48 protein-coding genes (1 of these 48 running past the window's edge) are annotated in these 57671 nt (G+C 59.5%); 28 read left to right on the plus strand and 20 right to left on the minus strand.

The annotated features are described in order from the left end of the window. Positions 1-24 precede the first annotated feature (24 nt). The 4 genes from lpxC to ACR0JA_RS09210 all read left to right on the plus strand — a co-directional run bounded on the left by lpxC (position 25) and on the right by ACR0JA_RS09210 (position 5397). Positions 25-945: a UDP-3-O-acyl-N-acetylglucosamine deacetylase gene (lpxC, locus tag ACR0JA_RS09195; protein WP_480573082.1), complete on the plus strand. Its 921-nt coding sequence runs from the start codon at positions 25-27 to the stop codon at positions 943-945. A gap of 125 nt (positions 946-1070) precedes the next feature. Then, positions 1071-1934: an outer membrane protein assembly factor BamD gene (locus tag ACR0JA_RS09200; RefSeq protein ID WP_480573085.1), complete on the plus strand. Its 864-nt coding sequence runs from the start codon at positions 1071-1073 to the stop codon at positions 1932-1934. Between the two features lie 36 nt (positions 1935-1970). Then, the gene (gene recN / locus ACR0JA_RS09205; RefSeq protein ID WP_480573088.1) at positions 1971-3620 is read left to right on the plus strand and encodes a DNA repair protein RecN; all 1650 of its coding nucleotides are present in this window, start codon (positions 1971-1973) and stop codon (positions 3618-3620) included. 91 nt (positions 3621-3711) lie between these two features. Further along, positions 3712-5397, plus strand: coding sequence for a chloride channel protein (locus ACR0JA_RS09210; RefSeq protein ID WP_480573091.1), 1686 nt, complete (start codon positions 3712-3714; stop codon positions 5395-5397). Positions 5398-5399: 2 nt separating this feature from the next. Here ACR0JA_RS09210 and ACR0JA_RS09215 read toward each other — a convergent pair whose 3' ends face one another. From ACR0JA_RS09215 to pepN, 7 genes are all read right to left on the minus strand, one after another. Continuing rightward, positions 5400-6767 (minus strand): DUF3179 domain-containing protein, encoded by a 1368-nt coding sequence (locus ACR0JA_RS09215; protein ID WP_480573095.1) that lies wholly within the window; start codon positions 6765-6767, stop codon positions 5400-5402. Positions 6768-6854: 87 nt separating this feature from the next. Next, positions 6855-7316 carry a DUF4177 domain-containing protein gene (locus ACR0JA_RS09220; protein ID WP_480573098.1) on the minus strand — a complete coding sequence of 154 codons (462 nt, stop codon included), beginning with the start codon at positions 7314-7316 and terminating at the stop codon, positions 6855-6857. 80 nt (positions 7317-7396) lie between these two features. Then, complete coding sequence (gene pepT / locus ACR0JA_RS09225) at positions 7397-8653, minus strand: peptidase T (RefSeq protein WP_480573101.1); 1257 nt, start codon at positions 8651-8653, stop codon at positions 7397-7399. Between the two features lie 92 nt (positions 8654-8745). Next, on the minus strand, positions 8746-10257 hold the full coding sequence (gene gatB / locus ACR0JA_RS09230; RefSeq protein WP_480573104.1) for an Asp-tRNA(Asn)/Glu-tRNA(Gln) amidotransferase subunit GatB: 1512 nt from the start codon (positions 10255-10257) through the stop codon (positions 8746-8748). A 112-nt stretch (positions 10258-10369) separates the two neighbouring features. Further along, on the minus strand, positions 10370-11569 hold the full coding sequence (locus ACR0JA_RS09235; RefSeq protein ID WP_480573108.1) for a hypothetical protein: 1200 nt from the start codon (positions 11567-11569) through the stop codon (positions 10370-10372). A gap of 184 nt (positions 11570-11753) precedes the next feature. Then, entirely contained in the window at positions 11754-12188 is a 435-nt protein-coding gene (locus tag ACR0JA_RS09240; protein ID WP_480573111.1) for a hypothetical protein, read from the minus strand. Between the two features lie 2 nt (positions 12189-12190). Next, positions 12191-14743, minus strand: coding sequence for an aminopeptidase N (gene pepN / locus ACR0JA_RS09245; protein WP_480573114.1), 2553 nt, complete (start codon positions 14741-14743; stop codon positions 12191-12193). A 208-nt stretch (positions 14744-14951) separates the two neighbouring features. On the opposite strand from pepN, the gene ACR0JA_RS09250 reads away from it, so the two are divergent. After that, a complete protein-coding gene (locus tag ACR0JA_RS09250; protein ID WP_480573117.1) occupies positions 14952-17087 on the plus strand; it encodes a malate synthase G in 2136 nt (711 codons plus the stop codon). A gap of 65 nt (positions 17088-17152) precedes the next feature. Continuing rightward, positions 17153-17578: a GlcG/HbpS family heme-binding protein gene (locus ACR0JA_RS09255; protein ID WP_480573120.1), complete on the plus strand. Its 426-nt coding sequence runs from the start codon at positions 17153-17155 to the stop codon at positions 17576-17578. Position 17579: 1 nt separating this feature from the next. On the opposite strand, the gene ACR0JA_RS09260 is transcribed toward ACR0JA_RS09255, so the two are convergent. Further along, complete coding sequence (locus ACR0JA_RS09260; protein ID WP_480573123.1) at positions 17580-18527, minus strand: phosphatase PAP2 family protein; 948 nt, start codon at positions 18525-18527, stop codon at positions 17580-17582. A 176-nt stretch (positions 18528-18703) separates the two neighbouring features. Here ACR0JA_RS09260 and ACR0JA_RS09265 point away from each other — a divergent pair, with 176 nt between their 5' ends. Beyond that, positions 18704-19483, plus strand: coding sequence for a gamma-glutamyl-gamma-aminobutyrate hydrolase family protein (locus tag ACR0JA_RS09265; protein WP_480573126.1), 780 nt, complete (start codon positions 18704-18706; stop codon positions 19481-19483). Positions 19484-19528: 45 nt separating this feature from the next. On the opposite strand, the gene ACR0JA_RS09270 is transcribed toward ACR0JA_RS09265, so the two are convergent. Continuing rightward, complete coding sequence (locus ACR0JA_RS09270; RefSeq protein WP_480573129.1) at positions 19529-21769, minus strand: xanthine dehydrogenase family protein molybdopterin-binding subunit; 2241 nt, start codon at positions 21767-21769, stop codon at positions 19529-19531. 3 nt (positions 21770-21772) lie between these two features. After that, positions 21773-22237, minus strand: a complete 465-nt coding sequence (locus ACR0JA_RS09275; protein WP_480573132.1) for a (2Fe-2S)-binding protein — start codon at positions 22235-22237, stop codon at positions 21773-21775. A gap of 99 nt (positions 22238-22336) precedes the next feature. Here ACR0JA_RS09275 and ACR0JA_RS09280 point away from each other — a divergent pair, with 99 nt between their 5' ends. The 7 genes from ACR0JA_RS09280 (at position 22337) to ACR0JA_RS09310 (ending at position 29699) form a co-directional block, all read left to right on the plus strand. Continuing rightward, the gene (locus ACR0JA_RS09280) at positions 22337-22915 is read left to right on the plus strand and encodes a TetR/AcrR family transcriptional regulator (RefSeq protein ID WP_480573135.1); all 579 of its coding nucleotides are present in this window, start codon (positions 22337-22339) and stop codon (positions 22913-22915) included. A 133-nt stretch (positions 22916-23048) separates the two neighbouring features. Continuing rightward, entirely contained in the window at positions 23049-23498 is a 450-nt protein-coding gene (locus ACR0JA_RS09285; RefSeq protein ID WP_480573138.1) for a methyltransferase family protein, read from the plus strand. 131 nt (positions 23499-23629) lie between these two features. Continuing rightward, complete coding sequence (locus ACR0JA_RS09290) at positions 23630-25201, plus strand: Re/Si-specific NAD(P)(+) transhydrogenase subunit alpha (RefSeq protein WP_480573141.1); 1572 nt, start codon at positions 23630-23632, stop codon at positions 25199-25201. A gap of 13 nt (positions 25202-25214) precedes the next feature. Continuing rightward, a complete protein-coding gene (locus tag ACR0JA_RS09295) occupies positions 25215-26666 on the plus strand; it encodes an NAD(P)(+) transhydrogenase (Re/Si-specific) subunit beta (protein ID WP_480573144.1) in 1452 nt (483 codons plus the stop codon). Between the two features lie 85 nt (positions 26667-26751). Further along, complete coding sequence (locus tag ACR0JA_RS09300; RefSeq protein ID WP_480573147.1) at positions 26752-27108, plus strand: VOC family protein; 357 nt, start codon at positions 26752-26754, stop codon at positions 27106-27108. 107 nt (positions 27109-27215) lie between these two features. Continuing rightward, entirely contained in the window at positions 27216-28493 is a 1278-nt protein-coding gene (locus ACR0JA_RS09305; RefSeq protein WP_480573150.1) for a DUF3422 family protein, read from the plus strand. Positions 28494-28562: 69 nt separating this feature from the next. Beyond that, positions 28563-29699: an MFS transporter gene (locus tag ACR0JA_RS09310; protein WP_480573153.1), complete on the plus strand. Its 1137-nt coding sequence runs from the start codon at positions 28563-28565 to the stop codon at positions 29697-29699. 6 nt (positions 29700-29705) lie between these two features. Here ACR0JA_RS09310 and ACR0JA_RS09315 read toward each other — a convergent pair whose 3' ends face one another. From ACR0JA_RS09315 to ACR0JA_RS09325, 3 genes are all read right to left on the minus strand, one after another. Next, positions 29706-30686: an ABC transporter permease gene (locus ACR0JA_RS09315; RefSeq protein WP_480573157.1), complete on the minus strand. Its 981-nt coding sequence runs from the start codon at positions 30684-30686 to the stop codon at positions 29706-29708. Next, complete coding sequence (locus tag ACR0JA_RS09320; protein WP_170375080.1) at positions 30679-31686, minus strand: ABC transporter permease; 1008 nt, start codon at positions 31684-31686, stop codon at positions 30679-30681. The genes ACR0JA_RS09315 and ACR0JA_RS09320 overlap by 8 nt, the downstream gene beginning before the upstream one ends. A gap of 94 nt (positions 31687-31780) precedes the next feature. Beyond that, the gene (locus tag ACR0JA_RS09325; protein ID WP_480573160.1) at positions 31781-33487 is read right to left on the minus strand and encodes a peptide ABC transporter substrate-binding protein; all 1707 of its coding nucleotides are present in this window, start codon (positions 33485-33487) and stop codon (positions 31781-31783) included. Between the two features lie 284 nt (positions 33488-33771). On the opposite strand from ACR0JA_RS09325, the gene ACR0JA_RS09330 reads away from it, so the two are divergent. Genes ACR0JA_RS09330 through ACR0JA_RS09355 form a run of 6 tightly spaced genes read left to right on the plus strand, consistent with a single transcriptional unit; the run spans position 33772 to position 41137 of the window. Further along, positions 33772-35592 (plus strand): ABC transporter ATP-binding protein, encoded by a 1821-nt coding sequence (locus tag ACR0JA_RS09330; RefSeq protein ID WP_480573163.1) that lies wholly within the window; start codon positions 33772-33774, stop codon positions 35590-35592. 6 nt (positions 35593-35598) lie between these two features. Beyond that, positions 35599-36408 (plus strand): glycosyl transferase, encoded by an 810-nt coding sequence (locus tag ACR0JA_RS09335; protein WP_480573166.1) that lies wholly within the window; start codon positions 35599-35601, stop codon positions 36406-36408. Between the two features lie 8 nt (positions 36409-36416). Then, on the plus strand, positions 36417-37577 hold the full coding sequence (argE, locus tag ACR0JA_RS09340) for an acetylornithine deacetylase (RefSeq protein WP_480573168.1): 1161 nt from the start codon (positions 36417-36419) through the stop codon (positions 37575-37577). A gap of 30 nt (positions 37578-37607) precedes the next feature. Beyond that, a complete protein-coding gene (locus ACR0JA_RS09345) occupies positions 37608-38774 on the plus strand; it encodes a M20 aminoacylase family protein (protein WP_480573171.1) in 1167 nt (388 codons plus the stop codon). A gap of 18 nt (positions 38775-38792) precedes the next feature. After that, positions 38793-39956, plus strand: coding sequence for a M20 aminoacylase family protein (locus ACR0JA_RS09350; protein ID WP_480573174.1), 1164 nt, complete (start codon positions 38793-38795; stop codon positions 39954-39956). 17 nt (positions 39957-39973) lie between these two features. Next, the gene (locus ACR0JA_RS09355) at positions 39974-41137 is read left to right on the plus strand and encodes a M20 aminoacylase family protein (protein ID WP_480573177.1); all 1164 of its coding nucleotides are present in this window, start codon (positions 39974-39976) and stop codon (positions 41135-41137) included. 45 nt (positions 41138-41182) lie between these two features. On the opposite strand, the gene ACR0JA_RS09360 is transcribed toward ACR0JA_RS09355, so the two are convergent. Both ACR0JA_RS09360 and moaA read right to left on the minus strand, forming a co-directional pair. Next, entirely contained in the window at positions 41183-42508 is a 1326-nt protein-coding gene (locus ACR0JA_RS09360) for a 3-deoxy-D-manno-octulosonic acid transferase (protein ID WP_480573180.1), read from the minus strand. Between the two features lies 1 nt (position 42509). Next, a complete protein-coding gene (moaA, locus tag ACR0JA_RS09365; protein WP_480573183.1) occupies positions 42510-43517 on the minus strand; it encodes a GTP 3',8-cyclase MoaA in 1008 nt (335 codons plus the stop codon). Positions 43518-43619: 102 nt separating this feature from the next. On the opposite strand from moaA, the gene ACR0JA_RS09370 reads away from it, so the two are divergent. Further along, on the plus strand, positions 43620-44030 hold the full coding sequence (locus ACR0JA_RS09370) for a hypothetical protein (RefSeq protein WP_480573186.1): 411 nt from the start codon (positions 43620-43622) through the stop codon (positions 44028-44030). Here the strand turns inward: ACR0JA_RS09370 and ACR0JA_RS09375 are convergent. The 3 genes from ACR0JA_RS09375 to glmU are packed head-to-tail and all read right to left on the minus strand — an operon-like array spanning position 44027 to position 47898. Then, the gene (locus tag ACR0JA_RS09375) at positions 44027-44719 is read right to left on the minus strand and encodes a DNA alkylation repair protein (protein WP_480573189.1); all 693 of its coding nucleotides are present in this window, start codon (positions 44717-44719) and stop codon (positions 44027-44029) included. The two genes, ACR0JA_RS09370 and ACR0JA_RS09375, sit on opposite strands and share 4 nt — an antisense overlap. Further along, complete coding sequence (glmS, locus tag ACR0JA_RS09380) at positions 44716-46539, minus strand: glutamine--fructose-6-phosphate transaminase (isomerizing) (RefSeq protein WP_480573192.1); 1824 nt, start codon at positions 46537-46539, stop codon at positions 44716-44718. Before glmS ends, ACR0JA_RS09375 begins: the two co-directional genes overlap by 4 nt. A 3-nt stretch (positions 46540-46542) precedes the next feature. Beyond that, entirely contained in the window at positions 46543-47898 is a 1356-nt protein-coding gene (gene glmU / locus ACR0JA_RS09385) for a bifunctional UDP-N-acetylglucosamine diphosphorylase/glucosamine-1-phosphate N-acetyltransferase GlmU (RefSeq protein ID WP_480573195.1), read from the minus strand. Positions 47899-48031: 133 nt separating this feature from the next. On the opposite strand from glmU, the gene ACR0JA_RS09390 reads away from it, so the two are divergent. The 3 genes from ACR0JA_RS09390 (at position 48032) to ACR0JA_RS09400 (ending at position 51263) form a co-directional block, all read left to right on the plus strand. Continuing rightward, positions 48032-48703 (plus strand): HAD-IA family hydrolase, encoded by a 672-nt coding sequence (locus ACR0JA_RS09390; RefSeq protein ID WP_480573198.1) that lies wholly within the window; start codon positions 48032-48034, stop codon positions 48701-48703. Positions 48704-48742: 39 nt separating this feature from the next. Then, positions 48743-49933 (plus strand): DegT/DnrJ/EryC1/StrS family aminotransferase, encoded by a 1191-nt coding sequence (locus ACR0JA_RS09395; RefSeq protein ID WP_480573201.1) that lies wholly within the window; start codon positions 48743-48745, stop codon positions 49931-49933. A gap of 166 nt (positions 49934-50099) precedes the next feature. Beyond that, positions 50100-51263: an isovaleryl-CoA dehydrogenase gene (locus ACR0JA_RS09400; protein ID WP_480573204.1), complete on the plus strand. Its 1164-nt coding sequence runs from the start codon at positions 50100-50102 to the stop codon at positions 51261-51263. Positions 51264-51310: 47 nt separating this feature from the next. On the opposite strand, the gene ACR0JA_RS09405 is transcribed toward ACR0JA_RS09400, so the two are convergent. Then, entirely contained in the window at positions 51311-51916 is a 606-nt protein-coding gene (locus ACR0JA_RS09405; RefSeq protein WP_480573207.1) for an OmpW/AlkL family protein, read from the minus strand. A 136-nt stretch (positions 51917-52052) separates the two neighbouring features. Between ACR0JA_RS09405 and ACR0JA_RS09410 the strand changes: the two genes are divergently transcribed. The 3 genes from ACR0JA_RS09410 to ACR0JA_RS09420 are packed head-to-tail and all read left to right on the plus strand — an operon-like array spanning position 52053 to position 55641. Next, complete coding sequence (locus ACR0JA_RS09410; RefSeq protein ID WP_480573209.1) at positions 52053-53579, plus strand: AMP-binding protein; 1527 nt, start codon at positions 52053-52055, stop codon at positions 53577-53579. After that, a complete protein-coding gene (locus tag ACR0JA_RS09415) occupies positions 53576-54037 on the plus strand; it encodes a lysozyme inhibitor LprI family protein (protein WP_480573212.1) in 462 nt (153 codons plus the stop codon). The genes ACR0JA_RS09410 and ACR0JA_RS09415 overlap by 4 nt, the downstream gene beginning before the upstream one ends. Next, complete coding sequence (locus ACR0JA_RS09420) at positions 54034-55641, plus strand: carboxyl transferase domain-containing protein (protein ID WP_480573215.1); 1608 nt, start codon at positions 54034-54036, stop codon at positions 55639-55641. Before ACR0JA_RS09415 ends, ACR0JA_RS09420 begins: the two co-directional genes overlap by 4 nt. 11 nt (positions 55642-55652) lie before the next feature. Here ACR0JA_RS09420 and ACR0JA_RS09425 read toward each other — a convergent pair whose 3' ends face one another. Next, positions 55653-56429: a class I SAM-dependent methyltransferase gene (locus ACR0JA_RS09425; RefSeq protein WP_480573217.1), complete on the minus strand. Its 777-nt coding sequence runs from the start codon at positions 56427-56429 to the stop codon at positions 55653-55655. Between ACR0JA_RS09425 and ACR0JA_RS09430 the strand changes: the two genes are divergently transcribed. Further along, positions 56422-57671, plus strand: the 5' portion of a protein-coding gene (locus ACR0JA_RS09430; protein ID WP_480573220.1) for an acetyl/propionyl/methylcrotonyl-CoA carboxylase subunit alpha. It continues 682 nt past the right edge of the window; only the first 1250 of its 1932 coding nucleotides appear in the window; the start codon lies at positions 56422-56424; its stop codon lies beyond the right edge, outside the window. The two genes, ACR0JA_RS09425 and ACR0JA_RS09430, sit on opposite strands and share 8 nt — an antisense overlap.

The following is a 57671-nucleotide window of genomic DNA, read 5'->3' on the forward strand; positions in this document are numbered from 1 at the left end:
GGACACCGCTCTCTGAGGTTCATTTTGCAACATACGCTCAAATCATCGGTAACGTTCACGGGCGTTGGGCTGCACAGCGGCAAGCCTGTGACGATGGTTCTGAAACCTGCTGCGGCGGGTCACGGAATCTGGTTCAAGCGGACCGATATCGAATTGGGCAATGCACTGATCCCGGCGATCTACGATGTGGTCGAGCGGACACCGCTGTGTACGCGCCTGATCAACGACGCGGGTGTGGCGGTCTCGACCGTGGAGCATATCATGGCGGCGCTGGCTGGCTGCGGCATTCACAACGCGCTGGTTGAAATCGACGGACCCGAAGTGCCGATCATGGATGGTTCGTCGGTCGAGTTTGTGCGCGGTATCATGGCCAAGGGCGTTCGTCGTCAGGCCAGCCCGGTTCTTGCGTATGAAGTTCTGAAACCGGTGACAGCGACTCGGGAAGGTGCAAGCGCCTCGATCGCGCCTGCTGACGGGCTGGTGATCGAATTCCACATCGACTTCGAAGACGAAGCAATTGGCAGCCAGACCAAGGTTCTGGACATGCGCAACGGCTCGTTCGCGCGTGAGCTGTGCGACAGCCGGACTTTCTGCCGCCGCACTGATGTCGAAGCGATGCGCGAAAACGGGCTTGCGCTTGGTGGCACCCTGGACAACGCCGTTGTCGTACAGGGCAGCGAAGTGCTGACCCCTGGTGGCTTGCGCCACGAGGACGAAGCCGTGCGCCACAAGATGCTGGACGCGCTGGGGGATCTGTACTTGGCAGGCGGACCGATTCTGGGTCGCTTTACCGGTGACAAGTCGGGACACGCCATGACCAATACGCTTCTTCGGAAGCTGTTCGAGACGCCGGGTGCCGTGCGTCCCGTTCTGTGCACGCCGGAACAGGCCGCGCAATTGCCCGGGCAGGGGCTGGTGCGCAGCGAAATTCCGCAGGTTGCGTGAACAGATCAACTCTGACGACATTTCCGACAGAGTGCGCATAAGGCGTTTTGCACCGGAATTTTATGTGCTAGACCAAGGCCGATCCGGGGCAATCCCCGCTTGGTAAGACGACAAGGATGTGCGGTATGATTGGCAGCAAAGCGGCAGTCAGGTTCGCGGGTGCGATTCTTCTGGCAGCGGTTTTGACGGCATGCGGTAATTCCGGTGGCCTGTTCAGCAAAAAAGGTGCCGATCGTTCGCAGAACCTGGAAGGTTTTACACCCGAGCAGATCTATACCCGTGGCGAGTTTGAATTGTCGCAGAATCGCTCGGACGATGCTGCGTGGTATTTCTCCGAGGTCGAGCGTCTGTATCCCTATTCTGACTGGGCGAAACGCGCATTGATCATGCAGGCGTTTTCGTTCCACACGGACAAGAACTACGAAGAAAGCCGGGCTGCCGCGCAGCGGTATATCGACTTTTATCCGACCGACGAAGATGCAGCCTATGCCCAATACCTTCTGGCGCTCAGCTATTATGACCAGATTGACGAGGTTGGCCGCGATCAGGGCCTGACCTTTCAGGCGCTGCAAGCCCTGCGCACCGTGATTGAGGTTTATCCCGACAGTGAATATGCCACCTCGGCCATTCTGAAGTTCGATCTGGCCTTCGACCATCTTGCCGGCAAAGAGATGGAGATCGGGCGCTATTACCTGCGGCAGGATCACTATACGGCGGCAATCAACCGCTTCCGCGTTGTGGTTGAGGATTTCCAGACTACCTCTCACACCGCCGAGGCGCTCTATCGCCTGATCGAAGCATATCTGTCTTTGGGTCTGATCGATGAGGCCCAGACCGCCGGCGCCATCTTGGGTTACAACTATCAGTCGTCCGAGTGGTACGATGCAGGCTACAAACTGCTGACCTCGCGCGGTCTTGATCTCAAGAGCCGCGGCAACAACTGGCTCAGCACGATCTATCGCCAAACGGTCAAGGGTCAGTGGCTGTAATCGCGATGGCTTTGGGCTTGGGGCGGTAAAGACCCGATGCTGCGCGCCCTTGATATCCGCGACATGCTGATTATCGACCGGCTGGAACTGACGTTTCAGCCAGGTCTAAACGCGCTGACCGGTGAAACCGGCGCGGGCAAATCGATCCTGCTGGATTCGCTGGGCTTTGTTTTGGGCTGGCGCGGGCGCGCAGAACTGGTCCGGCAAGGCGCTGCGCAGGGTGAGGTTGTTGCAGAATTCGAACTGCCCGACGGTCATCCGGCGCATGAAGTGCTGGCCGAGGCAGGACTGCCGCGCGGAGAGGAGCTGATTCTGCGCCGCGTGAACACCGCTGAGGGGCGGAAGACCGCCTGGGTCAATGACCGTCGCTGCTCGGGCGAAGTGCTGCGTGCGCTCTCCGAGACATTGATTGAACTGCATGGTCAGCATGATGACCGGGGTTTGCTAAACCCGCGCGGCCACCGCGCAATGCTGGACGATTACGCGGGGGCGGGCGATCAACTGGCTGCTGTCCGTGCAGCGTGGTCCGATATGTCGCGCGACCGTAAGGCACTTGAGCAAACCGAAGCCACCCTTACAGCCATGCGCGCGGAAGAGGAGTTCCTGCGCCATGCGGTCTCGGAACTCGATCAGTTGGACCCGCAGCCGGGTGAGGATGCCGAGCTTGATGCCCGCCGCCGGATGATGCAGGGGGCCGAGCGCATTCGCGATGACGTCGCACGCGCGTTCGATCTTTTGGGCAATGACGGCGCCGAGGGCGCGATGGGCGATGCCGTGCGCTGGCTCGAAGGGGTTTCGGACAGCGCAGGCGGGCAGTTGGAGGAGCCAATCGCGGCTCTGGGCCGTGCGATGATCGAATTGGGCGAGGCACAGGATGGTGTAAACGCGTGCCTTCAAGCGCTTGATTTCAACCCAACGGAACTGGAAGCCGCCGAAGAACGTCTGTTTGCAATACGGGCACTGGCACGCAAGCATGACGTGGCGCCCGACGATCTGGGCGGGTTTGCCGATACGTTGCGCGACCGTCTGAACCGGCTTGAGGCTGGGGACGCGGATCTGGCCGAGCGGCGCGCGGAGGTCGAGGCGGCGCAAACGGCTTATAACACCGCTGCCGAAAAGCTTGGCGGGGTTCGGCGCGCGGCGGCTGGTCAGTTGGACGCAGCCGTGATGGCAGAGCTTGCACCTCTGAAAATGGAACGCGCGGTGTTTCAGACCGAAATCTCGCCGACAGATCCGGGACCCGAAGGTGCGGATGCGGTGGCCTTCACAGTTGCCACCAATCTCGGAGCGCCATCTGGACCGCTGAACAAGATTGCCTCGGGCGGGGAACTCAGCCGCTTCCTGCTGGCGCTCAAGGTCTGTCTGACCGGCGAAGATACCGCACGCACGATGATTTTCGATGAGATCGACCGGGGTGTTGGCGGCGCGACGGCGGATGCGGTCGGCCGACGATTGGCAGCGCTTGCCAAGGGAGGGCAGGTTCTGGTGGTGACGCATTCGCCACAGGTCGCCGCTCGTGCCGCACATCACTGGCGTGTGCAAAAACATGTGACCGATGGGCAAACGCTGTCGACTGTTATACCTCTGGCCGACCCGGACCGCGTCGATGAAATCGCGCGTATGGTCGCCGGAGACACGATCACGGATGAGGCCCGAGCGGCGGCGCGCGCCTTGTTGCTCGCCTGACACAGTGTCGGGCGACAACTGAGTGTGATGCGTCTTTTCTAAGGGCTCTCCGTGGCTTACTAAGGGTCACCAGCTATTCGACCGAGGGCCAATGACCCAGTCAACCCGCACCGTTCTGCGCAACCAGTTCAATCAAGCCGTCGCCGCGCTTTGGGATGCGTGGCGGGTTCTGCGGCGGCGCGGGCCCAGTCAGATTCAGTTCTGGTTCATTGCGCTGGCCATCGGGATCGCGGCCGGCTTTATGGCGCTTGGTTTTCGCAAGGCGATCCGCTCGTTGCAGGCCTATATCTACGATACTGACGATATTTTGCTTCTGCACTCGCACGCGGAAATGCTGCCTTGGTTCATTATCCTGATCATTCCGATCATCGGCGGTCTGCTGGTCGGTATCATCTTGCACAACTTTACCGATGATGGACGGGTCAGGTCCGTTGCGGATGTGATCGAAGGGGCCGCCGTCACCGACGGGCGCGTCGAAACCAAAGCGGGGATCGCGTCATTCTTCGCCTCGCTCATTACCCTCAGTTCCGGTGGGTCTTCCGGGCGCGAGGGGCCGGTCGTGCATATGGCGGGTGTGATATCGACCTGGGTCAGCAATCGCATCCACGCGGATGGGATCACCGGGCGCGACCTGCTCGGGTGCGCCGTAGCGGCCGCTGTTTCGGCCAGCTTCAATGCCCCCATCGCCGGGGCGTTGTTCGCGCTCGAGGTCGTCCTGCGCCACTTTGCCGTGCATGCATTTGCGCCGATTGTCATCGCCTCGGTCGCGGGGACCGTGATCAACCGTTTGGAATATGGCGATGTCACCGAGTTCGCGCTAAAGACCCCCGGATCGTTGCAATTCTATGTCGAATTGCCCGCGTTTCTGATCCTCGGGCTGATCTGTGGGCTGGTATCGCTTTTGCTGATGCGGTCGATTTTCTTTGCCGAGGACATCGGCACACATGTCCAGAACCGCTTGTCTTTGCCGCGCTGGCTGCGCCCTGCGGTGTCCGGCGCCATGCTGGGTCTTTTGGCGATCTGGTTCCCGCATATCATCGGTGTCGGATATGAGACCACAATCCGCGCGTTGACCGGCGATCTGGTGCTGACAACTGCGATTGCCTTTGCGGTGATCAAAACCGTGGCTCTGGCCATTACCATGGGTGGGCGCATGGGAGGCGGAGTATTTTCGCCCTCGCTGATGATCGGCGCGCTCACCGGCCTTGCGTTCGGGCTGATCGCCACCGGGCTGCTGCCAGACGTCTCGGGCACGCATACTCTTTATGCCTTTGCGGGCATGGGCGCAGTTGCGGCTGCCGTTCTGGGCGCGCCGATATCGACGACGCTGATCGTGTTCGAACTGACCGGAGATTGGCAGATCGGCCTCGCCGTGATGGTATCGGTATCGATGAGCACCGCTTTGGCCTCGCGCCTTGTGGACCGATCGTTCTTCCTGACCCAGCTCGAGCGCCGCAATGTACATCTGGCTGCCGGGCCGCAAGCCTATCTGCTTGCAATGCTGCGCGCGGGGGCTGTGATGCGCCCGATCGGCGACGCGCGTTCAATCACCAAGGACGAGGCGCAGGCTCTGATCGAGCAGGGGCTCTGCGTCAAGGCGAGCGCCACGCTTGAGGCAGCGATGCCCTATTTCGACCGCGACGACATCCCCTGCATCCCGGTTGTGATCATTGACGATGATGGGTGCGAGAACGCGGTGGGGGCGCTGTATCACGTAGATGCGCTCAAGGCGTATAACCGGGCGCTGGCAGCCACGGCGGCCGAGGAACATTCCTAGTCTCAGCCGCCATAGACACTGGCCGCATCGCCCAGATAGTTATCCCAGGCAAACCAATACGAGATATGTCCGGCCACCCGCGGCATTTGGGTGCCATTGGGCGCGATCAGGGCCTCTTCGGTCAATCGCCATCTTTGGCCTGCCTCATCGACAAGTCCGCCATCAGATGTGGTAAACCGGTGCGATCCGCGTTCATAGGCGCGCACTGCGCGTTTGTCCGCATTGCCGATCAATACCAGCGGTCGGTTGCCAATCGCATCGTTGATAACCCGCGTCCGGCTGAACGCGTCCAATGGCCAGGCTCTGGCGGCGCCGAATTGGCGGATCGTAAAGACATAGTCCTTCTGCCGATGCCGCGACTGATCGACCAGTGCCGGGAACATCAACTCGCTCGACGCGAAATAGTCGCGATAAACCACGCCCGACCCATAGTTCCGCCGATGCCCGGTTCTGAGTGACAGAACTTTGCTATCCGGGTGCGAGGTCTTCCAGCTGTCCCAGGTGGTGATCACCACGGGGCGCTGCCTTAGCTTGATCCCGCTGTCGACCAGAGGGCCGACAACGGGCCTGCCTGTATACTGGTTCCAAAGGGAATGGGTCTGGCGGTCGAACATCAACTTGTTCGAACGATAAAGAAACCCTGATGAGCCGAAGACCAACGGTTTGCTTCTACCCGCCACTTTCGTTTCAAAAAGGATGCCGGACCCGCAGAGCGTGCAATAGGCAAGGGCGACGGGAACCCCGCCGATCGTTTCGTTGAACATCTCGTGCCAGCCCATAATGCGCAGTGGATAGGCGCGTGCATCGCCGTTGATCGAGACGCCAAAGACCAGATCACCCTCATTCAGGTAGTCCGCACTTGCCGCTGAAATCAGCGTCGGATTGTCCAGCGAGGGAATGCCATCTTTGGATACACCGCCCCATGCAATCTCCTCCAAGCGGATCTTCATCCGGTTGGGTTGCAGGTATTCAGGTCGCAGGAAGACGTCGAAATTCGGGTCTACGCCCAGAAGAACTTCGCGTTTGAAGGGGATCAGCGAGGGATGCGGAGCGATCTGCGGGTTGCGTTCCTGCCACAGCATCCATTCGAACCAGTCAGTACCGTGTGACTGCCCTGTCAGTGCTTCGGCCACTTCGGCGATCTGGTCGTCCCGACGTCTGGCAAATCGCATTCCCGTCAGCAGGGCGGCGACCACATCCGGGTTGCCTCGCTGTTTCAGGTAGGCCATGCCCTGTTCGAATTCGGCGGACGATCCGAACAGCGTGGATCTGACTGCGTCCAGAACCGGGTCCTGTTGCGCCCATAGCGATCCGGGAAGCCCAAGCGCTAATCCGAGCCCTCCTGTGAAACCACGACGTGAAATTGACATGGCACCCTCCGACATATGTTCATGCCGAATGTGCCAGCTTTTGCGTTCACATTCACACCACAGTACCGTGACCGGCGGTCGGAGGTATCAGGATTTTGGTTCTGACGCGTTCTGATCAGAGTCTGGAACGCTTTCCGTGTCTTTCAGCGTCAGGGGCGGGTCCTTCACCTCGGCGGCGATTGGCGCAGGGGCCGCGACCTGGGGCTCTGGTGTTGGGTCCGGCAGGCGTTCTTCCGGTCCGGGAACGGGACGTGCCAATGGGATGCCCTCGGGCTCTGCATCTTGGGGCGTGTCCTGATCCTGTGCGGTTGCATCAGTCAATGCGCGCCGAAACACCAGAACATTGCGCCAGTTCACCGCTGATCCGGTCAAACCGGTACGCTCTTCGCTGGGCAGCAACTCGGCGCGCTGGTATTCCCAACCCTCCTGTCCCATCTGGTTCAGAAGCTGTTCGACCGAGTTGGCAAACCTGCCCTCGGGCGTCTTGACGCCTTTGGCCTTGGTGCCTTTCTGCGGGGCGGGGACAACTTTGTATTCGTAGCGCTGCATCAATCGGTCCTGATTGTCATGTCCCGGCAAACTAACATTTTGCTGCCGAGGGAAAAGCGATCTTCGGCAATTGGCGAAATTCAGCCCGCACTGTTGCCCGCAGCCCGCGCTGCCTTGCCGACAAGAGACAGGCAAACCTCGGTCGCGAGCGCCATATCCTGCACGGAAATCCACTCTTTCGGGCCATGAATGCATTGCATGCCGGTAAAGATGTTGGGCGTCGGCGTGCCAAACTCTGTTAGGCGCGAGCCGTCGGTGCCGCCTCGGATCGGCACCGAAATGACCTCGACCCCAAGGTCCTCGCAGGCTGCGCGGGCCAAATCGACGGGGGTCATGTCCTTTTCCAGCCAATAGCGCATGTTGCGATATTGGTGGCTGATATCGCAAGTAATGGTCGCACGCGGTTCGGTGGCCTGCACGGCAGCGCAAATCTGACGGACAATGTTGCGTTGGGCCTCCAGCCCGTCCATCTCGAAATCGCGCAGGATCAGCTTGATCTCCATCTCAGACGAACCACCATTCATGTCGGTGATGTGGATGAACCCCTCGCGCCCATCGGTCACCTCTGGTGTCATGGTGGCCTGTGGTAGCGCTTGCACGATCTTGGCCGCCAGATGGGCGGCATTCACCAATTGTCCTTTGGCCAACCCGGGATGGATCGAAACGCCGGTGATCTTGATCACCGCCCGGTCGGCCGAGAAGCTTTCGTATTCGATCTCGCCAACCTCTTGCCCGTCCAACGTATAGGCGAAATCGGCCTTCAGATCCTTGGGCAGCTGTTCGGTGACGCCGCGCCCGATTTCCTCGTCAGGCGTAAAGGCGATGCGGATCGGACCGTGAGCCACGTCCTTGTTTGCAATCAGGTGCCGCGCCATCGTCATCAGGATCGACACGCCTGCTTTGTCATCGCCCCCCAAAAGCGTCGTTCCCGAGGCTGTGATCAGGTCATGTCCGATCTTCTCGGCCAGATAGGGGTGATCGTCAGGAGAAAGAACAAGATCGGGATCATCGGGAAAGGTGATGTCCCCGCCATTGTATCCCTTGATCACGCGGGGTTTAACGCCGGTGGCGTTGAACTGAGGTGCCGTGTCAACATGGGCCAGAAAACCCACGGTCGGCCCCGGTGCGGTCCCGGGAATGGTTGCCACGACAACGCTGTCACCGGTCAGCTCCACGTCCTGCGCTCCGATCTCGGTCAACTCATCGCGCAGCAGGTTCAGCATGTCGAACTGGATTTCGGTGCTTGGCGTAGTCGCCGATGTCTCGTCGCTTTGGCTGTCAATGGCCGCATAGCGCATCAGCCGGTCTTCGAGTTCCTGATCAAATCTGTTCTGCATGATACCTCACCTCTCTGGTGCCGAAGAAAGAGCACAAAAGAAAACGGAGTCAAGCCGGGGCCTGACTCCGTTCAATCCATCGGAAGCTGGGTTTACGATCCCAGCTTTTTGCTCACCAACTCGTTAACGGCTTTCGGATTGGCCTTGCCGCCAGTGGCCTTCATGACCTGACCAACGAACCAGCCTGCCAGTTTCGGGTTCACCTTGGCCTTCTCGACCTGCGCCGGGTTCGCGGCGATAATTTCGTCCAGCGCGGACTCGATGGCGCCGGTATCGGTCACCTGCTTCATGCCACGCTCTTCGACGATCTGCGCCGGGTCGCCACCTTCGGTATAGACGATCTCGAACAGGTCCTTGGCGATCTTGCCCGAGATCGCGTCCGAGGCGATCAGGTCGATGATGCCGCCCAGTTGCGTAGGTGAGACCGGAGAATCAGTGATCTCATGATCTTCTTTCTTTAACCGGCCAAACAACTCGTTGATGACCCAGTTTGCAGCCAGTTTGCCATTACGCCCCTTTGCGACGTCTTCGAAATACGCGGCGCTTTCGACCTCGGCGGTCAGCACGGATGCGTCATAGTCGGTCAGGCCGAATGCATCGATGAACCGTGCCTTCTTGTCGTCAGGCAGTTCCGGCAAGTTGGCGGCGATGTCATTCACCCAGGCCTGTTCAATCTCAAGCGGCAGCAGGTCGGGATCGGGGAAATAACGATAGTCATGCGCTTCTTCCTTGGAGCGCATCGAGCGGGTCTCGCCCTTGTCGGGATCGTACAGGCGGGTTTCCTGATCGATGGTTCCGCCAGCTTCAACAATGGCAATCTGACGGCGGGCTTCGACCTCGATCGCTTGCTGGATGAACCGCATCGAGTTCATGTTCTTGATCTCGCAACGCGTGCCCAGATGCGAGAAATCCTGCGTTTCCTGATACTTCTCATAGGCACCCGGCAAACAGATCGAGACGTTCACATCCGCGCGCAGGTTGCCGTTTTGCATGTTGCCGTCGCAGGTGCCCAGATAGCGCATGATCTGGCGCAACTTGGCGATATAGGCCGCAGCCTCTTCCGGGCCACGAATATCGGGGCGGCTGACGATCTCCATCAGGCAAACACCTGTCCGGTTCAGATCGACGAAGGACATATGCGGGTCCATATCGTGGATCGATTTGCCCGCGTCCTGCTCCATGTGAATACGTTCGATGCGCACCATCCGCGCGGTGCCGTCGCCCATCTCGACCAGCACTTCGCCTTCGCCAACGATGGGGTGGTACAGCTGGGAAATCTGATAGCCCTGCGGCAGGTCAGGATAGAAATAATTCTTGCGGTCAAAGGCCGATTTCAGGTTGATATCCGCCTTCAGGCCCAGCCCGGTGCGCACCGCCTGTTCCACGCAATATTCGTTGATCACCGGCAGCATGCCGGGCATCGCAGCGTCCACAAAGGCCACGTTCGAGTTTGGTTCGGCCCCGAATTGGGTTGACGCGCCCGAAAACAGCTTGGCGTTGGAAGAGACCTGAGCATGCACCTCCATCCCAATCACCAATTCCCAATCGTGCTTGGCACCGGCAATGGTTTTGACTTTGGGCATATCGTAGGTCAGGTCGAGCATGGCGCGCCTCTTATCCGCAGCAATCTAGACCAGCGTATTATGCCTGCCACGACAAGGGGGCAAGGGGGAATGGGGCGGATTCCTTGAATTCCGCTGCCGGCACCAAAGCTGTTCAGTTGCTGGAAAGGCGCAGCCCGCTGGGCGTGAAGGTCACGTTCAGACCGCTGCGCAATTCATCCCGGAACAGGTTGCCTATCGCGCGCAAGGCATCGCGGTGTCCCAATGCGGCAAACCGCTCGGCCGAGCTGATACGAAGACTGTTGTTGAACCCGTTTGCGGCATGCGCCCAGATCAGCGGGTGCAGCTCTGTCAGATGGTCGCGGATCAGCCAGTCGGCCGCGTCGCAAATCTGCTTGCGTGCTTGGTCGGCCCGATCGTTGCGACCCATGCGGTTCTTCAAAGTGATAGCGCAGTACGCGGCCAACAGGTTGATGGTTTCCTGATCCGGCCGACGCGCTACGATATCGCGCATACCTTCCAGGAAATACTCGACATCGACGCGTGCGCAGGCTTCGTCATCCTGCGCAATCGCATCGAACTGAACCCAGGTATAGCCACCCGCGCCCCAGATCGCCTGGGTCTTTGCCGCCATACGTAGCGCCTGATTTTCAAGCTTTTCGTAGCTGCCAAAGAATCGCGGCAGCAGATGAGCGCCCATCACACGCATGTGGCGGTGGTTGTGCGGGTCCAGCGAAATCAATGTTTCGAACTTGTCCGCCGCACGGACGTTTGCGGTACGGTGGCCGGCCAACAGCGCGCAGTCGCCGGCAGCGATGGCTGGGCTATCTTTCGCCTGAGTGCGGCATTCGGCCAATATCGCCGATGCCCGGTCAAAATGCGCCGCGCAGCGCGAGCGGTGCAGGCGGGGCAATTGGGCTTCGGGCGTTTTCCCGCGCCATGCCCAAGCCAGGTCGATATGGGCCAAGGCGACAACAAGCGCGATCATCGGATCGCCGGGATGCTCATTCATCTCGCTTTCAAGCTCGGAGATACCGCAGAGTAAGTCATAATCTGCGATCGCTTTGCCGTCAGACAGGGCGTGCTCAACCGCCAGCACAACATCCGAACGTGCGCCGAACGCCAGAAGATCTGCAACCGGCTGACCGCACGGCGTCGTTTCACCGGCCTTGTCCGCTGTCTGCATCTCAGAGGAAAGGTGGGACCACATGCCCTGGCGCGCCAGATACCGCCCGCGTTCGATGATCTTGTGATCGATCAACGCCTCGGCACTTGGTTTTGCAACGGGAATGTTCAGCTTTCCTGTCGCGAAATGCTCAACACCCTCGACCGGGCACTCCGCGAACGGATGCAATTTTTCTTGACGGGTAGGAGCAAATAATCGGGCAAACACAGCCCTCATAGACCGCAACATGGCAAAACTCGAACTTGAACACACTTCTAACCCCGCGAGTTTGGCCAAAAAACGCTCTTAAATCAAGGTAGCACCGTCGAAACGCCTGATTTTGGATCAATCCTGTGCAATGCTGCCGATCGTTTCAAAAAACGCGGAAATGGTGGCGTTCGACCGTGAACCCGGCGGCAATCAGGAGCTGTTCGAACTCTCGGTGCGGCGGAAGTGATTCATCCGGCAGGCGCACGCGTTTGTCCGTTTGCAGGATGGCGGACACGCGGACCGAAAGATCCCAGCGCGTGTCGAAGCGGAATTTCTTTATCTGCGCCAATGTGATATCGCCCTGACGTTGCCCGCTGTGCCAGCTGAGCGTTTGGCCGTCCATCCGTACACCCGCATTCGTGTCCCGTACCACGTCCCATAGCGCGGGCAGAGTGGCTAGACCCAGCAAGCCGACCAGCCACCAGACCGCGTCAAACACGACCACCAGCCCGATCAGAGCGGCATAGACGCAGATCAGAACTGCAACCGTGCGCTGTGATCGGTTGTGGCGCGTAAAGGAAAAGGGTTCCGGCCCCACGTTTACGCGTCCAAAATGCGCGAAACCATCTCGGTCGTGTCGCGCGACAGGTCGGGGGTTTCAGCGATACGGGTCAACTGCGCGCGCAGCAGGTCTTGCCGGTCAGTGTCGTATCGTTTCCAAGTTTGAAAGGCAGAACACATCCGGGCCGTTGTTTGCGGATTGACGGGGTCCAGCCGGATCAGCCAATCGGCCAACAGCGCGTATCCCGTGCCATCTGCCTGATGGAACCCTGCGTGGTTTGCCGCCAGCGACCCCATAAGCGCGCGGAACCGATTGGGGTTTTTCCAATTGAAATCCGGGTGCTGCGTCAGGTCTCGCACGGTTGCAGGTGTGTCCTGCGGGGCCGCCAGCGACGCCTGAAGCGCGAACCACTTGTCCATAACAAGCCGGTCATGACGCCACTGATCATAGAATGCGGATAGTTGTGCCTTGCCTTTGCCTGCACGCAGCAAACAGGACAAGGCCGCCAATTGCAGGGTCATGTTGCCTGCCGTGCCGTGAGCGTCTGCGGCTTGTGCGCCACCGTCCAGTCGGGTCGTCAACGCCAGTACCGCACCTCCCAAGGCCCTCTTGCCCGATTGGTCCGCATTCGGCTGGTAGGGGGCATCAACCAGAGCTTCGCTTTGCAGGCGCGGCAGCAGATCCTGCAAATGCTGTGCCGTGGCCTGCCGCAACGTTTCCACTGCGGTCCAGATTGCCATCGGATCAGGTGTCGTAGCCTGTTCGTGCAGGGCGGCTGCCAGTTCCGATTGCGTCGGCAGGCCGAGCATTAGTGCGCGATAGGCCGGGTCCAGATCACCATCCCGCATCACCGCCAGCAGCCCGTCGAGATATTCGGCATCGGGTGCTGCGTCTTGCGTAATCATCTTCAACAGGCTGTCCTCGGCCAGCGACCGACCGGCCTGCCAGCGGTTGAACGGGTCGGTGTCATGGGCCAGCAGAAAGGCGCGTTCGGCATTCGAGTGGGCATGCTCAAGGATCACCGGCGCCGAGAAATCTCGCAGAATCGACGGCACAGGTTTGGCGGCCAAACCTGTGAACTGAAAGCTTTGTTCGGCTTCGGTCAGCTCCAAGACCTGAGTCTCGTGGACCTCATCACCGTTTGGACTCAACAGGCCCACAGCCACAGGAATGACCTGTGGTTGCTTGTCGGGTTGCCCGGGTGTCGGGTGCGTCTGCTGGCTTAGCGTCAGCGTATAGGTGCCATCTGCCCAATCCTCGGCGACCGAAACACGCGGCGTGCCCGACTGGCTGTACCAGCGCTTGAACTGGGCCAAGTCGCGGCCTGTCGCGTCTTCAAACACCTTGAGCCAATCCTCGATCGTGCAAGCCTGCCCATCGTGACGGTCGAAATAGAGGTCCAGCGCCTTGGCATAGGCGTCATCACCGACCAACCGTTTCAGCATGCTGATAACCTCGGCGCCCTTTTCATAGACAGTCGATGTGTAGAAATTATTGATTTCCTGAAAACTTTCCGGGCGAACAGGGTGCGACAGCGGACCGTTATCCTCGGGGAATTGCCGCGCCCGCAAGTCGATGGCGTCGTGGATTCGCTTCACCGGGGCTGAACGCAAGTCGGATGTGAACTGCGCGTCGCGGAAGACGGTCAGCCCTTCTTTCAAACACAGCTGGAACCAGTCGCGGCAGGTAATGCGATTGCCCGTCCAATTGTGGAAATACTCGTGCGCGATGATCGCCTCGATCCGTTCGAAGTTCATGTCAGTCGCGGTTTCCGGGCTGGCCAGAACGGCTGAGGAGTTGAAGATGTTCAACCCCTTGTTTTCCATCGCGCCCATGTTGAAGTCATCCACCGCGACGATGTTGAACACATCCAGATCGTATTCACGGCCATAGACGTCTTCGTCCCATTTCATCGACTTTTTCAAAGCCTCCATGCCAAAGGCGCACTTGCCTTCGTCGCCGGGGCGAACCCAAAGGTTCAGCTCGACTTCGCGGCCCGACATGGTGGTGAACTGGCCCGGATGCGCGATCAGGTCGCCCGCCACCAGTGCAAAAAGATAGGCCGGTTTGGGCCACGGGTCGGTCCATTCCGCCCAGCCTTCGCCCTTTGCGGTCGGGTTGCCGTTGGACAGCAAAACCGGAAGGTCGCCATTGATGCGCACGGTGAAGGTCGACATCACGTCCGGGCGGTCCGGGTAATAGGTGATCTTGCGGAACCCCTCGGCCTCGCATTGGGTGCAATACATGCCGTTGGACATGTACAGTCCTTCAAGCGCGGTGTTGTTGCCGGGATCGATCTCGACCTCAGCCTCCCACAGAAACGGCGTCTCGGGCACATCGGCTGTTAGCCCCTTGTCGGTTACCTCTGGCGAGATTTCTGCGCCGTCAACCGAAGCGCGGATCAGGGTCAGGTCTTCTCCGTGAAGAAAGAAGGTGCGGTCGGTCGCCGCGGGGTTCGGGCGGAAGGCAATCCGAGATGTGACCCGGGTGGCATGGGCCGCAAGGTCAAATGTCAGGTGCACACTTTCTACCAGATAGCCGAAGGGCGTGTAGTCTTTCAGGTAGATCGTGGTAGGGGCGGCGTCGCGCATCGGGGGCCTCGCATCAATTCGGGTCTGGCGCGACGTTAGGGGCTTCGCCAGGGGGCTGCAACCGGCCCGACCATTGCCTTGGCGATTTTGAAACAGCTTCTTGCAGAGCCGAACGGCGCGCACGCAAAGTCAAAAGTTGCCTATCGGAAACAAACGGCCTAAGTGAGAAGCGCATACAATGGCACACAATTGCGAGAGAGTAGGGCGCATGACTGACAGAATGACCCGGAGCGGGCTGCAAATTGACCGGGATTTGGTGGATTTCATTGAAACCCGCGCGTTGCCGGGTACAGGCGTCTCATCCGAGAGCTTCTGGGCCGGTCTTGCGCGTCTGGTCAACGAGTTGGGCCCGCGAAACCGCGATCTTCTGGCAAAGCGGGCTGATCTCCAAAGCCGCATCGATGGCTGGCACGCGGACCGTAAGGGGCAGCCGCATGACGCCGACGCCTACCAGGATTTCCTGCGCGATATCGGTTATTTAGTCGAGGATGGCCCGGACTTTCTGATTGAAACGGACAGTGTCGACCCTGAAATTGCGGTGACGCCCGGGCCGCAGCTGGTTGTGCCGATCACCAACGCCCGTTTCGCGCTGAACGCCGCCAACGCACGTTGGGGCAGCCTGTATGATGCGCTTTATGGAACCGATGCTTTGGGTGATCTGCCCAACGGAAAAGGCTATGACACCGAACGCGGCGCGCGCGTCATTGCATGGGCCAAGTCGTTTCTGGATCAGGCCGTGCCTTTGGCCTTTGGTTCCTGGGCAGATGTATCCGGTCTGAGTGTGCAGGACAGCGCGCTGATGCCAACCCTTGCGGATCCCGGTCAGTTCGCTGGATTTGGTGGCGCGCCTGACAAGCCCGAGTTTGTGTTGTTGCGCAACAATGGCCTGCACATTCAGATCATGCTCGACCCTCACAGCGTCATTGGAGCGACGGATCCAGCGCATATCTCGGATGTGCGGTTGGAATCGGCACTATCGACGATCATGGATTGCGAAGATTCCGTTGCCTGCGTGGACGCCGCTGACAAAGTCGTGGCCTATGGCAACTGGCTTGGGCTGATGAAAGGCGACCTGGCCGAAGAGGTGACCAAGGGCGGTAAAACCTTCACCCGCAATCTGGCGCGCGATCTGGACTATTCCGAACCGAATGGCGACGCTGCCACGCTGAAAGGCCGCTCGCTGATGCTGGTGCGCAACGTTGGGCACCTGATGACCAACCCCGCAGTGCTGGATGCCGAGGGTCGCGAGATCGGCGAAGGGTTGATGGATGCGCTTTGCACCACGCTGATTGCTATGCATGACCTTCAGCGTGCGGGCGGCAACTCGGTCGCCGGTTCGGTCTATGTGGTCAAACCCAAGATGCACGGACCGGAAGAGGTCGCCTATTCGGTCGAAATCTTCGACATGGTCGAAGATATTTTAGGCTTGCCCCGCAACACCGTCAAATTGGGCATCATGGATGAAGAGCGTCGCACTTCTGCCAATCTCCGAGAGTGCATCCGCGCCGCCAAATCGCGCGTCGCCTTTATCAATACCGGTTTCCTCGATCGAACCGGAGATGAGATTCACACCTCGATGGAAGCGGGCCCGATGCTGCCCAAGGGCGACATCAAGAACACTCCGTGGATCGCATCCTACGAAGATCGCAATGTCGATATCGGTCTGGCCTGTGGCCTGAAAGGCAAGGCGCAGATCGGCAAGGGCATGTGGGCGATGCCAGACCGGATGGGCGAAATGCTGGAGGCTAAAATCGGCCACCCGAAATCAGGCGCGACCTGCGCCTGGGTACCGTCGCCCACAGCTGCAACATTGCACGCTACGCATTACCACAAGGTAGATGTGCTGGCACGTCAGGACGAACTTGCAGCTGGCGGCGCGCGCGGGACGCTCGATGACCTGCTGAGCATACCATTGCTCGAAGGGCGCAACCTGAATGACGAAGAGATCACCCGCGAGATTGAGAACAACGCGCAAGGTATTCTGGGCTACGTCGTGCGCTGGGTCGATCAGGGTGTCGGCTGTTCAAAGGTGCCCGACATTCATGATGTTGGATTGATGGAAGACCGCGCCACCTGCCGGATTTCCTCGCAGGCGCTGGCGAACTGGCTGCATCACGACGTGGTCAGTCGGGAACAGGTTATGGCCGCGATGCAAAAGATGGCCGCTGTCGTCGATCGGCAGAATGCGGATGATCCGGCCTATACTCCAATGGCCCCCAATTTTGACGGCATCGCCTTTCAGGCTGCCTGTGATTTGGTCTTCCGGGGCCGGGTTCAGCCCTCGGGATATACCGAGCCTGTCCTGCATGCCCGGCGTTTGGAATTGAAGGCCCAAACCAAATGAGACCTTGAAGATACGGGCTCTGGGCTACAGTTTGATCCAGAGAAATTCTGTCGAAAGGACGCCATATGTCGGTTTCACTACGCAAAGCCCGCACGATCATCCGCAAAACGCTGGAAAACGGGCGGGAGAACGAATTGAAACCGTTATCCGTCGTGGTTCTGGATGCCGGCGGCCACGTCATCGCTTTCGAGCGCGAGGACGGCGCGGCCCCGGGTCGGTTCGCGATTGCCCAGGGTAAAGCCTATGGTTCGGTCATGTTGGGCATGGCAGGTACCGCTCAGATGCAGCGGGCCGAGGCACAGTCGTATTTCATGGCCTGCATGAACGGTGTCTATGGTGGTCAGCTGGTTCCGGTTCCCGGCGGTGTGCTGCTGCGCGACCGAAAAGGGGCGGTGATTGGCGCTGTGGGCGTAACCGGCGATACGTCAGACAATGACGCCGCAGCCGCACTGGCGGGTATCGAAGCAGCAGGGCTGGTCGGCGAAGCCTGACCTAGGTCTTCGCGCCGTGCATCCACGGGCGGGTCGCGATCCACGTCGCGATTGCGAAGACCACAATCCCTCCGACCATGTCCATCAGGTGGTGACCGCCATGGGACAGTATCGCCGGGATCATCAAAATGTTCAGCAGCACGGCAGGTACAAACAACGCCGTTCTGCGTAGGAACCAGACGACCAGCAGCGACATCACCGTATGGTATGACGGAAATGCGATCGTTCCAACGATGTCCGACGGGCGTATAACCTCAAGCCCATGCGCGGACAGGGTACGCAGCGTCTCGGCATAGTAGGCGTTGGTTACCAATCCGATCCGGTCCTCAAGCCCGTCCGGCAGGCTATGAAAGACCGAAGGCCCAACGCTGGGAACAATCCACCAGATGATCGTGGTCAAAAGCAGGCTGAGCGTTCCCGCCAGCAGCGCTTGATCCAGCCTGTCGCTTCGACCCGACAAGGCAAGATACCCGACCATGACAAAAAGCTGCGGCAGCGAGCTGAGGTAGACGAACCGCAGAACGTATCCGAATTCCGGATAGGCAGCGACGGTCTGGACAAGGTCAGGCCAGACATAGCCCATCGCGGCATCGGCGCGCAAAAGCACTTGGTCAAAGGCCAACTCTGCAATCGGAAACCGAAGGTAGATCAACAGGGTGGTCACGCCCATGAATCCCAGAAATAGGCTGTTTGCGATGGCGAGCTGCGCAATTCTGGGCTGGTTCTTGACCTGGCGTATGTACAGCCCTGCCGCGAACAGTCCAACGGTCGGCATCAGGCTCATCCCGAAACCGGCCCAGGCGATGGGTTGAGATTTCAGGATCGACAAAACAACACAAAGTCCGGTGATCGCTGCCAGCAGACAGGCCAGAATGATCTCGGCCCGGCTGAGGCTATCAGACAGCACCAGCCGCTGAATTCTGCTTTGGTTTTTGACTGTTATTGTCACGACAATCTGTCCAATCCCCTCGGATAATGGCTGTTTGGCCCAGAACTGCGGCATATCTATGGCCCGAAAATGCAGGTGTTGAGAAATTCACAGCCCAAGCTGCGCCCACGCACTTTGAATGTTCGGGCATTTTTGGCATGAATATTCGAACAGTTCTAAATTCTGGTGAGGATTGAATGGTGCGACCGGTCGTCGGAATAATCGGCAACTCATACCTGATGAATGATCAGTACCCGACCCATGCGGGCGGGACGATGAATTCTGACGCAGTTTCGAACGTTTCGGATTGCGTGCCGCTGCTGATTCCTGCCGACCCGCGCTTTGTCTCGGTCGAGGAATTGCTGGAGGTGTGCGACGGGTTTCTGCTGACCGGCGGGCGACCGAATGTGCACCCGGAAGAGTATGGCGAATGCGCGACCGCCGCGCATGGGGATTTCGACCGTGCCCGCGATGCGATCACATTGCCCCTGGTCCGGTCTTGCGTCGAGCGGGGGCAGCCGTTCTTTGGTATCTGCCGCGGGTTTCAAGAGGTGAACGTCGCGATGGGCGGGACGCTTTACCCGGAGATCCGCGATCTGCCCGGGCGAATGAACCATCGGATGCCGCCCGACGGTACATTGGAGGAAAAATTTGCCCTGCGCCATGTGGTAACCCTGACCGAAGGCGGTGTGTTCCACGACCTGTTCGGGGCCACCGAGGTGATGACCAACACTCTGCACGGGCAGGGGATCAAGACCCTGGGACATGACGTTGTCATCGACGGCCACGCGCCCGATGGCACGCCCGAGGCGATCTATGTCAAGGATGCCCCGGGTTTCACCTTGTCGGTGCAATGGCATCCCGAGTGGGACGCGGCAAACGATCCGGTCTCGCGCCCCTTGTTCGAGAAATTCGGCGCAGCGGTCCATGCTTGGGCCGCTGGTCGAAAGTCAGCGCGCTTACAACGCACGGCTTAGTGCATTCGGCATCGGCCCGGACAAGCTCCGGGCCGATGCCATAGGTCAAACCAACAGATCGAACTGAGTATTCAGTGGCAAGGTGCGCGCGCGCTGACCCGTCAGGTCGAACAGCGCGTTGCCAAGCGCGGGCATGGACGGGGGCGTTCCGGGTTCTCCTGCTCCACCCAGATGCTTGTTGGTTTCAAGAATCCGTACTTGGGTCACGGGGGTGTTGTGCATGCGCAGAGCGTCGTAGTCGTAGAAATTGCCCTGTTCGACCTCACCATCGGCAAAGGTGATTTCTCCCTGAACCGCTGCAGACAGGCCATAGATCATGCCGCCGATCATCTGCGCTTCGACCGTTGCAGGGTCCAGCGCTAGGCCCATGTCGCAGGCGATCCAGGCTTTGCTGATGCGGATCGTGCCGTCCTCGTCCACCACCTCGATCACCTGCGCGACCGGGGTGCCGAAACTGTAGGTCAGCGCCACACCGCGCCCGACGCCATCCGGTGTCTTGCCGGTCCAGCCCGACATCTCTTTGACCGCCTGAAGGCACCCGGCCGAAGGCTCGTGTTCGGTCTTGGCCAGATCCAGCCGGAACTCCAGCGGGTCGCGACCTGCTGCATGGGCCATCTCGTCCATGAAGGTTTCGTGGAAGAACCCGTTGTGGCTGTTGCCAACCGAGCGCCAGAAGCCAACTGGCACAGCCAGATCGGCGATATGGCCACTCATCCGGTAGTTCGGGACCGCGTAGGGTTGGTTAAAGAACCCCTCAACCAAAACCTTGTCGGGGCCCCCTCCGGCAAATCCGGTATACCGTGTGACCGCCTGTTGCGTCGGCGATTGCGAGGCAACCTTGCCGTCGATCAGAACCGCCTTGCCGTCCTTGACCGCACCGCGCATCCGCGCGATCGCGGCTGGTCGGTAGAAGTCGTGGCGCATATCCTCCTCGCGGCTCCACGTCGTTTGGACCGGGGTGCCGGGCATGGTCATTGCGACCTTGGTGGCGATTTCGCCAAAGTCCAGCTCCCCCCGGCGACCGAACCCGCCGCCCAGATAGGTAGTGTGTATCTCGACCGCGTCAGTGTCCAGATTGGCGACATTGGCGACGCGGAACTGGATTAGCGTCGGTGCCTGGTTGCCGCACCACAGGTCCAGTTTCTTGCCGGTGTAAAGCGCCGTCGCATTCATCGGCTCCATCGTGGCGTGGGCCAGATAGGGCACGGTGTATTCCGCGGTGATTTCGGTTGCACCTTCAGGGGTTACATCGACATCCCCGTCATCCCGCATGGTCGAGTTCGGGGCTGCGTCGAAGGCCTGCGCGATCTCGGCCATCAGACCGTCGGTTTCGGGTGGATAGGGCGCGTCGCCCCAATCGATGTCAATCGCCTCGACCGCCTGGATGGCCAGCCAGGTGTTGTTCGCGATGACCGCGACACCGGTGCCCAGATCAACGATCTTTTCGACGCCGGGCATGGATTCGGCTGCACTTGCATCGAAACCGTTCATCTGACCGCCCAGCTTGGGGTTCATCCGAACCGAGGCGAATTTCAAACCCTCGGGCCGGACGTCAATGCCGAATTCGGCGGTACCGGTGGATTTGCCGGGAATGTCAACGCGTTTCTGAGGTTGCCCGAGCAGCCGCCATTCCGACGGATCGCGCAGGGCCGGTTCGGGCGGTTCGATCTGGCCGGCGGCTTCGGCCAGTTCTGTATAGGGAATGTGTGTGCCATCTGGCGCGATAACCGTTCCGTTTTCGGTTTTCAGATCATCACGGTCGACGCCCAGACGGTCAGCCGCAGCCTGCTTGAGCGTTTCGCGCGCGGTGGCTCCGGCCATCCGCATCCTCTCGAACCCGTCTTTCATCGAGGTCGAACCGCCAGTGACCTGCAAGCTCAACGTTCTGCCGAGCACGCCCAACGCTTCACCCAGATTGTGCTGAAAGTCCGAGACGTCATAACCTTTGTTCGGCAAGCCTTCTCCAACCAGGGCGGAGTTATAGTAAGCCGCTGCAGCCGGGCCATGCAGAACGCGGATCTGGTCCAGTTCGACATCCAGTTCCTCGGCAATCAGCGCGGTCCAGGTGGTCATAACGCCCTGACCCATTTCGGCGCGCGGGGCAAACAGCGTCACGCCTTGCTGGTCGATCAGAACAAAGGGGCTAAGGGCGGTTTCACCCTTTCCGGGTTTCAGCGGATTGGCCGCTGGGCGCGAGACATAGTACGCGCCAAAAGCAACTCCGCCAACAACAGCTGCGGACCCGATCAGGAAGGTGCGGCGCAGGATTTTTCCGATGCTAGCCATGGCTCAGACCTCTTTCAGCTTGGCGGCGGCGTCATGAATGGCGGCGCGAATTCGGGGGTAGGTGCCGCAACGGCACAGATTGCCCTGCATCGCCTCGTCGATATCGGAGTCCGAGGGCGCTGGGTTTTCGGACAGCAATGCCGCTGCCTGCATGATCTGGCCAGACTGGCAGTAACCGCATTGGGCGACCTGATGATCGACCCAGGCCTGCTGGATCGTAGCCATCGCTTCCGGGGTGCCCAAGCCCTCGATCGTGGTGACGTCCCCCCACACATCGGACAGTGCGACCTGGCAAGAGCGCACGGCCTCACCATCAATGTGAACCGTGCAGGCGCCACAGGCGGCGACGCCGCAGCCGAACTTGGTGCCGGTCAAACCGACCTCGTCCCGCAGGACCCAGAGAAGGGGAACGTCATCAGACAGGTCGACCTGATGCGCTTTTCCATTGATCTTAAGGGTGGTCGCCATGGCGCACCTCTCTTGGCTGTGGCTGCTTTCTGACATATTTATCGCAAAGTGTCACTGTGTCAATTGACAAAATAAACAAAAACTGTCAAAGGTCGCATCATGATTGAAGACGTGGACGATCCAAAGCAGGCTGCGATCCTGAACTCGGCTTTTTTTGCCTTTGCGAGCTATGGGTTCCGCAAAACCTCGATGGATGACATTGCCAAGGGCGCGGGAATGTCGCGCCCTGCCGTTTACCTGCACTACAAGAACAAGCAGGACATCGTTCGCAGCCTGACGCGATCGTATTACGAAAAGAAGGCGCATGCCGTGGCCGAGGCGTTGCAGGCATCAGGAACCGTTCCTGATGTACTGGGTCAGGCGATTCAGGCACAAAGCGAAGGTATGGCCCAGATTTTGTCGTCACCCCACGGGGTCGAGATGCTGGACGCCACCAAATCCATGGCCACCGACATTGTCGAGCAGGGCGAAATGCAGCTGACGCAGCTATACGCCGACTGGTTGAAACAGGAACAGGCTGCGAACCGTGCACGTCTGCCGGATGGAGCCGAGGAAACCGCCAAGACGATTACCGCTGCACTCAAGGGCATCAAGCTGACCGCAACAGATGCGCAGGAATACACCCAGCGGATAACCCAGCTTGCCACGCTGATCGGGGCCGGGATCAAAGGCGTCTGATACATCGCCGGCCCCGGAACGCGGTGTCGCCGACCTGCGACTATCTGTGTTTTGCCTTGACTGGTGGAAAACGGTAAGCCTGCCCCCGAAAACGACATGTTTGCGTGTGTTTTTGGAAGGTGGAAAGAAAGGTATGCGCAGTATTGATATCCCTCCGGTCTGGTTGCTGGGCGCTGCATTTCTGGCCTGGCTACAATCGCGGTATGCATCTCTGGACCTGTCGCTGGACGGATGGTTCACCGATCTGCTCAGTGGATTGCTGATCGGGGCAGGGTTCATTCTGGTTGTCCTCGCAATTGCCGAGTTTCGGCGGTTCAAGACAACGGTGATGCCGCATCAGGTGCCAACGTCTATGGTTCAAACAGGGATATTCAAACGCAGCCGCAACCCGATCTATCTGGGCGATGTGCTGATCCTGACCGGGTTGATCCTCAGGTTCGATGCGGTCCTTTCATTGGTGCTGGTCCCGATATTCGTCTGGTTGCTGGAGCGCCGTTTCATACTGCCCGAAGAAGACCGATTGCGCCGCACCTTCCGCGCGGATTTTGCACGCTACGAACGCCAAACACGACGCTGGATCTGAGGCTGTGAGGAATTTGACACAGCGGAAAAATTGCTGCGCTTGCGAAATAATCTTTCGCGAGATACATCAGGGCTTGAAGAAGAATACCTGCCACCCATGCGAACAGACCGAAAATTAGGGGGACCGCACCGTTGAAGATAGGAACGCCAAAGGAAATTTTTGACGGTGAGAACCGGGTCGCGATGACGCCGGACTCGGCCCGTCAGTTGCAGAAGCTTGGCTATGAGTGCCTGATAGAAAAGGGAGCCGGGGCTGCCGCCGGGTTCTCGGACGCCACTTATGAAGAGGCCGGAGTCGAAGTCGTCAAGACCGCCGCGTCCTTGTGGAAGGCGGCTGACATCGTTGCCAAGGTTCGCCAGCCGAACGAAACCGAGCTGAAGCGTCTGACCAAGGGTAAAACATTGATTTCCTTCTTCAATCCCGCAGGGAACGAAGAGGGAATGGAAGCGGCCAAGTCCAAGGGCGCAAACGTGATCGCCATGGAGATGGTGCCGCGTATTTCACGTGCTCAGAAGATGGATGCGCTGTCCTCGATGGCCAATATCGCGGGCTATCGCGCGGTGATCGAGGCGGGCAACAACTTTGGCCGGTTCTTCACCGGTCAGGTGACCGCGGCCGGTAAAGTGCCGCCTGCCAAAGTGCTGATTGTGGGCGCGGGCGTGGCTGGCCTGGCCGCCATCGGCACCTCAACGTCGCTGGGTGCGATCACCTATGCGTTCGACGTACGCCCCGAAGTGGCCGAACAGGTCGAATCGATGGGGGCCGAGTTCGTCTATCTGGACTTCGAAGAAGAACAACAGGACGGAGCCGCGACCGGTGGTTACGCCTCGGTCCAGTCGGAAGAGTTCCGCAACGCGCAGTTGGCCAAATTCCGCGAATTGGCGCCAGAGATGGACATTGTCATCACTACGGCCCTGATCCCGAACCGTGAGGCGCCCGAGCTTTGGACCAAGGATATGGTCGAAAGCATGAAGCCGGGCTCGGTCATTGTGGACCTTGCGGCGGAAAAGGGCGGCAACTGTAAGCTGACAGTCGCGGATGAGAAGATTGTGACCGACAATGGGGTGACGATCATCGGGTACACCGACTTCCCCAGCCGAATGGCCGCTCAGTCCTCGTCGCTCTATGCAACCAACATCCGCCACATGATGACTGACCTGACCCCTGAAAAGGACGGTCAAATCAATCACGACATGGAAGATGACGTCATCCGTGGGGCGACCGTGACATTTGAAGGAGACATCACCTTCCCGCCGCCACCGCCCAAGGTGCAGGCGATTGCGGCGCAGAAGAAACCCGAGGTCAAGGAACTGACCCCGGAAGAGAAAAAGGCGCAGGAGATTGCTGCCTTTAAGGCGCAGACCAAGCAGCAGTTCACTCTGCTGGGTGTTGGCGGTGCGCTGATGTTGCTGGTCGGGCTGGTTGCACCGGCAAGCTTCATGCAGCACTTCATCGTTTTCGTGCTGGCGATCTTCGTAGGCTTCCAGGTGATCTGGAATGTCTCACATTCGCTGCACACTCCGCTGATGGCGATCACCAATGCGATTTCGTCGATCATCATCGTCGGGGCCTTGATGCAGATCGGATCGGGATCGTTCCTGGTCATTCTGCTGGCTGCGTTGTCCGTCTTCATGGCCGGGATCAACATCTTCGGCGGCTTCCTCGTAACCCGGCGCATGCTCGCCATGTTCCAGAAATCTTAAGGAGGTCGGGCATATGATTGGCTTCACTTCTGCCGCTTACGTTGTTGCGGCTGTCCTTTTCATCCTTTCGCTCGGTGGTCTGTCGAACCAGGAAAGCGCCAAACGCGCGGTCTGGTATGGCATCGTCGGTATGGCGCTGGCGGTCTTTGCCACGCTGGTTGGCCCGGGTTCCGGCCTATGGCTGCTGTCGTTGCTGCTGATCATCGGCGGTGGTCTGATCGGCCAATATGTTGCGCAGCGCGTGCAGATGACCGAGATGCCACAGCTGGTGGCGGCAATGCACTCGCTGGTGGGTCTGGCGGCTGTGTTCGTCGGCTTCAACGCGCATTTTGAGATCGGCAATGTCGCCGAAGTCATGGCCATCGCGGATAGCGCGAAAGAGGCGGACCTGTCCGATCTGGGCGCCTTTGCCAAGCTGATCGCCAAGAAAACCTCGGCTGAGCTGGCAATCCTGCACGTCGAACTGTTCCTGGGCATCTTCATCGGTGCGATCACCTTTACCGGCTCTGTCGTGGCCTACGGCAAGCTTGCGGGCAAGGTGACAAGTACCGCGACAAAACTGCCCGGCGGTCATGCGCTGAACGCCGCTGCTGCGGGTCTCTCACTGATCTGCCTGATCTGGTACACCTCGTCAGGGGGTCTGTTCCCGCTGTTCCTGATGACGCTGGCGGCGCTGTTCATCGGCTATCACCTGATCATGGGCATCGGCGGGGCCGATATGCCGGTGGTTGTGTCGATGCTGAACAGCTATTCCGGCTGGGCGGCCGCGGCGATCGGCTTTTCGCTGGGCAACGACCTGCTGATCGTGGTTGGTGCGCTTGTTGGCTCGTCCGGTGCGATCCTGTCCTATATCATGTGTAAGGCGATGAACCGTCACTTTGTCAGCGTGATCCTGGGTGGATTCGGTGGCACCTCGGGCCCGCAGATGGAGGTCGAGGGCGAACAGGTCGCGATCGAAGCTGACGGAGTTGCTGCGGCTCTGAATGATGCGGACAGCATTGTCATCATCCCCGGCTATGGCATGGCTGTGGCGCAGGCGCAGCAATCGGTTTCTGAACTGGTCCGCAAGCTGCGTGCCAAAGGCAAGAATGTGCGCTTTGCGATCCACCCGGTTGCGGGTCGTCTGCCGGGCCACATGAACGTTCTGCTGGCCGAGGCGAAAGTGCCGTATGACATCGTTCTGGAAATGGACGAGATCAACGACGACTTTCCGGACACCGATGTGGCCATTGTCATCGGCTCGAACGACATCGTGAACCCTGCGGCGCAGGAAGATCCAAACAGCCCCATCGCCGGCATGCCGGTTCTGGAATGCTGGAAGGCCAAACAGGTCTTCGTGTCGAAACGCGGCCAGGGCACAGGATATTCAGGCATCGAAAACCCGCTGTTCTTCAAGGAAAACACACGCATGTTCTATGGCGACGCCAAGGCGAGCCTCGACAAACTTCTGCCCATGATCGACTGATCGGGACCGAAAACCACTGGAAAAGGCGCCCAAACGGGCGCCTTTTTTGCGTTTTGGTATATTCTGTTCCTAAAGGAGGTGTCTCATGGAGAAAGTAAACGGTATCGGTGGCGTATTCTTCCGCGCCCGCGACCCCAAGGCGCTGAGCGCGTGGTACGAGACGCATCTGGGCGTCAATCACTATGACCCCGTCCCCTGGAAACAGCGCGAAGGCTATACCGTCTTTGCCCCCTTTGCGCAGGACACCACGTATTTTGGCCGTACCGAACAGCAGTGGATGATCAACTTCCGCGTTGATGATCTGGCTGCGCTGACTGCGCAGCTTGAGGCGGCGGGGATAGAGGTTGAAACCAACCCTGACTGGGACAGTGAGGTCGGCAAATTTGCCCGCATTCACGACCCAGAGGGCAATCCGATCGAGCTCTGGCAGCCAAATCAATGAGATAGCGGGTCTGTATACCGTCGTATCCTTGTAAGTATATGAAATAAAAAGAGAATTGATGTCTATGGTCGTTTCCGTATAGTACGCGCGACAAGGCGGAGCCCTAAATGACACCGATAGACGACCATCCCCTTCGCTATGCGCTGGCCAATGAACTGCATGCACGACCCTTCCCGGTCGCTTCGATGCCCTGCACGGTTGTCTTTCTGGCGATCAAGAAACCCGAGGCGGCGGTCGCCCGAGATCGCAATGAGGATCTGGCCCACTTGATCAATCTGCTTGATCGACATGGCGCGCAACACCCTCAGCCGGATGCCACGCATTACGCCGGGCAGATCGGGCGCCACTGGTTGAAGTGGGAGCAGCACACCGAGTTCGTGACCTATACGGCAATTGCTCAGAATGTGAGCGATCGCGCCTTCGACCCGGCGGATTTCGAAGTTTTTCCACCTGATTGGCTGATGGCCAGCCCCGGCCAAAGGGTAACGTCTGCAACGGTCCGCGTTGTCGAACGCGACAGTGACGACGTGGTAAAATCCAAACTGCTGGATTGGTTCGAACCCGAAAGTCTGGCCGTCGCCCGAGTTCTGGACGATGCCGCCATTTGCGCCAGCGATTTTCGCATCGATCCGGCAGGTCACATGCGCTTTGCGTTGTTTGTGGCCGAAGGAACCGGGCGGCGTCGGACGGGGCGGATTGTCCAGCGCCTGTGCGAGATCGAGACCTACAAGGCGATGTCCATGCTGGGTTTTGCCCGCGTCAAGCAGTTGATGCCGCGGATCGGGGAACTGGACGGAAAACTGACCCGGTTGATGGGACAGATGACCGACAACTCGGCTCAGCCCGACGCGCTCTTGCAGGATTTGTTGTCGACGTCGATCGAACTTGAAACTTTGTCGGCCCAGTGTTCTTTCCGGTTCGGAGCAACGGGCGCTTATGAAGCTATCGTGAACCAGCGGATCGAAGTGTTGCGGGAAGAGCGTTTCCAGGGCGGCCAGAACTTTGCCGACTTCATGATGCGTCGGTATGACCCTGCGATCCGGACCGTAAAGTCCACCGAACGCCGTCTTCTGGCACTGTCGGATCGGGCGATCCGGGCCGGAGATCTATTGAGAACGCGTGTAGACGTCGAACGCAGCGCACAGAACCAGGCGCTGCTGGAAAGCATGGACCGTCGCGCCGATCTGGCGCTGCGGTTGCAACACACGGTCGAGGGGCTTTCCGTGGTCGCCATCAGCTATTACGCGGTGTCACTGGTCAGTTATCTTCTCTATCCGTTGACCGCTGCGGGGATCAGCAAGGGGATGCTGACAACTCTCGTCACGGTTCCGGTCGCGCTGGCGGTTTGGTTCGCAATACGAAGAATCCGCAAGCGTCTGGGATAGAGCACATTTGCCAATCGCGAATTCTCCTGCGATACACGGCTGGTTTGGCAGGCTTCGCAAGAGGGTCACGTGATCAGTGTGTTTTCCGCATGGCGCGCGGTCGCCGCCATGTTCATCCTCAACGGCGCCCTGTTTGGCATCTGGGCCTCGCGCATTCCAGCGGTCCGGGACCATCTTGGCCTTAGCCACGAAGATCTGGGATATGGACTTTTGTTCATGGCGGCAGGCGCTGTTTGTTCGTTCCCGATTACAGGACGATTGACGGATCGGTTTGGCGCCGTGGCGATAACCCGGGTGATCGCAGTGCTATATACGCTGTCGCTGATCCTGCTAGCCTTTGCAGGCAGCTTCTGGGCGTTGGCTGCGTATCTGTTCGTGTTCGGTGCCTTTCACGGGTCAATGGATGTGGCGATGAATGCCTGGGCCGCCGAGGTTGAGCAATCCTACGAGAAACCTCTGATGTCATCCTTCCACGCGATGTGGAGTTTCGGCGCTGGGGTCGGGGCGCTGAGTGGGTACGCGGCGGTACAGCTGCAGCTTACGGTGATGCAGCACTTTCTGCTGGCCGGAGGAGTCGTCGTTGCTCTTGCGCTTGTTTGTTCGTGGGTGCGCTGGACGTCTAAGCGATCTGATCAGAGCGCAGGCAAAGTCTTTGCGTTGCCGTCCGGGGCATTGGTCCTGGTGGGGTTCACCGCCCTGTGCGGGGCGTTGGGCGAAGGGGCTGTCGCGGATTGGAGCGCGATTTTCCTGAGAGATGTAACAGGCGCCGCCGAAAGCGTGGCGGCTTTGGGATATGCCGTCTTTTCGGTGACGATGGTGGCTTTCCGGCTGGCAGGCGGTGTGGTGATCGCCCGGTTCGGTCCGGTCGCGACAGCGCGGTTTGGTGGCGTTTGCGCCGCACTTGGTGTCTTCGCCGTAGTCTCGGCAGTGCAACCTACGTTGGCACTGGCAGGTTTTGCGCTGATGGGGGTTGGCTATGCGGTGATCATGCCGCTTGCTTTCAGCCGCGCAGCCAATGATCCAAATGTACCGCCGGGTCAGGCCATCGCCAGTGTCGCAACCTTGGGATACGGAGGGTTGTTGATCGGACCACCCCTGATCGGGTTTCTGGCAGAGTTGATGACGCTGCGCCTTGCCTTTGCAGTGCTTCTGCCTCTGGCGGTTCTGATCGTGATATGTGCCGGCGCGCTCAAGCGCGCCGACTAAGGTGTTTCAGCGTCCGCGAATGCGCGGATCAAGCGCGTCGCGCAAGCCGTCGCCCAGATAGTTGACGCTAAGGACGGTCAACGAAATCGCAAGTCCAGGCCAGAACACGCGTTCGGGGTATTGCTGCAGGTAATCGACACCATCAAACAGCAACCGGCCCCAGGTCGGGAAATCCGGCGGGAAGCCAAGGCCCAGGAAGGACAATGCGCTTTCCGTAATGATCGCCGTTGCGATGCCGAGCGTGGCCGACACCATGATTGGCGACAGCACGTTTGGCAGGATGTGCCGCGTGATGATCTGGCTGTTGCTGGTACCGATGGAACGTGCTGCCAGAACGAATTCGCGCTCTTTGATCGCCAGCACGTCGCCGCGGACAATCCGAGCGGTGGGCATCCACGAGGTGATGCCGATGGCACAGACGATCAGGATGAAGATCCCGCGCTCCAACCCGAACGCAGCCGACAAGGGCTCGCGGAACAGCAGCATCATGACCAGCAGCAGGGGCAGCAGAGGCAAAGCCAGGAACAGGTCCGTCAGGCGCATCAGTGGGCCGTCGAGGCGTTTGAAGAACCCGGCCAGAACACCAATGAAGGAACCCAGAAACAGCGCCAGCAGCATCGCGGTGATGCCGACCGAAACCGAGGTCTGACCCCCAGACATCATGCGAGCTAGGATGTCGCGACCCAATTGGTCGGTGCCGAACGGGTGCGCAAGGCTTGGTCCCTGGTTGCGCGACCTGATGTCAATCTGCGTCGGATCAATGGTCCAGATGTATGGCCCAAGGTACACCGCTGCGACGATGAAGATGAACAGGATAGCTCCGATCATCGCGCCTTTGTGAGTCTTAAACTGATCCCAGACATCGCGCCATTGACTGCGAGGCGGGGTGGCCAGTTCTTCCATCACATCGGTGGTGGGCAGAGCTGTTGAAGCGGGTGCAAGGCCTTCGTCAGGGACCAAGGTATCGGTACGATCATGATCAGTCATAGCGAATCCTCGGGTCCAGAATACCGTAGAGCACGTCGGCGATCAGATTGAAAAGCACGATCAGCACGGCAAAGATGAAGGTCAGGGTTTGGACCATTGGCAGGTCGTTGGCCTGAATGGCACCGATCAGCAATTGGCCGATACCGTTCACCTTGAACACCTGCTCGGTGATGATGGCCCCGCCGAAGATGGCCGGAATACCCAGCGCAATAACGGTGACCACGGGGATCATCGAGTTACGCAGGACGTGGACCATCACGACTGTGTATTCGCTCAGCCCTTTGGCGCGCGCCGTGCGGACGTAGTCCTGATTGAGGTTGTCCAGCATCGAAGCGCGCATGAAGCGGCTCAGCTGCGCGGTGATCTGCAACGCCAGAACCATGACCGGCATGATCATCTGCTTGAGCTGTACGACGAAGCTGTCCCAGCTGTTGACCACATGGGTGGTGTCATAGATCGACGGGAACCAGCCCAGTTGGACCGAGAAGATCACGATCACCAGCACGCCCGAGAAGAACGGCGGAACCGAGAAGCCGACCATAGACACGAATGTGCCCATCTGGTCGAACCAGGAATACTGGCGATAGGCCGAATAGATGCCGATGGGCAGGGCGATCAGGATGGCGACCACATAGGCGGTGCCGACAACCCACAGGGTCTGCGGGATACGCTGAACGACGATGTCCATGACGGGCGAACGGGTCTGCCACGAAATCACACGCAGGTCACCTTCGGAAAAGGTTGTGCCGAACATGTGGTCGATCAGAACCTGTGGTTCGATCCAGAAGAACTGCACGATCCATTTCCAGAACCGGATATGCATCGGCTGGCCGAGGCCGAGCGCCTCGCGCATCTTCTCTTTGACTTCGGGCGGGACAGTAAGCGGAACCTGCGCCATCGGATCGCCGGGTGCGAGCTCGAGCAGCAGGAATATGACGAGGCTGATGAACAGCAGTGTTGGAACAGCCAGCACCAGTCGTCTGATGGTAAAGTTGAGCATTAAGAGGCGCCTTTATATGCGTCTTCTTGTTGGAGTGGTGTGCAATTGACCGCGCCCCGATATGGATCGGGGCGCAGCTTTGCAAGATTAAAGCTTAGGAACCGGTCTTGCGGTGCCAGTCCGCAATGTTCCACAGCTCGCTGTCCCAAACGTTTAGGACAACACCACCCAGAGAGTTTGCGTGCGCCGACAGACGACCACGGTGAACCAGCGGGATCATACCGCCGTTTTCTACCATGATGTCGTTCAGCTTTTTCGCGATTTCAGCACGCGCTTCCAGACCGGCGGTTTCGGCCAGCTGACCATGCAGCTTGTCGAACTCTTCGTTGCAGAAGCGGCTGATGTTCTCACCCTGCCACTGCGTGTCCGGACGCGGGGCCTTGTCGCACAGACCGTTGCCCAAATAGGATTGCGGGTCGGTGCCGTTGAAGGTGTTGGCGTACATCTCAACGTCTGCATAGAACTTCTGGAACGTGTCGGGCGAGCCCGGATCACCACCGAAGAAGACCGAAGCGTTGAGGTTGCGCAGTTCGGATTCGATACCGATCTGGCTCCACCATTCCTTGATCAGCGCCTGAAAGTCCTGACGGACGGCATTGGTCGAGGTCTGGTAGACCACCTTCAGAGGCACGCCGTCTTTTTCGCGCACACCGTCGCCGTCGGTGTCAACGATCCCTGCCTCGTCCAGCAGCGCGTTGGCGCCGTCGATGTCCTGCGTGTCACAGGTCATTGAAGTCGAGTTGAACGCAGCCGGGGCGGGAACCCAGTTACAGGTCACTTTACCTGCCTGGCCATAGCCGATTTCAACCAGCAACGGGCGATCGATGGCCATGGACATCGCCTTGTAAACCGCCGGGTCCTGCAGGAACGGGTGCGGATGGGCAGCTGTTGACCGCTCGCCTTCCGGCAGGTCGGGCGACGGGTTGGTCTGGTTTAGCATGATGCGCTCGACCAGTGGGCCAAAGCCTGCAACCGGCGTACCTTTGCCGCCTTCCTGCATCTGCGCAATCACTTCGGGCGCCAGCTGCAGGTTCCAGGCATAATCGAACTCGCCTGTTTCCATGACAGCGCGGCCAGCCGCGGTCGCATCGCCGCCGCCTTTGAAGGTCACAGTCGCGAATGCAGGCTTGTCGGGATCACGATAGTTGTCGTTGGCCTTGAAGGTGATCACGTCATTCGGCTTGAATTCGGTGACTACAAACGGGCCAGTGCCGATCGGGTTAAAGTTCTGATCGGTGCATTCAGGGGCTTTCGCGCCCACACAATCCGCGAACTGAGCAGCCTGAATGATCGGGCTTTCACCGCCTACGAAGGGTCCGTAGGGGAACGGGGTCGGGGCGTCGAATGTGACCTTGACGGTCAGATCGTCCACCGCCTCAACCGATGTGACACCTTCGAACTTTGTGACCTGTGCGCAGCCGCCTTCGGGGTGCATGCAGTAGTCAGCGGTGAATTTCACATCCGCCGAGGTGAACGGCGTTCCGTCCGACCAGGTGATTCCCGGCGCGATTTTCCAGGTGATCGAGGTCAGATCTTCGCTGACGCCACCATTTTCAACGGTAGGAATCTCTGAGGCCAGATACGGCACCATATTGCCGTCTTGGTCATAGCGGGCAAGGGGCTCGATCACCAGAGACGCTGATTCTACGTCTTTGGTGCCGCCTGACAAGAAGGGGTTCAGGATCGACGGGGCCTGCCAGTAAATGATGCTGACATTGCCGTCCGATCCGCGCTCGGCAAAGGCCATCGGGGCCATCGCCGTGCTTGCAATCGCACCGAGCAAAAGTGTTTTGATCTTCATTATACACTCCCAAATTGGACACGAACGTGTCTCGATTATTTCCGCAATGCCTGCGGACTTGGCGTTGCCGCACTGTGGGTAAATCTCTGACATGCAAAGACAAAGCGGTTCACGTTTCGTGAAACTCGCCCTCTCCCAAAGGCGGTTACGTCGGGTATCGAAACAGAACTTCAAAAAAAAGCAAGTGGTGCCGTCGCGAAATTCAGCAATGGGTTTGACTTTTCCGGCACTGCCGCCTTAGCGTTTGGCATTCAGAACAAAAAGACGCCAAGGGGAGCGCGCGCGTGCTGGATCAGCCTATTGCCCAGATCAAGAAACTGCGGGTCGAATTTCAGACAAAGGACGGACCGGTTGTCGGCGTCGAGGATGTTTCGTTCGAGGTAAATCCCGGCGAAACCGTTTGTATCGTTGGGGAATCAGGGTCGGGCAAATCCGTTTCGTCGCTGTCCCTGATGCGCCTGGTCGAGTTCGGCGGGGGCGAGATCGCGGGCGGTGAATTGCTGTTTGATCGTCGCGACGGCGACGAGATGGACTTGTCGAATGCCGATCAGGATCTGATGAAACAGATTCGCGGCAACGAGATCGGAATGATCTTTCAGGAGCCGATGACCGCCCTGAACCCCGTTTTCACCGTGGGCCGGCAGCTGACCGAAGGTCTGCGCATTCACAAGAACATGAGCAAAGGAGAGGCCGAAGAACGCGCGCTGGAATTGCTGCGTCAGGTCCGCATCCCCGAACCCGAGCGCCGGCTGAAGCAATATCCGCATGAACTGTCAGGTGGTATGCGCCAGCGTGTGGTCATCGCTATGGCTATGGCCTGCGAGCCGCGCCTGCTGATCGCCGATGAACCGACGACCGCGCTTGACGTGACCATTCAGGCCGAGATTCTGGCACTGATGGACCGGCTCAAGCGGGAAACCGGGACTGCGGTGATGTTCATCACCCATGACATGGCGGTCGTTGCGCAGATGGCCGACCGGGTTGTTGTCATGTTCCGTGGCAACAAGGTCGAAGAGGGCACGGTCAAAGAGATCTTCGAGAACCCTCAGCATGACTACACCAAAGCTCTGTTGGCCGCTGTGCCGAAGCTGGGCGAGATGCAGGGTAAATCCGCGCCCGAGCCGATGAAACTGCTGGGTGTCGACGGCCAGACCATCGCACCGATTCCGGGCACCGAAGAGGTGTTGCTGACGGTCAAGAACCTGACCACGCGGTTCCCGGTCAAAGGTGGGTTGCTGCGGCGAACGATTTCGAACGTTCATGCGGTCGAGGATGTGTCCTTCACGCTGAACAAAGGCCAGACCCTAAGTCTTGTGGGCGAATCCGGCTGCGGCAAATCCTCGGCCGGGCGGTCGATCCTGCGACTGGTTGAGCCGTTATTTGGTGAAATCGATCTGGACGGCGTCGATATCATGAAGCTGGACCCAGGCGGTTTGCGTAAGGCGCGGCTGGACATGCAGATGATCTTTCAGGATCCGTTTGCGTCCTTGAACCCGCAGATGCAACTGGTCGATCAAGTTGCGGAGCCGATGCGGAACTACGGCGTGGCGTCCGGGTCCGAGATGCAGGACCGCGTAGCACAACTGTTCGACAAAGTGCAGTTGCCGCGCAGCTTCATGCGCCGGTTCCCGCATGAAATGTCTGGCGGTCAGCGCCAACGCATCGCCATCGCGCGCGCTCTGGCCCTCAATCCCAAACTGATTGTCGCGGATGAGGCGGTCTCGGCGCTGGATGTCTCGGTTCAGGCGCAGGTGCTGAACCTGATGATGGAACTGCAATCCGAGCTGGGCCTGTCCTACCTGTTCATCAGCCATGACATGGCCGTGGTCGAACGGGTTAGCCACTATGTCGGTGTCATGTATCTGGGCCGGATTGTCGAGATGGGTCCCCGTGCGCGCGTTTTTGAGAACCCTCAGCACCCCTATACACAGGCGCTGATGAAGGCGGTGCCGATTGCCGACCCGAACAAGCGCAAATCGGAAAAAGACCTGAATTTCAAGCCAATTCCGTCGCCCATCCACCCGATCGGATATGAGCCCGAGCCGTCAATATATCGCGAGGTCGAACCGCGCCACTTTGTGCTCGAGACCGATAGCGGTTACTAGGGCGCTATGAAAAAGCAAATTATCTGTATCAACTGGGGCACCAAATACGGGCCGAATTATATCAACCGGTTGTATGGCATGGTGGCGCGCAACATCACGCCGCCTTTTTCCTTCACCTGCTTCACGGATTCGCGCGAAGGCGTCCGGCCAGAAGTACAGTGCGAGGATTTGCCCGAGGTCGATTATGACATGCCCGTCGGCGTCATCGGAAAATGGCCTAAATCCCGGTTGTGGAGCGAAAAGCTGGGCTCGCTCAGTGGTCCGGTTCTGTTTCTGGATCTCGATATTGTCATCACCGGGTCGCTGGATTTGTTCTTTGAAATCGGTGAAGAAGACGATGTGGTTATGGCCAGAAACCCCACAACCCCGTTCGAGCGTCTGGGCCAGACCTCGTTGTTTCGGTTTCCGGTTGGCAAGCTTGCACCAATGCAGCAGGCGTTCCGCAAGGACCCCCAGAAAATCGCCGAGAAATTCCGGTTCGAGCAGCGGTATGTCACCCGGAACGCGCCGGGTGGCGTCAAGTTCTTTCCGCGCTGGGCAGTGCAGCAGTTTAGTCACGATTGCGTCTGGACCTTTCCGCTGAACCTTGTGATGACGCCGCGGCTGCCAAAACGGGCGCGTGTGGTTATCTTCGCTGGTGCCAATGATCCCGAGAACGCCATACTGGGGCGATGGACTCGTCGGCATACCGCTGGTTCGCTCGGCACCTACTGGGCAGCACGGCATGAGAGAAAATCAAAGGAAAAGAACGAGTTACGGTATCTTCGCCACTTTATCAAACCGGCGAAGTGGATCGAACAGCATTGGGTGGGCTAGGCCGGAACATGAGATTGTCGCCAAAGGAAATTCTGGATCAGCTTGTTTCGTTTCCAACCGTCAGCCGCGACACCAATCTGCCGTTGGTTGAATGGGTTGCGACCTACCTGAAATCTCAGGGGATCGAGCCCCATGTCTGGCCGGACCCCGATCAGCCGCACAAGGCGGCGGTTTTCGCCCATGTCGGACCATGGGAAGAGGGCGCGGTCGTGCTATCCGGGCACACGGATGTCGTTCCGATAGATGGGCAACCCTGGAACACTGACCCGTTCACCGTTACGGAACGAGACGGCAAATATTTCGGCCGTGGCACTTGCGACATGAAGGGCTTTGACGCCATGGCGATTTGGGCCTTGGTCGAGGCGCAATACGCGAATGTAAAACGCCCTCTGCAGCTGGCGCTGAGCTTCGATGAAGAGGTCGGCTGCACCGGTGCGCCACCGATGATCGAGGCGATGCAAAAAGTGCTGCCAAAGGGGTCCGCCGTCATCGTGGGCGAGCCGTCGATGATGCAGGCGGTCACCGGCCACAAGGGCGGGTTCGGCTACGACACACATATTGTCGGGTTCGAGGTTCACAGCTCGATCATGCACACCGGCATCAATGCCGTGATGGAAGCAGCGCCGCTGATCAACTGGGCGAACGAACAGAACGCCCACAACATGGCGGCCAAGCCCAGCGACGTCGCGTCGATGTTCGATCCACCCTGGACCACCGTTCATGTCGGCATGATCGAGGGCGGTACGGCCCACAACATCACCGCGAAAGATTGCCGGTTCATGATGGATTTTCGGACTGTCCCCGGCGAGCAGCAAGCCGATTGGCGCGACGCCTATTTCCAGCAGGTCCGCGACGCTGAAGCGCGCATGCAGTCGGTTCATCCGGAGGCGCGGATCGAGCTCTCCGAACATTTCGCGATCCCGGGTTTGGTACCGGAAAAGGATGGCGAGGCCGAGGCGCTTGTGCGGGCGCTGACCGGCGACAACGCCACACATGTGGTCAGCTACGGAACCGAAGCGGGCCAGTTTCAGGAGGCCGGGTATTCGGCCGTTATCTGCGGCCCGGGAGATATCGCGCAGGCCCATCAGCCAAACGAATTCATCACGATCGAACAATTCAACGCCGGACATGCGGTCATGGGACGATTGGTCGAGCGGTTGAAATCCTGATTTTTCGACCTTCGGAAAGGGAGATTGCAAATGCCAGTCAAGAACCGTCTTGCGGAAATGCATGAAGAAATCACCAAGTGGCGCCGCCATCTGCATGCCCATCCCGAACTGATGTATGACGTTCACGAAACCGCTGCTTTTGTTCAGGATCGCCTGAAGGCTTTTGGCGTGGACGAGATTACTCCGGGCATTGGCAAGACCGGTGTCGTCGGTGTCATCAAGGGGCGTGAGGATACGCAAGGCCGGGTTATCGGCCTGCGCGCGGATATGGACGCGTTGCCGATTGAAGAGGCAACGGGGCTCGACTATGCCTCGACGGTTTCGGGCAAGATGCATGCTTGCGGGCATGACGGGCATACCTCGATGCTGTTGGGGGCGGCGCAGTACCTTGCTGAGACGAGGAATTTCGATGGCACCGTGGTGCTGATTTTCCAACCGGCTGAAGAAGGCGGCGCGGGTGGGCTTGCCATGTGCCAGGACGGGTTGATGGAGCGTTGGGGCATTCAGGAAGTCTATGGAATGCACAACATGCCCGGAATACCACTCGGCGAATTTGCGATCCGTCCCGGTGCGTTGTTGGCCTCGTCCGATGAGTTCGAAATTCTGGTGACCGGTAAGGGCGGGCATGCGGCCACGCCCCACGACGCGGTCGACACGACGCTGGTCGCATCTCATATTGTTGTTGCCTTGCAGTCGGTTGTGGCGCGTACTGTGGACCCGATCAAACGCGTCGTGCTGACGGTTGGAACATTTGAGACCGACAGCGCCGCCTCGAATGTCATTGCGCACACCGTGCGGATGCAAGGAACAGTTCGGACACTCGACCCCGAATACCGCGGAATCGCCGAAGAACGCGTCCGGCGGATTGCGGAAGATACCGCCTCGGCGTTTGGGGCGTCGGCGCAGGTCACCTGGAAGCCGGGCTATCCGGTCACCGTGAACTCCGAGGCTGAAACCGGCTATGCGGCCGAGGCTGCACAAGCGGTGGCTGGCAAGGTTCACGACAACACCGATCCGATCATGCCCTCGGAAGATTTTGCCTACATGCTTGAAGAACGGCCCGGAGCCTACATCTTTATCGGGAACGGGGACACGGCGATGTGCCACCACCCGGAATACAATTTCGACGACGACGCGATTCCCGCCGGGTGCAGCTGGTTTGCTGAACTGGTCGAGCGAAGACTGCCCGTCGGCTGACACACTGCGGAGGACCACATGCCGATCAAGAACCGTCTTGCGGAAATGCATCAAGAGATCACCGCTTGGCGGCGTGATATCCATGCGAATCCTGAAATCCTCTATGACACTCATCGCACCAGCGCGCTGGTTGCGGAAAAGCTGTCCGAGTTTGGTTGCGACGAGGTGGTGACCGGAATTGGCCGAACCGGCGTTGTCGGTGTCATCAAGGGCAAGACCGATACACAGGGGCGTGTGATTGGGCTGCGTGCGGATATGGACGCGTTGCCGATGCAGGAACAGACCGGTCTGGAGTATGCGTCCAAGACCGATGGTGCGATGCATGCCTGCGGACATGATGGCCACACCGCGATGGTTCTGGGGGCTGCCAAATATCTGACCGAGACGCGAAATTTCGACGGCACCGCCATCGTGATCTTCCAGCCTGCCGAAGAAGGCGGCAATGGGGCCGAGGCGATGTGCAAGGACGGGTTGATGGACCGTTTCGGTATTCAGGAAGTTTACGCCATGCACAACGTGCCCGGTGTGCCCCCCGGGCAGTTCGCCATCCGATCAGGCCCGTTGCTGGCGGCGGCGGACGAGTTCGATATCCAGCTCGAAGGTCGCGGTGGGCATGCGGCCAAGCCGCATGAAACTGTCGATACCACGGTGTTGTTGTCGCAAGTGATCGTGGCGTTGCAAACCATCGTATCGCGCAATGCCGATCCGATTTTGCAGGCCGTTCTGTCTGTCACCTCGGTCGAGACCTCTTCGAACGCGTTCAACGTGATCCCTCAGTCGGCGCGGGTGCGCGGAACCGTACGGACCCATGCAAATGAGATGCGGACCCTTATCGAAGCACGACTGAATGAGGTCGTGCAGGGCATCGCGCAGACATTCGGGGGCACGGCTTCGGTCAGTTACAAGCGCGGGGTGCCGGTCACGATCAACGCCGAAGAGCAGACCGGATATGCCGCTGACGCTGCCATTTCGGTTGGTGGCAGTTGCGACGAGGCGCCGATGGTGATGGGGGGCGAGGATTTCTCGTTCATGCTGGAGGAACGCCCGGGCGCTTTCATCGTTCTGGGCAATGGCGACAGCGCCGGGTTGCACCATCCCGAATACAATTTCAACGACGAGATCATCCCGATGGGATGCTCGTGGTTTGCCGAAATGGTCGAGCGCCGGATGCCGGCGGCTTGAGATAGGAGAGAGAAGAGATGCCAGTCAAAAACCGCTTTGCCGAATTGCAGGACGAGATCACCGCGTGGCGACGGGATATTCACGAAAATCCCGAGATCCTGTTCGAAACCCATCGCACAAGCGCGTTGGTTGCGGACAAGCTGAAAGAGTTCGGTTGCGATGAGGTCGTGACTGGAATTGGCCGCACAGGTGTCGTTGGCGTGATCAAGGGCAAGGCCGACAGCAAAGGCAAAGTGATCGGGTTGCGCGCCGACATGGACGCCTTGCCGATCCACGAAGCAACCGGGCTGGACTATGCCTCAAAAACCGATGGCGCAATGCATGCCTGCGGGCATGATGGACACACGGCGATGCTGTTGGGCGCGGCCAAATATCTGTCTGAGACGCGCAATTTCGATGGAACGGTTGTGGTGATCTTCCAGCCCGCCGAAGAAGGCGGTGGCGGCGGCAAGGAGATGTGTGATGACGGCATGATGGATCGCTGGAATATTCAGGAGGTCTATGGGATGCACAATTGGCCGGGCAACCCGGTCGGCAGCTTCTCGATCCGTCCGGGATCGTTCTTTGCGGCGACCGACCAGTTCGACATCACCTTTGAAGGGCGCGGCGGGCATGCGGCGAAACCGCACGAGACCGTGGACACGACCGTGATGACGGCGCAGGCGGTTCTGGCATTGCAGACCATTGCCTCGCGCAATGCCGACCCGATCGACCAGATTGTGGTTTCGGTGACGTCGTTCGAAACCTCGTCCAAAGCTTTCAACGTGATCCCGCAAACAGTGCAGATCAAAGGCACGGTACGTACCATGAGCAAGGAAATGCGCGATCTGGCCGAGCAACGCATCAACGAAATCTGCACCGGCGTCGCTGCGACTTTCGGTGGTACAGCGGCCGTGACTTACTTGCGCGGCTACCCGGTGATGGTGAACAGCGACGAGCAGACCGATTTCGCTGCCGAAGTCGCCCGCTCAGTTTCCGGGGCCTGCGAAGAGGCGCCGCTGGTTATGGGAGGCGAGGATTTTGCCTTTATGCTGAACGAGCGCCCAGGCGCCTATATTCTGGTCGGCAATGGTGATACCGCAAGGGTTCATCATCCCGAGTATAATTTCAACGATGAGGCCATCCCTGCCGGGTGCAGCTGGTGGGCCGAGATCGTGGAACAACGGATGCCGGCGGCTTGAACTAAGTGTTCGTGGGGGCTCTGCCCCCAGACCACCGAGATGCTTTTAGTCAGATGAAGGTGGATTCGGGGACGGGTCGAGTCTCAGATGCGTACACAATGTGTCGATGACAGCTTCAAGAGCACTGTCTTGTTTGTTCACACTCGACCGGATCGCGGCGCGCGCGGCGTCGAGAGCGGTCGCGTCAGACAACCAATTGGCGACCGCACCAGTCAGTTCCGAGGCGCTTCTGATTTCTATCGCAGCGCCGGACCTGATCAGCGGGGCGAAGGTTTCGGCAAAGTTGAAATAGCCCGGGCCGGTGATCACCGCTGCGCCCGCCTGTGCCGGTTCGAACGGATTGTGTCCACCGATTTCCATGAGCGAGCCGCCCAGAAACACGATTGGACAGAGCGCATACCAGGTTCCGGTCTCGCCCAACGTGTCTGCAATAAAGACCTGCGTTTCGGCAGTGATGGCTTGCCCAGCGCTTCGCAAAGCGTAGGCCAGGCCAGCTTTACTGGCGCATTCTGCAACGTCTCTGCGGCGTTCCGGGTGCCGGGGGATCAACAGCAGCAGCAGGTTGGGCCATTGTTTCAACAACTCGGAATGCGCGGCCAGAACAGTCTCTTCTTCACCTGCATGGGTCGAACTCGCGATCCAGACCGGGCGATTTTCCGTCCGTGCCCGGATGTCGTTCAACGTTGCCGTGTCGACCGGCAGCGGATCTGACATGGCTTTGAGGTTGGTGCCCGGTTGTACCCGGTCCCGAGCCGCGCCCATGGCGGTCAGATTGGCTGCGGTTTGGTCATTTTGAGTCAGAAACAGGCGAAAGTGATCGAGAATGAAGGCGGCCGTTTTGGGGCGCCTCTTCCAACCGGCGACCGATTTCTCGGACAGCCGTGCGTTGAGCAATGCAAGCGGCGTGCCGCGCCGGGCCGTTTCGACGATTAGCCGCGGCCAGATTTCGCTTTCGACAAAGACCCCCGCATCGGGTTGCCAGTGATCCAGGAACCGCCGGACCGGGCGGGCTGTATCCAGCGGAGGATATTGATGGCGCGTGCGCGGTGGCATACGTTTTTCGATCAGCGCCGCAGAGGTCGGCGTGCCCGAAGTGATCAGAAACTCGGCATCCGGCAGGCGGTTCCCCAACCGTTTGATCAGGCTGAGAACGGACAGGCTTTCGCCGACACTGGCGGCGTGGAACCAAATCAGGCGTCCTTCGGGACGGGGTAGGCTGGCGCGGCCCAGCCTTTCCCGCTGTCTTTCAGGTGCAACGCCAGCGGCTTCAAGCTTTTTGCGAACGGTTCGCCAAGCGATTGGAGCCGCGACCGCCGTCAACCCGCAATACAGCCGATAAAGCAGCGTCGGGCGCTCATTCTGCAAGGGCATGTCAGCCGCCTGTATGGCTCATGTGGCGGCTCATCTGACCATCCACAGCCTGACGGGAATAGTCAAAGTCGTGACCCTTGGGCTTGTGGCTGATGGCGGCACGAATGGCGTCTTCCAGCGGTTGATCGGTATCAGGGTGATCACGCAGAGCGCCGCGCAGGTCGGCCATGTCTTCTTGCCCGAGGCACATGTACAATTCACCGGTGCAGGTCAGCCGCACACGGTTGCAGCTTTCGCAGAAATTGTGGCTGAGCGGCGTGATGAATCCGATTTTCTGACCAGTTTCCTCAAGCCTGACATAGCGGGCGGGACCGCCGGAGCGCTCGGCCAGATCGGTCACGGCGTAGTGGTTTTCGTATTCCCGGCGCACATCTTTGAGGGACCAGTACTGATCCAGCCGGTCTTCGTTGCCGATATCGCCCATCGGCATGACCTCGATCCAGGTCAGATCCATATCGCGTTCGGCGCACCATTCGGTGATCCGTGGCAGTTCCGGTTCGTTGAACCCCTTCAACGCGACGGCGTTGATCTTGATCCGCAAACCGGCCTTTTGTGCCGCATCTATCCCGTTTAGCACCTGTTTCAGCCGACCCCAGCGCGTGACCTTGGCGAACTTGTCATCGTCGAGCGTATCCAATGAGATGTTCACCCGGCGAACCCCGGCCGCATAGAGATCATCGGCAAAGCGATGCAGCTGCGAACCATTCGTGGTCAACGTCAATTCCTTGAGCGCGCCGCTTTCCAGATGCCGGGTCATGCTGTTGAAGAAGGTCATGATGTTGCGACGGACCAACGGCTCGCCACCAGTGATCCGTAGCTTTTCGACCCCCATGCCCACAAAGGTCGAGCACATACGGTCCAACTCTTCCAGCGTCAGCAGGTCTTTCTTGGGCAGAAATGTCATGTTTTCCGACATGCAATAGACGCAGCGGAAATCGCACCGGTCCGTGACGGAGACGCGGAGATAGGTGATGGCGCGGGCAAACGGGTCGATGAGCGGTGCTGTCATGGCCCATAGGTAAAGCGGCAGCGGGGGACCGGCAAGGGTGAACTGCGCTTTGGGCTGGTACTGCCCGGTTTGGCGGGGTAAATTTCCTGTATGAGACTAGCGTTGCTGGGAATTTGCGTTCTTGTCGCCGGGTGCGAAACCGTTCGGTCTACGTCAGACCGGCTTTTTGGCGATGCCGAGTCGCAGCCGCAGACACAGCCGACAGCGACAGAAGTAGCTCCCGATGCTCCTCGTGTCGCGACACCCGTTGCAGCGGCGGGATGGAACGGTCCGCGAAAGACCATTGCGGGATTGGGTGACCCCAGCACGCCAGGTCGCTGGCTTGAAACACCTTTGGTCGATGTCGAAATGACCGGTCGGGTTGTCGTGCCCAGAACGGGGGCGCAAGCTTACATCACTCTGGTTCCAGGTCCCGGGCCCGCTGGCGGTGGCAGTCGGTTGTCGCTGGACGCGATGCGGGCTTTGTTACTGCCTTTTGACGAATTGGTGGAACTGGAGGTCTACTCCAACTAATCGCGCAGGTACTTGCCGGCTTCTTTGCGGGCAAATGGTTTCATATTGTCCCCATGCTGTTCAAGGAAGGCGACGACCCGTTGCGGATCGTGCTTGGACAGCTCTCGCAGCCACCAGGCGATGGCTTTCTGAATGAACCAAGCTCGGTCAGGTACATAGCTGGCGGCCCAGCCCAGAATTCGGTCACGGCGTTGCAAATCATCCGGTTTGGGGTGGTTTTGCTTGGTCCAGGGCAGGGTCGCGACCAAAGCCGCGCGGCGGGTCCACATATGCTCAGACCGTGTCCAATGGGCGACCTGATCCAAACGGTCGGGATCGGCCGTCAGCCGTTTCTGCATCGCCATGCAGGCATGATCCGCAACTGCCCAGGCATCAAAATCTGGCAGCCAGCTGTACAACAGGTCCCAGACGGCCTGATCCGGTCGGATGCGTGCCTGTGTCAGCAGTTTTGCTGCAGCCAAGCGCCCCTCGTGGATGTTGGTTTGCCACAGCGCATCAGCCAGCGCGACACGCTGATCCACGTCCAACTCTCTCCGCCATGCCTTCGTCAGATCGTTCAGCACCGGATTGGCGACGCCCAGATGTGGGCGGGCGGCCTTGTGATAGGCCGCCGCCTGTTCGGCGCGGGCGGGGTCGGCATGGGCTCTGATCTGATCCAGATAGAAATCCAGCTCGACCGAGTCGCTCATTCCACCGTCACCGATTTGGCCAGATTGCGCGGCTGATCCACGTCGGTGCCTTTGGCAACCGCCGTGTGATAGGCCAGCAATTGTGCGGGAACCGAGTACAGGATCGGTGTCAAACTAGGATGCACATGAGGCATTCGGATCATGTTCCAGACACCGTCCTGTGCCTCGTCAATGCCGTCGTCGTCCGAGACCAGGATGACCTTGCCCTTGCGCGCCATGACCTCTTGCATGTTGGACACGGTCTTGTCGAATACAGCATCCTTGGGCGCCATCACAACGACTGGCATATGCTTGTCGATCAGGGCGATCGGACCGTGTTTCAACTCGCCCGAAGCATAGCCTTCGGCATGGATATAGCTGATTTCCTTGAGTTTCAGCGCCCCTTCCATCGCCAGCGGGTACATCAAGCCACGGCCCAGAAACAGCACGTCACGCGCCTCGGACAGGCGCTGCGCCGATGTTCTGATGGCCGGGTTCTGATCCAGCGCGGCATTCAGAACAGAAGGTAGACCGCGCAGCGCGGCGGCGTGGTCGGATATCGCTTCGGCGCTCAGCGTGCCGCGATCGGTTGCGGCCTTCAGCGCCAGCATCAGCAGAACGCTCAACTGGCACGTGAACGCCTTGGTCGAGGCGACGCCGATTTCCACCCCGGCATGGATCGGCAGGGCCACATCGCTTTCGCGCGCGATCGAGCTTTCGGGGACATTGACGACCGAGACAATCTTGTCCGCCTTGCCTTCGCAATAGCGCAGGGCGGCGAGCGTGTCGGCGGTTTCACCCGATTGGCTGACGAACAGGGCCAGTGTCCGATCCGAAATGGGCGGTTCGCGGTAGCGGAACTCGCTGGCGATATCGACCTCTACCGGCATTCCTGCCAGTTGCTCGAACCAGTATTTGGCCGTCAGACAGGCGTAAAATGCCGTGCCGCAGGCGACCATGGTCAGACGGTCCAGCTTGGTGAAGTCGATACCTGCGCCGGGCAGAACCACCTGATCACCCCCGCTGGGCAGGTATGACCTGATCGCTTCGGCCACCACCACGGGTTGCTCGGCGATTTCCTTGGCCATGAAATGCTTGTGCTCGCCCTTGTCGGCACGCGCATGGTCCAGCTTGATCTGGCGGGTTTCGCGGTTGGCAAGCTCACCAGCCTCGTTGCGGATTTCAAGCGATGTGCGGGTCAGGACTGCCCGGTCGCCTTCTTCCAGATAGGTTATCCGATCGGTCAGCGGGGCCAGCGCGATGGCGTCCGAGCCCACATACATCTCACCATCCCCGTGCCCGATAGCAAGCGGAGAACCCTTGCGCGCAGCAACAATCAGATCGTTTTCACCGTCGAACAGAAAGGCCAGCGCAAAAGCACCTTCGAGCCGGTCGATGGTCTTGAACGCGGCTTCGGTCGGGGTCATGCCGCTATTCATGTGGTGTTCGGTCAAAAGCGCGACAGTTTCGGTGTCGGTCTCGGTTTCGAACCCAACTCCATGTTCGGCAAGTTCTGCCCTCAGGTCGCGGTAATTCTCGACGATGCCATTGTGCACAACAGCGACGGGTCCGGCCTTGTGAGGGTGCGCGTTTGTAATCGTGGGCGCACCGTGGGTGGCCCAGCGAGTATGACCGATCCCGGATTTGCCGGGCAGGGGTTCATGCACCAGTAGATCGCTGAGATTGACCAGCTTGCCAACCGCGCGGCGACGGCCCAATGTGCCGTCATTGACGGTCGCGATCCCGGCGCTGTCATAGCCGCGATATTCAAGGCGTTTCAGCGCCTCGACCAGAATGGGGGCGGCTTCATGCGAGCCCAGTACACCAACAATTCCACACATAAATCAGGCTCCTTTATCGCGGCGAGCCCTTTTCGCCTTGAGCATCTCAAAAAGTTTGCGCGCATGACCGGGCTTGTTTTCCTGTCGTGCGCGAGCAACGGCAAGCGCGTCGGGTTCTACATCCTTGGTCACAACAGTACCGGTCGCCGTCATCGCGTTGTCGCCCACTGTGACCGGGGCAACCAGCATGGTATTCGATCCGACAAACACGTTTTCACCAATAGTGGTTTTGTGTTTCATCACCCCGTCATAGTTGCAGGTGATCGTACCTGCGCCGATGTTCGAGGCCGCACCCACCGATGCATCACCGATATAGCTGAGATGATTGACCTTGGCGCCCTCGGCAATCTCGGCGTTCTTGATTTCTACGAAATTGCCGATCCGTGTATTCTCGGCCAGTTCGGCCCCGGGGCGCAGGCGGGCGTAGGGGCCGACGACCGAGCCGCGACTGACATGACAGCCCTCCAGATGCGAAAACGCCCGGATTGTCGCACCAGTTTCGACGGTGACGCCGGGGCCGAAAACCACGTTGGGCTCGATCACCGTGTCGCGGCCAATCACCGTATCCGCGGACAGATAGACCGTGTCGGGTGCCATCAGTGTCACCCCGTCCTGCAATAGCGCGTTGCGCGCTCGGGCCTGATATTCGGCATCCGCAGCGGCCAGATCGGCGCGCGAATCCACACCCAGCGTTTCGGCCTCGTCACATTTGATCGCGGTGGCTTTCAGCCCGCGCGCATTGGCCAGCGCCGCCAGTTCCGTCAGATAGTACTCGCCCGATGCGTTTTCGTTACTGACCTGATCGATCAGGTCGAACAGCAGCTCGGCATCGCAGGCCAGCAATCCGCTGTTGGTAAAGCGGATGGCGCGCTGTTCTTCCGTGGCGTCCTTGTATTCGACAATCTCGACCAGCCTGTCCCCATCCATGATCAGCCGCCCATAGCGGGGCTGAACTTCGGCAATGTCAAAGCCCAACATGACCAGATCAAAAGATTTGCGGGCTTCGATCATCCGTTCAAGAGTGGCAGGGTCGATAAAGGGCGTGTCGCCGTAAAGGACGATCACATCCCCGCTGAAGCCCGCCAACGCCTCGCGCGCCTGTGCAACCGCGTGTGCGGTGCCCAGCTGTTCATTCTGAACGGCGATCTGGGCGGCTTCATCTTCTGCCCTGGCCGCTTTTCCAACGGCTTCGGAACCGTGCCCGGTGACGATCACGGTACGCTCGGGGGACAGAACGGCACCGGCGCGCATGGCGTGGACCAACATCGGGGTCTGTGCAATTGGGTGCAGGACTTTGGGAGTGTCTGAATTCATCCTCGTGCCTTTTCCGGCGGCAAGGATGACAAGGGCGGTGCTCATAAAATCGTTTTCTCTTTTGTTTTGTCGCGGTCCGTTTTATCCGCTGAGGGCAAAGGCGCAAGCGGTTCGGCCATCAAAGAAGATTGCCGATTGCAACACGGTATGGCGGAAAACTGCCGAACGAGGGGACAAAATGCGGACGGTGATCTTTGATCTGGATGGTACTCTGGCGGATACATCCGGCGATTTGCTGGCGGCTGCCAACCATTGTTTTCGCCAGATGGGACATGGGGATGTGCTGGTCCAGGACCAGGACGCGGCGGTTGCATTGCGCGGTGGCCGGATGATGTTGACGCATGGATTGAAACGGGTCGGAGCCTATCAGGACGACACCGTCGCCGCCTATTACCCTGTCCTGCTCGAGGCATATGAGCAGGCCATCGACACCCATACGCAATTCTATCCCGGCGCGCTCGAGGCGGTGGATGCGCTGAGAACCGCAGGTTATGGCGTCGGCATCTGCACCAACAAGCCCGAAGCTCTGGCCGATTTGTTGTTGACCCGTCTTGGCGTGCGCGACCAGTTCGCGTCTTTGGTGGGGGCCGACACGCTGCCGGTTCGCAAGCCTGACCCCGAACCCCTGCGCGAAGCGGCGCGGCGGGCAGGCGGGCATCCTGACCTGTGCGTGCTGATCGGGGATTCGGATACCGACCGGAACACGGCGCGCGCGGCGGGGGTGCCTTCGGTTCTTGTAACGTTCGGCCCCGCCGGCGACGACATGGCCGCGCTCGAACCCGAGGCGCTGCTGCATCATTTCAATGACTTGCCCGGTTTGGTGCCCGATCTGATCGGTGCGGTGGCCTGATCCCTTGACGCAAGGCGATTGCGGCACCAGAACAAACACATGAGTGAGATTTTTACTGGCAGCTTTACGCAGCAGGAACCCATCCCCGAAGACGCGATTGACGCCGCCCTGGCGGTGCTGCGCCATGGCCGGTTGCATCGCTACAATGTAGCACCCGGCGAATTGGGCGAGACAGCGTTGCTGGAACAGGAATTCGCCGCACAGACCGGAGCGAAGTTCTGTTTGGCGGTGTCCTCCGGGGGTTACGCTTTGGCAACGGCCCTGCGGGCGGTTGGGGTCCGGCCCGGAGATCCTGTGCTGACAAACGCCTTCACGCTTGCCCCGGTTCCGGGCGCAATCGCATCGGTCGGAGCGGTGCCTGTGTTTGTGGGCGTGACCGAAGATCTGACCATTGATCTGGACGATCTAGCAGCGAAACTCGACAGAGCGCGGGTACTGATGCTGAGCCATATGCGCGGTCATCTGTGTGATATGGATCGGCTGATGCAAATGTGCGATGCCGCAGGTGTCATCGTGATCGAAGATTGTGCACACACGATGGGGGCCGCTTGGCGCGGGCAGCTTTCGGGTCGGCAAGGTGCAATTGGGTGCTATTCCTGCCAGACCTACAAGCATGTGAACTCGGGCGAGGGCGGCCTATTGGTCACCGATGACGAAGAGCTTGCGGCCAAAGCGACGATGCTTTCGGGTTCGTATATGCTCTATGAGCGTCATCTGGCGGCGCCGGGGCCGGAGGTGTTCGAGCGGATCAAGTACACGACCCCTAATGTTTCGGGACGGATGGACAATCTGCGCGCCGCGATCCTGCGCCCGCAGCTGCGCGATCTCGACCGGCAGGTCGAACGGTGGAACGTCCGATACAAAGTCATCGAAGATAGGCTGCGCGGAACGCACGGTTTGACGGTTGTCGACCGGCCGGAAGCAGAGACATTTGTCGGGTCTTCCATCCAGTTCCTGCTGCTCGACTGGCATCCCGAGCGCATAGCCGAAGTGATCCGGCGTTGCGCGGACCGAGGGGTGGAGTTGAAATGGTTCGGTGGTTCTGAACCGACCGGCTTTACCTCGCGCTACGACAGCTGGCGCTATGCAGAAAGTGAACGGATGCCCGAGACGGACCGGATTCTGACCGGGATCATGGACATGCGGGTGCCGCTGACCTTCTCGTTGGAGGATTGCGCTTTGATCGCGCGCATCATCCGGGCCGAGGTTGGTGCTGTCTATCAATCCTGATCCAGCGGAGTGCGCCAAAGGCGCACGCTTGATCTATTGAAAACGCCGCCTGTTGGGCGGCGTTTTGCGTGCGGTCTCTGGCGTACGTCTGAAGATTGACCGCATGGGAAATCGCTGCTATTGATTTATTGAACACTTGTTCATTAACGCGAGGAGAGGAGCGCGCATGTTCACGGCCACGATGAAATTCGACCTGGGTGAAGACGTGAATGCCCTGCGCGAAATGGTGCATCGCTGGGCACAGGATCGGGTCAAACCGATGGCGGCCGAGATCGATGCATCCAACAGTTTTCCGAACGACCTGTGGAAAGAAATGGGCGATCTTGGGCTTTTGGGCGTGACCGTGCCCGACGAATATGGCGGCGCGGGCATGTCATATTTGGCGCATACGGTTGCGGTCGAGGAGATTGCGCGGGCCTCAGCCTCGGTTTCCTTGTCTTACGGCGCACATTCAAATCTGTGCGTGAACCAGATCAAACTGAATGGGAGCGACGAGCAGAAGAAGAAATATCTGCCCCGCCTGATCTCGGGCGATCATGTGGGGGCTTTGGCGATGTCGGAGCCCTCGGCTGGATCGGATGTTGTATCGATGAAACTGCGCGCCGAAAAGCGCAATGACCATTATCGGCTGAATGGCAACAAATACTGGATCACCAACGGACCGGATGCGGATACGCTGGTGGTGTATGCCAAGACCGACCCGGATGCCGGATCAAAAGGCATCACTGCTTTTCTGATTGAAAATGAAATGACGGGATTTTCAACCTCGCCCCATTTCGACAAGCTGGGTATGCGGGGGTCGAACACGGCCGAGCTGATCTTTGAGGACGTTGAGGTTCCCTTTGAAAATGTGCTGGGCGAAGAGGGCAGAGGTGTCGCCGTTCTGATGTCGGGCCTGGATTACGAACGCGTGGTTCTGGCCGGGATCGGGACAGGCATCATGGCCGCCTGTCTGGACGAAGTTATGCCCTATCTGGCCGAGCGCAAGCAATTCGGCCAACCCATCGGCAGCTTTCAACTGATGCAGGGCAAGATCGCGGATATGTATACCGCAATGAACTCGGCCCGGGCTTACGTGTACGAAGTTGCAAAAGCCTGTGACCGGGGCGATGTAACCCGACAGGATGCGGCGGCGTGCTGTCTCTATGCCTCGGAGCAGGCGATGGTTCAGGCGCATCAGGCGGTGCAGGCAATGGGGGGCGCCGGGTTCCTGTCGGATGCGCCAGTCAGCCGAATTTTCCGTGATGCCAAGTTGATGGAGATCGGCGCGGGGACCAGCGAAATTCGCCGGATGCTGATCGGGCGCGAAATGATGAGCGAGATGGTCTGAAAAGCGCCTTGCAGATGCGGCTCTGCAAGGCGCGTGTGATCAAAGGATCAGAAGCGATGAACGTAGGACAGGCCAACCAGAATGGGGTCGATCTCGGCTTTGCCGATCTTCGTTCCATCCAGCTTGACGTCCGAGTCGATGTCGAACCAGCGCACGTTCAATCGCACCGCACCCCGTTCCGTGACCATATAGTCCAGACCGGCCTGCACCGAGACGCCGAACGAGTTGTCGACCTTCAGATCGCCCAGCGGCGAGTCCTCGTCGAAGAAGATCGTGTAGTTCAAACCAGCGCCGACATAGGGTTTCCACGCGCTGTTGGTGGGGAAGTGGTAGTTCAGCGACAGGGTCGGCGGCAGGTGTTTGACACTGCCAGCGTCGACCGAGCCACCAAGCGTGACATCGTGTTTGAAGGGCGTCGCCGCCAGAAGTTCGATGCCCAGATTGTCGCGGACAAAATACTCGGCGGTGAAGATCGGCCGCGTGTCCGAGTCGATATCGGCGTCGAGCCCGGCCAGCGTTCCGTTGTCGGATTTGGGGTTCAGGTAACCGACACCAAAGCCGACGGTCCAATCCCCCTGCGATTGAGCGAGGGCGGGTCCAGCCAGCGCGGCAAGTGCGGTCGAAAGGGTCAAAGCGGCGAGTTTGTTGGTCATTTTCGTGCCTTTGGTTTTGTTGACCTCGCAGCAATGGCAACACCTGCGACGACTGCCTCTGATCTGCATCAAATTGCTGCGAGGAATTCCCAGCGTTTGAGAGGCTCAAGCATCAGTAAAATAAGGAAAAAACACCTTGTCAGACGCTAGGCGCATACCGGGTTTGCGCCCTGCGGGAGGCTGGGATTTGCCCGAACGGTTGAACATGGCCCAGCAGTGTCTGAGCCATGCGCCGCAGAAGGTCGCGCTGATCGACCTGAGCGGGCAGCAAGAGGCCCGGATAACCTTCGGGCAACTGGCCAACATGGTGGACGGCCTGGCACGCGCGCTTTTGGAGAAGGTGCAGCCGGGCGACCGGGTGGCGGTTCTGTTGGGTCAGTCGCCCTGGTGCGCTGCTGCGCATTTGGCGATCTGGAAGATCGGCGCGGTCTCGGTGCCGCTATTCAAGCTGTTCAAGCACGACGCGTTGCGGTCTCGGATCGACGATGCCGGCGCGCAGCTTGTTCTGACTGATGCGGAAGGGTCAAGGTTGCTTGCCGGCCTGGCCAGACCGCTGCTAGCGGATCAGATCGGGCAGGCAGGCGCGCCGGTCAGCTTTGCCGATACCGGCCCCGAAGACCCCGCGGTACTGATTTACACTTCAGGGACCACGGGCAGCCCCAAAGGCGCGCTGCATGGGCACCGGCTTTTGACCGGCCATCTGCCCGGCGTATCGATCAGCCACAACCATCTGCGTGACGGAGATTGTTTGTGGACACCCGCCGATTGGGCGTGGATCGGCGGCCTGTTCGATGTGCTGATGCCGGGGCTTGCGCTGGGCATCCCGGTGGTCGCGGCGAGATTGGAAAAGTTCGCGCCCGACGCATGTGCCGACGTGATCGCACGCGGGGGGGTGCGGAACGTGTTTTTCCCTCCCACGGCGCTGCGGATGCTGAAGGCGGCAGGTCAGGCCATTCCGGGCCTGCGCTCGGTCGCATCGGGCGGCGAGCCGCTGGGCCCTGAGATGCTGGCCTGGGGGCAGCAGGCGTTTGGTTTGACGATCAACGAATTCTATGGCCAGACCGAGTGCAACATGGTCGTATCTTCATGCGCCGAGGATTTCCCTGTGCGACCCGGCTGTATCGGCAAGCCGGTGCCCGGGCATGAGGTGGCAGTGATTGATGAGGATGGCACCCCCACAAGCAAAGAGGGTGACGTGGCCATCAGGCGCGGCTCGGCTTCAATGCTGCTTGAGTACTGGAACAATCCTCAAGCAACCGCCGAGAAATTTCGCGGCAACTGGCTGATCACCGGAGACCGCGGCGTGTGGGAGGGCGACTATCTGCGCTTTGTCGGCCGTGAGGATGACGTGATCACCTCGGCCGGATACCGTATTGGCCCGGCGGAAATCGAGGATTGCCTGCTGACCCACCCGGCGGTGGCGACGGTGGGTGTTGTCGGCAAGCCCGATCCTTTGCGGACCGAGATCGTAAAGGCTTATGTGGTTTTGAAGCCGGGGGTTGAGTCCTCGCAAGACGAGTTGCAGGAATGGGTCAAGTCCCGTCTGGCGCAGTATTCTTATCCACGTGAGGTGGCGTTTCTGGCGGAATTGCCGATGACTGTAACCGGAAAGGTGATCCGTAAGGAGTTGAAGGCGCGGGCCGTGCAGGAGTTGATCGAATGATGCGAATGACCATTGCCGCAATGCTGTTCCCGTCACTTGTATCCGCTCAAAACGCTTGGGTGGACCAAAACTATATTCAATGGTGCTTCTCTCAAGCGCTGCCGGGTGGCGCGCTGTCGTCCTGTCTGGGCAAAGCTGCGGGCGCGTGCCAAACCGCACCGGGGAACGGTACCACGATCGGGATATCCCAGTGCATTCAGGCCGAAGCGCAGGTTTGGGATAATTTGCTGAATGAGCAGTATCAGCTTCGCAGGGCCGAATTCGCCGAACGCCCGGAACTAGCGGATCAATTGCGCGACGCTCAGCGTGCCTGGATTGGTTTTCGCGACGCTGAGTGTGGATTGGCGTACAGCATCTGGTCCGATGGGACGATACGCACGATCGTCGCAGCAAATTGCATACTGACCGAAACCGCTGAACGTGCTGTGGAATTGCGCGACTTGGGGAAACTGGAATGAAACTGAAGTCCAAAGCGATAACAACCTCCGAGGGTTTCAACGCAAACCGCACGGCCCATCTTGACGCGCTTGCCCAGATCTCTGTCGTTGCCGAAGCGGCGCGTATGGGCGGTGGCGAGAAGTCCCGCGCGCGACACGTCTCGCGGGGCAAGATGCTCCCCCGCCGCCGGGTGGCGAACCTGCTAGATGCGGGGTCTCCGTTTCTTGAGATCGGCGCAACCGCCGCACATGGGATGTATGGCGACGCCGCACCCTGCGCCGGGGTCATTGCCGGGATTGGCCGGGTGCAGGGGCGCGAGGTCATGGTGGTGTGCAATGATGCCACCGTGAAGGGCGGCACCTACTATCCGATGTCGGTCAAGAAGCACCTGCGCGCGCAAGAGATTGCCGAGGAAAACCACCTTCCTTGCATCTATCTGGTCGACAGTGGCGGAGCGAACCTGCCCAATCAGGATGAGGTTTTTCCCGATCGCGATCATTTTGGCCGCATCTTCTACAATCAGGCGCGGATGAGTGCGAAAGGGATCCCCCAGATCGCCGTCGTGATGGGGTCTTGTACCGCAGGAGGGGCATACGTGCCCGCGATGTCGGATGTGACGATCATCGTGCGCGATCAGGGCACCATCTTTCTGGCCGGGCCACCTCTGGTCAAGGCGGCGACAGGCGAGGTCGTCAGCGCCGAGGATCTGGGTGGCGGCGATGTTCATACGCGGCTGTCCGGTGTCGCGGACTATCTGGCCGAGGATGATGCACATGCGCTGGCCCTGGCACGGCGGGCTGTGGGATCATTGGGGGGTGCCGGGCTGAAGCCCGACTTACGGTTTGAAACCCCAGAGGAACCTGCTTATGACCCCGAGGAAATTCTGGGCGTTGTCCCCGCTGATCTGCGCACGCCCTATGACATCCGCGAGGTGATCGCGCGTCTGGTCGACGGCTCTCGGTTCGATGAGTTCAAACCCCGATTCGGGGAGACGCTGGTCACGGGTTTTGCCCATGTCAAAGGCTGCCCGGTTGGCATCATCGCCAACAATGGCGTGCTTTTTTCCGAAGCCGCACAGAAAGGCGCGCATTTTGTCGAGCTGTGTTCGCAGCGCAAAACGCCGCTGGTCTTCCTGCAGAACATCACCGGGTTTATGGTCGGTCGGAAATACGAGAACGAGGGCATCGCGCGGCACGGCGCCAAGATGGTGACGGCGGTTGCGACAACCTCGGTGCCCAAGATCACGATGCTGGTGGGTGGCTCATTCGGGGCCGGGAATTACGGCATGGCGGGCCGGGCCTATCAGCCGCGCTTTCTGTGGACATGGCCGAATTCGCGGATTTCCGTGATGGGAGGCGAGCAGGCGGCGGGGGTTCTGGCCACGGTCAAGCGCGACGGGATCGAACGGCAGGGCGGCACTTGGGCGGCCGAGGAAGAGGCCGACTTCAAGCGCCCGACGCTGGATATGTTCGAGGAACAGTCCAACCCGCTCTATGCCTCGGCGCGCCTGTGGGATGACGGCATCATCGACCCGCGCAAAAGCCGCGATGTGCTGGCGCTGTCACTGAGCGCCGCGCTGAACGCCCCGATTGAGGAGACACGTTTCGGCGTGTTCAGGATGTAGACATGGGCGGTCTAGTAAGGTCTGTTTCCAGAAAAGCGAATGGCGCTTCCGTGGACGTAAGTTGTTGTTTCCACATTAAGCCCCACGGTTGTCAAAGCATCCGCAACCGCGTCGCCGCGGCCAAAGTTGCGGGTGTAGGCGCCTATCATGGAGAAATCTTGGGCGCCGTTCAAAAAGAGCCTCTCAATCTGAGGCAAGACGCCGTCCAGATAAAGGCGGTAGAGCGGCCGCAACGACCACCCCACCGGGTCGGTGGCTTCAATCAAAGAAAACGGTGCGCCGGGTTTGAGTATGCGGCGCAATTGTTGGGCAAAAATCAAATGCTGATCCGCGTTGAACGTCTTGAGGCCAAATGTGGAGATTGCAAAATCGGCGCTTTCGCTGGGAAGATCGGTCGTCAGCATATTAGCGCAAAGATGTGCGACCCGGTCCTCTCGACCCTTATGCAGCCGATCCATGGCCTGACGATGCATTTCGGGACTTATGTCGATGGCAGTAACTTTCGTGATCTTCGGGAATTGGGCAAACAAATGTGGCCAAGCCTCTCCCGTTCCGGCCATCAGATCGACGCCGGAAGCAAGCGTGTCAGGGGGCAGCGCGAGGCCATTGATACATGCCTTTCGCCAAGCTCTTACAAAACCAAAGGACGCTACAGCGCTCCAGTTTCGATACGCACCGGAACATCTGTCGAATACACCTGCCACAAACTCGGGATCGTAAATGTCTTGAGCCATGTTGCGCACCCTGAGGTTGTGATGCGAGAAACGCAAGGATTTGCCGATGTTCAATAAAATCCTGATTGCCAATCGTGGCGAGATTGCCTGCCGGGTCATCGAGACCGCTCAGCAGATGGGCGTGTCCTGCGTGGCTGTCTATTCCGATGCGGATGCCTCGGCCAAGCATGTGCAGATGGCGGATGAGGCGGTGCATATCGGTGGAGCGGCACCGGCGGTGAGCTATCTGAAAGGTGATGTGATCATCCAGGCAGCGCTGGATACCGGCGCTCAGGCAATTCATCCGGGCTATGGATTTTTATCCGAAAACCCTGATTTCGTGGATGCGGTCGAGGCTGCGGGGCTGACCTTCATCGGGCCATCGGCGGATGCGATCCGCAAGATGGGCCTCAAGGATGCGGCCAAGGCGCTTATGGAACAGGCCGGGGTGCCGGTCGTGCCGGGCTATCACGGTGACAATCAGGACCCCGAGCACCTGTCGGGGGCAGCCGATACCATCGGCTATCCGGTTCTGATCAAGGCGGTCGCGGGTGGCGGTGGCAAGGGTATGCGTCTTGTCGAACGGCCCGAGGATTTCGCCGCCGCGCTGGATAGCGCACGCGGTGAAGCCCGGACCGCCTTTGGCAACGATGCGGTTCTGATCGAAAAATTCGTCACCAAGCCCCGCCATATCGAGGTGCAGGTTTTTGGCGACGGCACCCGTGCGGTACATCTGTTCGAACGCGACTGTTCGTTGCAACGGCGGCATCAGAAGGTAATCGAAGAGGCACCAGCGCCCGGACTGACGCCCGAGATGCGCAAGGCGATGGGGCAGGCAGCCGTGCGCGCGGCCGAAGCCATTGGGTACAAGGGGGCGGGAACGGTCGAGTTCATCGTCGATGCCTCGGACGGGCTGCGCCCCGATCGGTTCTGGTTCATGGAGATGAACACGCGCCTGCAGGTGGAACATCCCGTGACCGAGGCGATCACCGGCGTCGATCTGGTCGAGTGGCAATTGCGTGTGGCTGCAGGAGAGGCTTTGCCAAAACAGCAGGCCGAACTGTCGATCAGCGGCCACGCTTTTGAGGCGCGTCTCTATGCTGAAGACGTCCCAAAGGGGTTCCTGCCAGCGACCGGAACACTGACCCACCTGTCATTCCCGGACACCTGCCGGGCAGACAGCGGCGTGCGCGCCGGGGATACGATCAGCCCGTGGTACGATCCGATGATTGCCAAGATCATCACCTATGGCCCGACACGCGCTGTCGCTTTGCAATCGCTGAGCCGTGCGCTTGAACGCACCGAAGTTGCAGGAAC

This window comes from Ruegeria sp. AM4, from assembly GCF_056540665.1.

What these genes read in the sequence shown, in the direction of transcription:
- ACR0JA_RS09215 (WP_480573095.1), bottom strand. Translation starts at nt 6,767, where the DNA reads ATGTCAATTTCACGTCGTGGTTTCACAGGAGGGCTCGGATTAGCGCTT.
- ACR0JA_RS09420 (WP_480573215.1), top strand. Translation starts at nt 54,034, where the DNA reads ATGAAACTGAAGTCCAAAGCGATAACAACCTCCGAGGGTTTCAACGCA.
- ACR0JA_RS09200 (WP_480573085.1), top strand. Translation starts at nt 1,071, where the DNA reads ATGATTGGCAGCAAAGCGGCAGTCAGGTTCGCGGGTGCGATTCTTCTG.
- recN (WP_480573088.1), top strand. Translation starts at nt 1,971, where the DNA reads ATGCTGCGCGCCCTTGATATCCGCGACATGCTGATTATCGACCGGCTG.
- ACR0JA_RS09250 (WP_480573117.1), top strand. Translation starts at nt 14,952, where the DNA reads ATGACTGACAGAATGACCCGGAGCGGGCTGCAAATTGACCGGGATTTG.
- ACR0JA_RS09285 (WP_480573138.1), top strand. Translation starts at nt 23,049, where the DNA reads ATGCGCAGTATTGATATCCCTCCGGTCTGGTTGCTGGGCGCTGCATTT.
- gatB (WP_480573104.1), bottom strand. Translation starts at nt 10,257, where the DNA reads ATGCTCGACCTGACCTACGATATGCCCAAAGTCAAAACCATTGCCGGT.
- ACR0JA_RS09345 (WP_480573171.1), top strand. Translation starts at nt 37,608, where the DNA reads ATGCCAGTCAAGAACCGTCTTGCGGAAATGCATGAAGAAATCACCAAG.
- argE (WP_480573168.1), top strand. Translation starts at nt 36,417, where the DNA reads ATGAGATTGTCGCCAAAGGAAATTCTGGATCAGCTTGTTTCGTTTCCA.
- ACR0JA_RS09265 (WP_480573126.1), top strand. Translation starts at nt 18,704, where the DNA reads ATGGTGCGACCGGTCGTCGGAATAATCGGCAACTCATACCTGATGAAT.
- glmS (WP_480573192.1), bottom strand. Translation starts at nt 46,539, where the DNA reads ATGTGTGGAATTGTTGGTGTACTGGGCTCGCATGAAGCCGCCCCCATT.
- ACR0JA_RS09405 (WP_480573207.1), bottom strand. Translation starts at nt 51,916, where the DNA reads ATGACCAACAAACTCGCCGCTTTGACCCTTTCGACCGCACTTGCCGCG.
- ACR0JA_RS09300 (WP_480573147.1), top strand. Translation starts at nt 26,752, where the DNA reads ATGGAGAAAGTAAACGGTATCGGTGGCGTATTCTTCCGCGCCCGCGAC.
- ACR0JA_RS09255 (WP_480573120.1), top strand. Translation starts at nt 17,153, where the DNA reads ATGTCGGTTTCACTACGCAAAGCCCGCACGATCATCCGCAAAACGCTG.
- ACR0JA_RS09305 (WP_480573150.1), top strand. Translation starts at nt 27,216, where the DNA reads ATGACACCGATAGACGACCATCCCCTTCGCTATGCGCTGGCCAATGAA.
- ACR0JA_RS09325 (WP_480573160.1), bottom strand. Translation starts at nt 33,487, where the DNA reads ATGAAGATCAAAACACTTTTGCTCGGTGCGATTGCAAGCACGGCGATG.
- ACR0JA_RS09355 (WP_480573177.1), top strand. Translation starts at nt 39,974, where the DNA reads ATGCCAGTCAAAAACCGCTTTGCCGAATTGCAGGACGAGATCACCGCG.
- ACR0JA_RS09275 (WP_480573132.1), bottom strand. Translation starts at nt 22,237, where the DNA reads ATGGCGACCACCCTTAAGATCAATGGAAAAGCGCATCAGGTCGACCTG.
- ACR0JA_RS09320 (WP_170375080.1), bottom strand. Translation starts at nt 31,686, where the DNA reads ATGCTCAACTTTACCATCAGACGACTGGTGCTGGCTGTTCCAACACTG.
- ACR0JA_RS09400 (WP_480573204.1), top strand. Translation starts at nt 50,100, where the DNA reads ATGTTCACGGCCACGATGAAATTCGACCTGGGTGAAGACGTGAATGCC.
- ACR0JA_RS09360 (WP_480573180.1), bottom strand. Translation starts at nt 42,508, where the DNA reads ATGCCCTTGCAGAATGAGCGCCCGACGCTGCTTTATCGGCTGTATTGC.
- ACR0JA_RS09390 (WP_480573198.1), top strand. Translation starts at nt 48,032, where the DNA reads ATGCGGACGGTGATCTTTGATCTGGATGGTACTCTGGCGGATACATCC.
- ACR0JA_RS09315 (WP_480573157.1), bottom strand. Translation starts at nt 30,686, where the DNA reads ATGACTGATCATGATCGTACCGATACCTTGGTCCCTGACGAAGGCCTT.
- ACR0JA_RS09280 (WP_480573135.1), top strand. Translation starts at nt 22,337, where the DNA reads ATGATTGAAGACGTGGACGATCCAAAGCAGGCTGCGATCCTGAACTCG.
- pepT (WP_480573101.1), bottom strand. Translation starts at nt 8,653, where the DNA reads ATGCAGAACAGATTTGATCAGGAACTCGAAGACCGGCTGATGCGCTAT.
- ACR0JA_RS09335 (WP_480573166.1), top strand. Translation starts at nt 35,599, where the DNA reads ATGAAAAAGCAAATTATCTGTATCAACTGGGGCACCAAATACGGGCCG.
- ACR0JA_RS09350 (WP_480573174.1), top strand. Translation starts at nt 38,793, where the DNA reads ATGCCGATCAAGAACCGTCTTGCGGAAATGCATCAAGAGATCACCGCT.
- pepN (WP_480573114.1), bottom strand. Translation starts at nt 14,743, where the DNA reads ATGCGCGACGCCGCCCCTACCACGATCTACCTGAAAGACTACACGCCC.
- ACR0JA_RS09220 (WP_480573098.1), bottom strand. Translation starts at nt 7,316, where the DNA reads ATGCAGCGCTACGAATACAAAGTTGTCCCCGCCCCGCAGAAAGGCACC.
- moaA (WP_480573183.1), bottom strand. Translation starts at nt 43,517, where the DNA reads ATGACAGCACCGCTCATCGACCCGTTTGCCCGCGCCATCACCTATCTC.
- ACR0JA_RS09395 (WP_480573201.1), top strand. Translation starts at nt 48,743, where the DNA reads ATGAGTGAGATTTTTACTGGCAGCTTTACGCAGCAGGAACCCATCCCC.
- ACR0JA_RS09295 (WP_480573144.1), top strand. Translation starts at nt 25,215, where the DNA reads ATGATTGGCTTCACTTCTGCCGCTTACGTTGTTGCGGCTGTCCTTTTC.
- ACR0JA_RS09415 (WP_480573212.1), top strand. Translation starts at nt 53,576, where the DNA reads ATGATGCGAATGACCATTGCCGCAATGCTGTTCCCGTCACTTGTATCC.
- ACR0JA_RS09270 (WP_480573129.1), bottom strand. Translation starts at nt 21,769, where the DNA reads ATGGCTAGCATCGGAAAAATCCTGCGCCGCACCTTCCTGATCGGGTCC.
- glmU (WP_480573195.1), bottom strand. Translation starts at nt 47,898, where the DNA reads ATGAGCACCGCCCTTGTCATCCTTGCCGCCGGAAAAGGCACGAGGATG.
- ACR0JA_RS09375 (WP_480573189.1), bottom strand. Translation starts at nt 44,719, where the DNA reads ATGAGCGACTCGGTCGAGCTGGATTTCTATCTGGATCAGATCAGAGCC.
- ACR0JA_RS09210 (WP_480573091.1), top strand. Translation starts at nt 3,712, where the DNA reads ATGACCCAGTCAACCCGCACCGTTCTGCGCAACCAGTTCAATCAAGCC.